The organism is Flavobacterium sp. WC2421 (assembly GCF_040822115.1).
Taxonomy (GTDB): Bacteria; Bacteroidota; Bacteroidia; order Flavobacteriales; family Flavobacteriaceae; genus Flavobacterium.
The window spans coordinates 461371-519041 of sequence record NZ_CP162004.1; the positions used below are offsets into that span (position 1 = coordinate 461371).

Here is a 57671-nt window from a genome sequence, read left to right on the forward strand (position 1 = left end):
AATCCTGCAATAAGCATAACAATAATTGAAAACTTAGCACAGCGATTGTACTATAAATCAGTAATGGCAGCTGAAATATCTTCTGAAGAACCCGAACATAGAGTCTTAACACTCATTGATTATGCGATTGCTAATTTTAATTTAAAAAAATCCCAACATGGATATCTAATCAATTTTACTAGGCAACAAATTGGTGATTTAACGGGACTTCGAGTAGAAACCGTTATTCGAGCTATTAAGTCTTTAGAAAAAAAAGGGCTCTTAAAAATTATTAATCGAAAGGTCTACCGTTAAGTTGCCCTTTATGATTTGAATCATAAATAAAACGAGTCCCATACATCTAACTTTGTCATATTAAATTTTTACACTATGACACTTTATAAAAATACATTAGAGAATTTCGACAAAAATTTTATTGGTTTTTCAACTTTAGCCATATTAGGACAAAGCTGTCTCGGTGGAGCTGCAGCTATGATGATATTAGCAAATGGAACTTCTTTTGGACAGATGATTCAACTTAGTATTATTGTACTAATTTGCATGCTAGTGAACACTTCTATTTTAGCACAAATGAAACACAAACTAATTTTTAATCTAATTATTGCAAGTACTATTCTAAGCACTTTATTGATTGTATTAAATAATCTTTAATAATGAAAAAGACTATTGATAACCGAGCTGACATTTCACTTTTAGTCACCACTTTTTACAAGAAAATAAGAGCTGATAGTGAAATAGGTTTTTATTTTAATGACACCATACTTAACTGGGAAGAACATGTAACAAAACTGACCGATTTTTGGGAAACCAATTTATTTGCGGTCAAAAAGTACAGCGGAAACCCAATACTGGCTCACAATACAATCGACAAGTTATTTACTAACCAAATATCATCACACGAATTTGGCATTTGGCTGAATTTATGGTTTGAAACCTTAGACGAGTTATTTTTAGGAGAGAATGTGGATATTCTAAAAAGAAGAGCCCGAAAAATGAGTACTTTTCTTTATATGAATATGTTCGAAAGCCGAACTAAAGTGTAGTTCATTTATACCGTTTTGCAACACATATTACTTTTTCTCAAAAGCATACACAAGCCCAAAGTCTTCTATTTCTTCGTGAAATATTTTAAAATCTTTCACTAACTTATCAAAGTGAAGTTCTGCTCTTAATTCTTTATCATGTAAACGGAAGGCTTTGACTTTAATATGATCCTTGAAACTAATTCCCTTTTCATTTCTAATTTTAAAAATAGCTTCTTTGGCTCCCCAAATCACAGTAAGTTTTTTTATGTATTCTTCGTGATTTTTTATATCTAAATAGTTGAACTCTTCATCAGCAAATTTATCAGCGATGCGAATGATTTTTTCTCTTTGTAGCTCAATATCGATGCCTACGGTTTCATCACTCAGAATAATAGCTGAAAAATGGTGGGAATGTGTAATAGAAATGTATTTACCATCTATAAGATGTGGCTTCCCAAACTCATCGTAATACAAGTCTAAATCATTATAACCTGCCTCTTGCAAGAGTTTACGAACGCTTAAAAAACCCCGTTGATGCAAGTCGGATTTCATATTATCAAGTCGGATACGGTTTTTCATGTTTAACACAACTTCCCCATGGAGTTCATCAAAAGATTCGGTGATTTTCCAAACCAGAATTTTAGTATTTATCCCAACGCTTGGGGAGAAGTTTATGGTCTTGTATAAAGGCATGATTCTATATCGTGATTTTTAGCCCCGATGGCAACGGCATCCTTTTTATCTTGAAAATTGTTTTAGTTTACCAAAACAAGTTCAAGATAAAAAGATATAGTGAACAGCGGGATTAGCTCCTGAAAATGAAGCTAAACAGTCTTTAAATTATTATTTTACTGATTTTTAAAAGATTACACTATTAAACAATTCATAAATATAAGTGAATCCTTTTTAAATCATAAGTTATTACGTAAATTTGCAAAAAATTACAATACAAATATACTATAAATGAGTACTACAACTATGCCTTTTGTGGCTTTCAAAGTAAAAGACATCTCTCTAGCAGCCTGGGGAAGAAAAGAAATTGAACTAGCTGAAGCTGAAATGCCAGGTTTAATGGCACTTCGCGCTGAATACAAAGACGAACAACCTCTTGCTGGTTCTCGTATTGCTGGATGTTTACACATGACGATTCAAACTGCAGTTTTAATAGAGACTTTGATTGCTCTTGGCGCTGAAGTGACTTGGTCTTCTTGTAACATTTTCTCAACTCAAGATCAAGCTGCTGCTGCTATCGCTGCTGCAGGAATTCAAGTATACGCTTGGAAAGGTTTGAACGAAGAAGATTTTGACTGGTGTATTGAGCAAACATTATTCTTTGGTGAAGATAGAAAACCATTGAACATGATTCTTGATGATGGTGGAGATTTGACAAACATGGTTATTGACCGTTACCCAGAATTAGTTGCTGGAATAAAAGGATTGTCTGAAGAGACTACAACTGGAGTTCATAGACTTTACGAAAGAGTAAAAGCAGGAACTTTACCAATGCCTGCAATCAATGTTAATGACTCGGTTACTAAATCGAAATTTGACAACAAATACGGATGTAAAGAATCTGCAGTTGATGCTGTACGTCGTGCAACTGATATTATGCTTGCTGGTAAAAGAGTAATCGTTTGTGGATATGGTGACGTAGGAAAAGGTACTGCTGCTTCTTTTAGAGGTGCTGGATCTATTGTTACAGTTACTGAAATTGATCCAATTTGTGCTTTACAAGCTGCAATGGACGGTTTTGAAGTTAAAAAATTAAATACTGTTGTTGGAAATGCTGATATCATCATCACAACAACTGGAAATAAAGATATCGTTCTTGGTTCTCACTTTGAGCAAATGAAAGACAAAACTATCGTTTGTAACATTGGACATTTTGATAACGAAATTGCTGTTGCTTGGTTAAACACTAACCACGGAGCTTCTAAAGTTGAAATCAAACCACAAGTTGATAAATATACAATTAATGGTAAAGATATCATCCTTTTGGCTGAAGGTCGTTTAGTAAACCTTGGTTGTGCTACAGGTCACCCAAGTTTTGTAATGAGTAACTCATTTACTAACCAAACTTTGGCTCAAATCGAATTGTGGAAAAATAGCGCAAATTACGACAATGACGTATACATGTTACCAAAACACTTAGACGAGAAAGTAGCAATGCTTCACTTGGCTAAATTAGGAGTTGAATTGGAAACTTTACGTGACGATCAAGCGGCTTACATTGGTGTTCCAGTTGATGGACCATTCAAACCAGAATATTACAGATACTAATTAATTGTAAATTAGCGATTGCTGATTATAATTTTAGATTTATAGAAACCCTTGCAAGAAACTGAACTAAATTCAGTTTGAATGCGAGGGTTTTTTGTTTTTGGGCGAGACCCTACGTAAAAACTTCGGGTCGGGCTATTCACTATATCTTTTATTTCTTCCCGAAGTTTCGAGACGAAATAAAAGGATACCGCTACTATCCCTTTCGCAGTTCCCACGAGCTAGGGAATCCCTTCCTGCACAGATTTTCACGTAGGACTGCAGTGAGGCTCTGCAATTACGCAACGCTTTGACACAAACAATTTTTACAATCAAAAAAATCCATTTCCCGTTCAGCCACCCTCTCCTTTGGCAAAGGACTGGGAATTATCCACAAAAAAACCCGCTTCTTTCGAAACGGGTTTTTAATAAATTGAGAAAATCAATTATGCTTCAACTTCAAATGGAAGTATAGAAACGTATGATTTGTTGTCTCTTTTCTTTTGGAACTTTACAATTCCAGGTACTCTAGCATGTAGTGTGTGATCTTTACTGATGTAAACATTTTCACCTGGATTGTGCTTAGAACCTCTTTGTCTTACGATGATGTTCCCTGCAATAGCAGCTTGTCCTCCAAAAATCTTAACGCCTAAACGTTTTGATTCTGATTCTCTACCATTCTTGGAACTACCGACACCTTTCTTGTGAGCCATGACGTATTAGTTTTATATTGTTAATAAATTAATTAAACCGCTTTACCGCCGTTTAATTCATCTTGTAATTTTTTTAATTCATCCATTTTACCATCTGCAGCTAATTGAGCTTGTTGAGCCCAAGTAGTTGGATCTAAATGAGATAATTTAGATTCTGACGCTTCTAAAATTGCTTTTACAGCATCAGCACTTGTTTTTGCTAATTTAGAGAATGTTGCAATCCCAGCAGCAACTAACGCTTCTGCAGCTTTTGGTCCAACTCCTTCAATTAATTTCAAATCATCCGCTTTCTTAGCTGCTTTTGGAGCCTTAGCTTCAGCAACTTTTTCAGCTTTTGGAGCTGCTTTCTTTGTACCAGACGCAGAAATACCTTCAATTACAATTTGAGTAAGATACTGTCTATGACCGTTTCTCTTTTTGTACCCTTTTCTTCTTTTCTTTTTGAAAACGATAACTTTATCTCCTTTTAAGTGTTGTAACACTTTAGCTTCTACTGAAGCACCTTCTATAGCTGGGGCGCCTAAAGTGATTGTTCCATTGTCATCTAATAAAAGAACTTTGTCAAAAGAAACTTTTGAACCTTCTTCATTAGTCAAACGATGAACATAAACCTTTAAGTCTTTGCTTACTTTAAATTGTTGCCCTGCTATCTCTACGATTGCATACATACCGAATTGATTTATTGATTTTTAAGGTTGCAAATATACAATTTATTTTTTACCATGCAATCACTTAAAGGAAAAAATGTTTTCATCTCTTTTCTCCCCATTTTCAAGACTTTAGAAACATAAAATACCATTCATTTAAACAACAATTAAAAACAATTGTACTTTCATCCTTAAAAAAAAGGTATTTTTGAAGTAACAATAATCAACTTTAAATAACTTATTGTAAATACATTTTTATTAATCTTTATGAAAAAATCAATAATGGTATTAAGTTCTGCCCTTATGCTTGGTGGAGTAGCAACTGCCCAAAAAATAGCTTTTGAAGAATATGATCTTGATAACGGAATGCATGTTATTTTGCATCACGACCCTACAGCACCGGTAGTTATCACCTCCGTAATGTACCATGTGGGCTCAAAAGACGAAAATCCTGAAAAAACAGGTTTTGCCCATTTTTTTGAACACTTATTATTTGAAGGAACTGCCAATATAAAACGCGGAGAATGGTTTAAAATTGTAGCTTCAAATGGAGGTACTAATAATGCCAACACTTCTGACGACCGAACCTATTATTACGAAGTCTTCCCTTCCAATAATTTGGAATTGGCTCTTTGGATGGAATCCGAAAGATTGATGCACCCTATAATCAACCAAATAGGTGTTGATACACAAAACGGAGTTATAAAAGAAGAAAAAGCATCCCGTTATGACAATCGCCCTTATGGAAAAATCATAAACGTAGTAAAAGAGCACCTGTTTATTAACCATCCTTACAGATGGTCCACCATTGGCTCCATGGAACATTTAGATACCGCTACATTGGAAGATTTTCAAGCTTTTAATAAAAAGTTCTACACCCCTAATAATGCTGTACTGGTTGTTGCAGGAGATTTTGAAAATGCAATTACTAAAGAATGGATTCAAAAATACTTTGGAACTATCAAAAGAGGAGAAGAAATACAAAAACAAGTTTTCACCGAAAAACCGATTACACAAACTATTAAAGCAACTTATCATGATCCAAATATCAAGATCCCAATGCTTGTCGCCGCATATAGAACGCCTTCAATGAAAACCAGAGACGCAGTTGTTTTGGATTTCATTTCTGCTTATTTAAGCGATGGTAAAAGTTCAAAATTGTACAAGAAAATTGTTGACCAAAAAAAAATCGCCTTACAAATTGGAGCCGTTAATCTTAGCGAAGAAGATTACGGAATGTATATTTTATATGGTCTACCAATGGGCACTAATTCATCTGAAGATTTATTAAGAGAAATAGATGAAGAAATCCTAAAAATACAATCTGAATTAATTACTGACAAAGACTATCAAAAACTATTGAATCAATTTGAGAATCAAAATGTAAATAACAATTCTAATGTAGAAGGTGTTGCCGAAAATCTAGCCAAGTATTATTTGCTTTATGGTGACATTCATTTAATAAATAATGAGATTGATATTTACCATTCTATTACCCGAGAGGAGATTCGAACAGTGGCTAAAAAATACTTAAATCCAAACCAACGATTATTATTGGATTACGTTCCCGCTACTGAAACAGCACAGAACTAAGATAATCATGAAAAAAATAAGAATTACACTCATCCTTTTGTTTATAACAGGAATTATGCAAGCACAAGATCGCCCACAACCCAAAGCCGGAAAAGCTCCAGTGGTAAACATAAAAAAACCACAAACTTTCTTTTTGGCAAATGGACTTAAAGTCATGGTAGTCGAAAACCACAAATTACCAAAAGTTACTTTTAATCTTACGATAGACAATCCCCCATTTGCCGAAGGCGATAAAAAAGGGGTAGATGAACTTTGCAGTTATTTAATAGGAAGCGGAAGTACTAAAATAACCAAAGATGACTTTAATGAAGAAGTAGACTTTCTTGGTGCCAATATTAGTTTTAACTCCCATGGCGCATACGCGAGTTCTCTTTCTAAATATTCGGGGCGCATTTTAGAACTACTTTCTTATGGCGCTTTGTACCCTGATTTCACTCAAGAAGAATTTGATAACGAAAAAGCCAAACTTCTTGAAAATCTTAAATCCCAAGAAAAAAGCGTTCCTGCTATTGCCAATAGAGTCATTGACGCCTTAGCATTTGGAGAAAAACATCCATCTGGAGAATACATTACTGAGGAAACTATAAACAATGTGACTCTTGCAGATGTTGAAGCTAACTACACAAACTATTTTGCTCCTGAGAACGGTTATTTAGTAATCATCGGCGATGTCAAATTCAAAGAAATAAAACCAATTGTCGAAAAGCTTTTTGGAACTTGGAAAAAAAGGAATACTCCTAAATTAACTTATACTGCACCACAAAACGCACCTTTTACTCAAATAAATTTTGTAGACGTCCCTAGTGCTTCACAATCTGAAATTTCATTAGTCAACACCATAAATTTAAAAATGGGAGACAAGGATTTTTTCCCCGCAGTTATTGCTACCTATATATTAGGAGGAGGCTTCAATAGTTACCTAAATATGAACTTACGAGAAGAACACGGCTGGACGTATGGCGCTAATGCTATTATAGGTGCCGGTAAATATGTGTCCAAATTAAGATCAGCATCATCCATTAAAACTAGCGTTACAGATAGCGCAGTCGTTGAATTTATAAAAGAAATCAAAAGAATCCGAACCGAAAAAGTGTCCGTACAAGCACTTAACGAAGTCAAAGCGGGCTATATTGGTCGTTTTGTAATGCAGGTCGAAAAACCACAGGCCGTTGCACGATATGCATTAAACATTGAAACGGAAGAACTACCAAAAGATTTTTACGAAAACTACATCAAAACAATAAATGCGGTAACCCCAGAAGATGTACTACAAGCTGCTAACAAGTATTTTTTAATTGACAATACTCGAATCATTATTGCTGGTAAAGGAGCCGAAGTAATCCCTGGCTTAGAAAAACTCAATATCCCTATATCCTATTTTGATAATTATGGAAACTCCATAGAGAAACCGAATTACAAATAAAAAAATAGTGCTCTTTTTAAAACACAAAGGCGGTCTAGAAAGACGGCCTTTGTTGTTTATATCATATTCAAAAGAGCAGCTACTACTTTTTCGCCGATAAATACACTCCTATTAAAATAATGAATGCACCAAAAAACTGTACAGGTGTCAACATTTCATTATCTAATAACCCCCAAAAGAAAGCCACAACTGGAATCAAATAAGTCACTGAAGTTGCAAAAACGGGTGATGAAATTTGGATTAATTTAAAAAATAAAATATTAGCAATCCCAGTTCCTACTACACCCAAGATCATAATGAAATAAACCGAATGCTGTACTTTTTCAACTGCTAGCACATCATAAAATCCTGTAAAATACAGAATTGTTAATGCGGGAAATATTAGAAATAAAAAATTTCCCGTTGTTATACTAAGCGGAGCTAAATCAGACAGAAATCGTTTGATTAGATTTACGTTGACAGCATAGCAAAGTGAAGCAATAACAACCAAAATAGCATAATAATAATTTTGATCCGGATGGTTCATTGCTCCGTTAAAAACGAGAAGTAAACTCCCAACCAATCCAATAAAAACACCCCAGACCTGTCTTCTTTGAAAATTAACACCAAACACTAAAGCACCCAAAATCAACGTATTTAAAGGAGTTAATGAGTTTAGAATCGAACTTACTGAACTATCAATTTCTGTTTGCGCTAATGCAAAAAGAAAAGCAGGAACAAAAGTCCCAAATACCGAGGTTAGAGCAATATATTTCCATTTCTCTTTAGGGATCTTTGACAAACTTTTAAAACCAATCAACAACAAAAAAATGGCAGCAAATATAATTCGTAATGAACCCACTTGAATCGCGGACAACCCTATTAATCCTTTTTTAATTAGAATAAAAGAACTCCCCCAAACCAAAGAAAGCACCAATAAATAACCCCATTTTAATTGTTTTGATTCCATATCTGTAATTTTACCCCAAAATTGTAACAATTTTATGAATAGACTGCCTTTTTTTAATTTATTTTAGAAATAAATTACAACTCCCATCAAATAAGTACAATACAATATCACAGCTAATTGCTCTCAGAAAAATTGAATCAGAAATTTGAAACAACTATCTATCAAAAATAACTTTGAAACATGCTACCTAGCATTTTACTCAAAAAAAAAGCGTCTCAATTGAGAAGCTTTTATATGAAAATTTATTTCCATTTTAAGGTTTCCAGCAGTCTTTGCATGTCATTTTTCACATAACTAGCTGCAGGCATAATGGAATCAAAATTAGGTTTTGCGTAGAAATAGATAGAACCCGTTACAAAATGCTTAATACTGTCAGTAGCATAAAACTGAGAATTCGTAGCCGCATTCCCATCTACTTGATAAAACATTCCAAACACTTTTTTTTGCGGGTTCAAATAGGGTTGCTCTAATATATCATCGGCTTTTATAACATGCTCATAAGTTAGTTTTTGAGCATCCCTCAATAACTTATTAATATTGTTATTTACAGGCTTATAAGTCAGATAAATAGTTGCTTTCATTTTTGGATAGGTAATCGTAAAACCACAATCCTTTTCTCCTTTTATAACAGCTTCTGAATTCATTTCAAAAGTAAACGGGCACTTATTTTCAAAACCCACATATTTAGCCACTGGATAATCCAAACGCAAATAGCTTGATGGTTTAGGAATAACATCATCTTTACAACTTGAAAAAAGAAGTACCCCTGAAAATAAAATTAAAAACACTACTGCTGTTTTAAACTTTATAGGTGCTGTTTTAAAATTAAGCATCAATTGTAACTTTTATTTGTTTTATACGTTTCTTATCTACAGTTTCAATAGTAAACAAACAGTTTCCATATGAAATTTTTTGTCCTTTATTTGGGAAGTTCCCAGAGATTTCGAGGATAAATCCAGCCAACGTTTCGGCTTCCCCTTTTTTAATTTCAAATAGATCTTCATCAACATCTATAATTCGGTAGAAATCTTTAAGATTTATCTTCCCTTCAAAAATATAATTTTTATCATCTAACTGAGAAAAATTAACCCCTTCGTCATCAAACTCATCACTAATATCACCAACAATTTCCTCTATTACATCTTCCAAAGAAACCAAACCAGAAGTCCCTCCATATTCATCAACAACTATAGCCAAATGGCTTTTCATATTTTGAAAATCTTTCAACAAATTGTCTAATTTTTTATTTTCTGGTACAAAAAACGGCTCTCTAATTAATGTAGCCCAATCAAAATCAGTAGTATTTAAGTGTGGTAATAAATCTTTTACAAAAAGTACCCCTTCAATTTGATCTACATTATCTCTATAAACAGGAATTCTAGAATACCCTTTTTCAATAATTTTAGCATATATTTCACTAAAGGTTTCAGTTATTTCCAAAGCAAAAATATCAATCCTAGGACTCATTACCTGCTTTGTATCTGTATTTCCAAAAGAAACAATTCCTTCAAGAATTTTTTGTTCCTCAGATGAAGTTTCGTCAGATGAAGTAAGCTCTAATGCTTGTGATAATTGATCCACAGAAAAACTAGTTTTTTGCTTTCCTAATTTATTATGTAAATACACCGTGGCCTGACGCATTGGAATACTTAATGGCGAAAGTAACTTGTCAAGTATTACTATTGGATAAGCAACACCTTTAGCAAATTTAATATTATTTCTACTTGCATATACTTTGGGCAAGACCTCTCCAAATAGTAATAATAAAAAGGTCACAACTATTACTTCTAATATAAATTTTAAAATAGGAGAACTGATTGCCGCAAATAAGTCATTCCCAATAAATGAAAATAAAATTACTACTCCAATATTAATAAAGTTATTAGCGACAAGAAGTGTAGCCAGTAATTTTTTTGGCCTTCCTAAAAGGTCAGACAAAATTCTCCCTTTGGAGGCATTTCCCTGTATTGCTTCATCAATATCTTTTTGAGATAAGGAAAACAAGGCAACTTCGGCTCCAGAAACTAATGCAGAGCAAAAAAGCAATACAAATATTCCGGCAAAACCAAACACTAGATCAGTATCTAATGTATAGGCAAAATTTAAACTGGGCTCTGGGTCCAAATTAAAAAAGATTAGTTAAACAATTAAAACGGCAAATCATTGATTGGTAAGCCGTTATTCTGTGGGTCAAAGTTAGTGTTTTTTGTCGATTCTTGAATGGGAATTTGCTTGTTGTTTTCTCCATCCTTTTTTGTGGATAAAAAAGTGAACTCTGTAACCTGTATTTCAGTAGTGAATTTTGTTACACCTTCCTCCGTTTGCCATTGACGTGATTTAATTCGACCTTCTACGTAAATTTTATCTCCTTTCGAAAGATATTTTTCGCAAAGCTCAGCAGCTTTATTACGCACTACCAAATTATGCCACTCTGTAGAAGTTATTTTTTCATTAGTCGTTTTATTTATATAGACTTCATTTGTTGCCAATTGAAACCGTCCAATACAATTTCCTCCATCAAAATAGTGCATTTTCACTTCATCACCAAGATGCCCAATAAGCATCACCTTATTTAACGTTCCGTTCATTTTATTTATTATGGTATTTCTATCAAAGATACATTTTTTACAAACCAAATATTATTCCTTTTCAATAAAATTATGAATCACTATTGGAAAAGGGAACGTCTTTAAAGCAACATTGTCAACCCCATTTTCAATCACCCCTTTTACTTTAATTTTCCAGAACTTAATATATAGGTGTTGATGTGATAATTTATGAATTATACTTTCAGCATTACACTCCATTATACTGACAACCTCATTATTCTTAAAAAAATCATTTTTCACCTGCATGGCTACATATTCAAAATCTTCCACCTTATCCGTTTCAATAACTGGAAATTCATATAGATTTTGCCAAATCCCTTTTGAAGTTCTCTTTTGGATTAGCGTATCCTCACGCTCATCAGAAACCACTAAATAATTAAAATAACGATTTCTAACTTTTAGTTTCTTAGACTTAACAGGCAATTGGTCTACTTTGTTTTTTTGTAAGGCTGCACAACTTTCGTTAAAAACACAAATGTTGCAATTAGGACTTTTAGGCACACATTGTAAAGCACCAAACTCCATAATTGCCTGATTAAAGGTTGCCGGATTATCTTTAGGCATTAATTCAAAAGCCAAAGCGGCAAACTCTTTTTTGGCGGAAGCCAAAGCGATATCCGTTTCAATATCAAAATAACGAGATAATACTCGAAACACATTTCCATCTACAACAGGAACCGTTTCATTATAGGAAAAAGAAGCTATGGCCGCTGCAGTATATTCGCCAACTCCTTTCAACTTCAATAACTCATTATAAGTATCAGGAAAAATTCCTGATAAATCATTAGCTACATATTGCGCAGTTTTATGTAAATTGCGAGCACGGGAATAATACCCTAAACCTTGCCATAGTTTCAAAACCTGTTCTTCATCGGCTTTAGCCAAATCAAATACAGTAGGAAATGCTGTAGTAAAAGACAGAAAATAAGGCATTCCTTGCGCTACTCGAGTCTGTTGCAACATGATTTCAGAAAGCCAAATAAAGTAAGGATTGGTGGTATTTCTCCAAGGTAAATCACGTTTATTTTGTAAATACCATTGAATTAGCAAGTTAGAAAAAATCATTATTAAATATTTGTTTGCAAAAGTAAAAGTTTATATGATTAAAATTTAACGAATTAGCTTGATTTATTGTTTTTTAAATTCCTATATTTGCACACTCAAAAAAATTATTACAATATAATAAATAAGGAAAGAAAATGACGAAAGCAGATATCGTAGCAAAAATTTCAGAAAAATTAGGTCTTGAAAAAGGTGATGTTCAAGCAACAGTAGAGACTTTTATGAATGAAGTTAAAAATTCATTAGAAACTGGAGACAATGTTTATTTAAGAGGTTTTGGAAGTTTCATTGTGAAAACAAGAGCTGAGAAAACTGGTAGAAATATTTCTAAAAATACCACAATAAAAATTCCTGCACATAACATTCCTGCATTCAAACCTGCAAAAGTTTTTGTAGAAGGAGTAAAAATAAATAACGAAGCAAAATAATATTAATTAATCATAAAATCAACACAATATGCCAAGTGGTAAAAAAAGAAAGAGACATAAGGTAGCAACTCACAAACGTAAAAAAAGAGCGAGAGCTAACCGTCACAAAAAGAAAAAGTAGTTTATAACTACTTTTTTCTTTTTAAACGTTCATTGAAATCGAAAATTAGTATTCAGTCGTCAGTTTTTAGTATTCAGTTTACTGATCACTTATTACTGCAAACTGCCAGCTAGTTTTCTCCGGGTTCAATACCTGTTAAAATTATTGTTTAATCCATCCTTACAATTCAGTTATGAATTATGAGTTAAGAGTTTTTAAAACTTTAAACTTTATATTAAAACTAAAAGTTTGGATAAAAATTTACAGATGAATAAAGAATTGATCATTAGATCTAGTTCTGATTTCGTAGATTTTGCCTTATTAAAAGATGGAAAACTAATTGAATTACACAAGGAAGAAGAAAAAAGCAATTTTCAAGTTGGAGATATTTTTATCGCCAAAATTAGAAAACCCGTTGCTGGACTTAATGCCGCTTTTGTAAATGTAGGCTTCGAAAAAGATGCTTTTTTACATTATCACGATTTGGGTCCAAATTTATCTTCCCAACTGAAATTCATAAAACTTGTAAGCGCAGGTAAATTAAAAGATTTCTCCCTAAAAAACTTTCAGTTTGACAAAGAGATTGATAAAGATGGTACTATTACAGATGTAATAAATGCCAATCAATCTATCCTTGTACAAGTCGTAAAAGAACCAATATCTACTAAGGGTCCAAGAATTAGCGCTGAGCTTTCTCTTGCCGGACGTTTTATTGTTCTAGTCCCATTTTCTGATCGCGTCTCTATTTCTCAAAAGATAGAAGACAAAAAAGAAAAAGACAGACTAAAAAAACTTGTACATTCAATCAAACCCAAAGGTTTTGGTGTTATTGTTCGCACAGTAGCAGAAGGCAAAAATACAGCCGAATTAGAAAAAGATTTGCAGAACCTGCTAAGCAGATGGGATGCAATGTGTAAAAAATTACCAACTGCTCATCATCCATCCAAAATATTAGGAGAGCTTAATAGAGCTTCTTCGATATTAAGAGATGTTTTTAATGATACCTTTAGTGGTATTCAAATTGATGATGAAGAGTTGTACAACCAAACTAAGGATTATTTGCAAGAAATTGCACCATCCAAACAATCAATTGTTAAGTTTTATCAATCAAACGATACACCAATTTTTGAGAAATACAATATAGAGAGACAAATCAAGACTTCATTCGGGAAAACAGTATCCATGAGTAAAGGGGCTTATCTTATTATTGAACATACTGAAGCTTTGCACGTTATTGACGTAAACAGCGGAAACCGTTCTAATAAAGCTACCAACCAAGAAGACACTGCCATGGAAGTCAACATGATAGCTGCTGCTGAAATCGCTAGACAATTGCGTCTACGTGATATGGGTGGTATTATTGTAATTGATTTTATCGATATGTCTAATCCAGAAAATCGTAAAGTTTTGTTCGACTTCTTGAGAGAAGAAATGAGCGATGACAAAGCGAAACATAAAATCTTACCTCCTAGTAAATTTGGATTAGTCCAGATTACAAGACAAAGAGTAAGACCAGAAGTAAATATAAAAACTAGAGAAGAAGATCCAAACGATGTTAAAGGCGAAATTGAAGCGCCAATTTTAATTATCGACCGAATCAATTCTGATTTAGAAAGAGTTTTAAAAACCCACAAAGATGTTGTACTTAATGTACATCCATTTGTGGCAGCATACCTTACCAAAGGTTTTCCATCATTACGTTCAAAATGGTTTTTTGAACATAAGAAGTGGGTGAAAATCATACCTCGTGACGCTTACACGTATTTAGAATATCATTTCTTTGACAAAAAAGGAAATGCTATAAAAGACTAAACAAAAAACCGCCTTTCGTGAGATTGGCGGTTTTTTTGTGCGTCATTGCGAGATTATTCGAAACAATCTGTAATTTATAATTTATTTGTTTTTAAGAGCTACTTCCAGCTATACGCTGCAATCTTTTTATTTTTAAAGAAAAAATAAAAAGGATTTCCACTGCTATCTGGGCTAAAGTAATTTCATTATCAATACAATTACCTTCTCTCCAGAACGAACAAAAAACAAATTGCAATTCAGTTGAAGATCTTAAAAACAAGAAAACTGTTCCTATAAACTAGAGTTATCTACTTATAAATCAATAGTCACTAACAAATTTAGTTGTTTTGCCATTTTAATATTCGGCGCTTTCTCTGAAGAAAAATTGTTGTAAAAAACACCCCTGATAATGCCATCACAACTCCAACTAAATTAGGAGTTGCGTAGCTTAAGCCAGCGACTAGAGGCAAACCACCAAGAAAGGCACCTAATGCATTACCCACATTAAATGCGGCTTGAATTGCAGCCGAAGCAATCATCTCTGAGCCAACAGCCGTTTTAATCATCAGCATTTGAATAGGAGCTCCTATAGAGAATGAAATACATCCAGTAGTAAATACTAACAACAAACTCACATATTGGTTTGAAGAGAATAAATAGACTAAGATTAAATCAACCGACAGAAATAGAAGAATCGATATAATTGTAATTTCAGGAGAAAATTGATCGGTCAACTTCCCTCCTATTAAATTTCCTATAACCATCCCAAGCCCAGCTAAAACCAATATATATGAAACATCTGAAGCAGAGAATTGTGACACTTCTGTGAGCAACGGAGCGATATAGCTAATCCAACAAAATAATCCTCCAGTTCCGATGGCTGTAATTAAAATAACCAACCAAGCTTCCGGTCTCTTAAAAAATTGCAATTGACTCTTAACTGTTTGTTTTGCTCTAGCTTCTAAATTTGGCATCCAAAAGTAAAGAGCAACAAATGTGATCATACCAATAAAAGCAATTATTATAAAAGTATAACGCCAAGCAAAATGATGTCCTATATAAGTTCCAATAGGCACCCCAGCAAGATTGGCAATCGTTAAACCAGAAAACATAATTGATATAGCTTGCGCTTCTTTCCCTTTATCGGCAAGACGAGTAGCAACCACGGCACCAACACCAAAAAAAGCTCCATGTGGCAATCCAGAAAGCAAACGTGAAATAAACAGCAAACTATAAGATGGTGCAATTATAGATAATGAATTAAAAAAAGCAAGCATTGCTGCTAATATCAGCAATATCTTCTTTGGCGGCTCATTTCTCGCTATTATTACAATTAAGGGCGCACCAATAACAACACCTAAGGCATAAGCCGAAATTAAATATCCAGCAACTGGAATGGATATTTTTAAATCAGAGGCGATATCAGGCAATAGTCCCATCATTACAAACTCTGTTATTCCTATTGTTAGCCCACCCAACAAAAGAGAAAAAAGACTTTTTTTCATGTAAAAAAAATTAATTATTTGAATATGCAGCTTTTTTTAAAATAAGCTGCAATTAGATTTTGCAAATTTATTTATTAAGCAATGGAATAAATTGTAGATTTACACTATAAACTTGTAGTTATCCGTTATGAAAAAGTTAAATCAATTTGAGTCATTAGTTATTGATGAATTTGAAGAAGAAAAGTTTCACCTCCCAACGCATAGTCACACCTATTACGAAATCATCTACATCTTAAAAGGAAACGGAATTCATCATTTAAACAAAAATCTATTACCCTATAGAGCTGGAGATTTATTTGTGATTTCACCTGATGATGAACATTATTTTGACATTAAAAAAAGTACTCGATTTGTCTTTATAAAATTCACCGACACTTATTTTAACTCAAACAAAAAACTTTCTTGTGACGAGTTTCTTCTAAACACACCAGAGAATTTCATGCGAGACCAATCTCTAAAAGAAAATGTTTTGAGATTCGATGAAACTTGCAAAATAATACTAAAAAATACAATCGAAAACATCACTAAGTACAATTGCAAAACAAACATTTCAAGTTCACCAATCATTTTCTATCAAATACTTTCTATTTTTGGACTAATCAAGGAAACTATGCGCGGCATGAATATGCAAATCACAGGAAACGCTATTGATAACGATCAAATCATTTCCTATATTCATCAAAACATTTACAATCCAAAACTAGTTCAAATCAAAACAATTGCCAATCATTTCAATATATCCCATACGTATTTTGGTACTTATTTTAAACGCAATTTTTCTCTAACTTATAGAGACTATATCAATAACCTAAAAATACAACTAATTGAAAAAAGAATAATTCATAAACAACTATCAATCAAACAAATTGCATATGAATTTGGTTTTACTGATGAAAGTCATCTCTCAAATTATTATAAAAAACAAAGAAATAGGAAACCCAGTGAGATTAAAAAGGATTAAATCATAAATCAAAGTCAATTTAATTAGAGTCTTTATTTTCACCTTCTAAGAACGACACTATATTAACTGTTTATTCCCTATATTAGTTGCCTAACTATAGCTAAACTACTAGACAAGACCAACATTAATGTTGAATTTTTGATAAGATTAAAATAAATACTATGAACTATTTTGTTTTTTTTCTAGGAATCATTCTCCTTTTGGTAACTACTTCCGATTTAATAAATACATCATTATCCGTTCGTGGAGCCGGTTTTATTTCAAAAAGGTTATCCAAATCTATTTGGAGTCTATTATTGGTCATTAATAAAAAAACAGGACGCAAAAAAGTTTTAGAACTTGGAGGAGCTTTTATTTTAGTTTCGATTCTGATTAACTGGCTTTTTCTTATATGGATATCGGCTAGCTTGTTGTTCATTAGTGATCCTAATTCAATTATGAATGTTGAAACAAATTCGAAAACGACAATTATTAATAAGATTTATTATACTGGCTATACACTATCTACTTTAGGTTTAGGTGACATGGAATCCTCAGGTGAATTTTGGGACATACTTACTGCCATACTTTCTTTTACAGGTTTGATTTTGATTTCTATAGCGATTACCTATTTAATTCCAGTGGTTTCAGCTGAAATAATGAAAAGAAAAATAAGTGTTTATATCAATACACTTGGTGGATCGGCAGAAGAAATTCTATTGAATTATTGGAATGGAAAAGATTTTAAAGAGCTGGAACAACCTTTTATAAGCCTCATAGATTCTATCATTTTACACGCCCAAAATCATAAAGCCTATTCTGTCTTGCACTTTTTTCATTCCTCAGACAGAAAAGAAGCCTTTGTTCTCAATCTTACGAACCTTGACGAGATGCTTACTATATTACTTTATAATATTCCAGTAGACCAACGACCTTCAAAAAACATTCTTATTAGATTGAGGAAAGCCATTTCTAGCTATCTCGTTACTCTTCCAGCCACTTTTATAGTACCTGGTAAAGAAATCCCACCCATACTAAAACTTACAGCCCTTGAGAATAAAGGAATAAAAATTATATCCGGTGAAAAGGTAGATTTAGAATATGAAAAACTAAAAACCAGACGTCAATTATTACTGTCACTTATTAAAGATGATGGCTGGGAGTGGGCTGATCTAAAAACCAGCGGCTATAATCATGCAATAAATACGGGAGAAACTTACTAAATACTTGTCTAACCTTTAATCAAATTATCGCTTTTGGGTTTTTAAAAAATCACTTCCTTTTTCCAGCAAAAAACCGCTTCATCAATTCGGCAGCTTCATCTGCTAGAACACTATGAACAACAGTTGTTTTTGGGTGTAGTTGCGTTCCCATTTTTTGAAAACCGCGCTGCAAATCACTGGCTCCAAAAACAATTTTAGAAATCTGGCTCCAATACAAAGCTCCGGCACACATCTGGCAAGGCTCCAGCGTAACATAAAGCGTGCAATCTTTCAAATATTTTCCCCCAAGATAATTAGCCGCTGCCGTTATGGTTTGCATTTCAGCATGTGCCGTCACATCGTTCAATAATTCTGTCAAATTATGAGACCGGGCTATAATTGTATTATTAATCACAATAATGGCACCAACAGGAATTTCTCCTTTTTCAAAAGCTATTTCGGCCTCATTCAAAGCCTTTTTCATAAAATATTCGTCGGTGAAAATGTTTTCCATAATAATAGCTACAAATTCACAAATTTTAAATTCTTTGTGAATCATCCTTATGTTTGTTAATCTTTATCTAACAACTTTTTTATCGAATGTAAAAATACAATTTCAAATCGTACATTTGCTTTATGTCAGCTAATTTACTTTCAAAGATAAATACCCCAACCGATTTACGCCAACTTGACGAAGCGCAACTTCCTCAGGTAGCCAAAGAATTACGTGATTTTATAATTGATATTGTATCCGTAAAAGAAGGACATCTGGGTGCTAGCTTAGGTGTTATCGAACTTACCATTGCCTTGCATTATGTATTCAATACTCCAGAAGATTTATTGATTTGGGATGTAGGTCATCAAGCGTACGGACATAAAATATTGACTGGTAGAAGAGAAACTTTTCATACCAATAGGCAATTAGGCGGTATATCTGGCTTCCCTAAAAGAAGTGAAAGCATCTATGATGCCTTTGGCGTAGGCCACTCCTCTACTTCCATTTCAGCAGCTTTAGGAATGGCAATTGCTTCAAATTTAAACGGAGACTTTGAAAAACAACACATAGCAGTCATTGGGGACGCCTCCATCGCCTCCGGAATGGCTTTTGAAGGATTAAATCATGCTGGCGTTACCGATGCTAATTTATTGGTAATTCTTAATGATAATGCTATTGGCATCGACCCTAGTGTAGGAGCTTTAAAAAACTATCTAACTGCTGTAAAAGAAGGAAAGAATCCAAGACAAAACAACATGATTAAGTCCCTGAATTTTGACTATTCAGGACCTATTGATGGTCATGATATTTTTGCAGTTATCAAAGAACTAAAACGATTACAAAAAATAAAAGGCCCAAAATTCCTTCATGTGATAACTACAAAAGGAAAAGGGCTAAAACAAGCTGAGGAAGATCAGGTAAAATACCATGCTCCAGGAAAATTTGATGCAAAATCAGGAGAAATTCATTTAAAGTCGGAAGAAAATCTTGCTCCAAAATACCAAGATGTTTTTGGTTTAACCGTATTAGATTTAGCCAGAAAAAATAAAAAAATTATAGGTATCACACCAGCTATGCCCTCAGGAAGTTCCCTAAAATTTATGATGGAAGCACTTCCTGAACGTGCTTTTGATGTTGGAATTGCAGAGCAACATGCAGTAACACTTTCAGCAGGAATGGCTACTCAAGGCATGATCGTTTTTTGTAATATATACTCGACCTTTTTACAGCGCGCTTACGACCAAGTGATTCATGATGTCGCAATACAAAACTTACCTGTTATATTTTGTTTGGATCGTGCTGGTTTAGTTGGCGAAGATGGCGCAACGCATCATGGTGTTTTTGATATTTCGTATTTACGCTGTATTCCAAATATGATTATTTATGCCCCTTTAAATGAAATTGCCCTTCAAAACATTTTATACACTGCCCAGTTAGGTCTAAAAAACCCTATCGCTATTCGCTATCCTAGAGGCCGTGGCGTAACCCCCGATTGGCAATCCAAATATTTAGGAAATTATGAAGAAATCGAAATTGGAAAAGCAACTTGTTTAAAAAAGGGAAGCGAAGTAGCCGTACTTTCTAATGGAACCATCGGGAAAAATGTCATCGAGGCTTTGGATAATTTAAATAATCCAGAAACAATCTCCCATTTTGACTTTCCTTTCGTTAAACCTTTGGACGAAAAGGAACTACACTCTATTTTTAAACAATCAAAATCAATTATAACAATAGAAGATGGATCTATAATTGGAGGTTTCGGAAGTGCCATTTTAGAATTTGCATCTCAAAATAATTATAACCTAAAAATAGACACATTAGGGATTCCTGATAAGTTTATTGAACAAGGAAGTGTGCTACAACAACAACAAATTTGCAAAATTGACGTTAAAAATTTAGAAATAATTTTTTCAAGTAAATGAAAATAATTATTTTGCGCCCACTAACTAAAAAAACCTATGTTTAAATTACTATCATTCACCTGTTTATTAATTTTAATTTCAATAAATAGTTACTCACAAAAAATCATAACTACATTAATTCCTCCACAACCAATAAAAGACACCGCTTCACATTGGGTAAAGAAAAATAGAATTGGATTTGACATCTCCGAAATTGCTTTTGTGAATTGGAATGCTGGGGGAACCAGTTCTATTTCCGGTTTATTAAAAACAAAATTTAACCGAGTATATACTAAGGACAATTACAATTGGTCAAACGAACTTATTATGCGTTACGGCTTAAACAAACAAGATGGGATTGAACTTCGTAAAACTGATGATGTATTCCAATTTAATTCTGCTTTTGGCTATAGAAATGACACTATTTCAAACTGGTATCATACAGCAAAATTTAATTTTAACACTCAGTTTACTGATGGTTACTCCTACCCAAATAAAGAGATTTCCGTTTCAAAACCTTTTGCTCCAGCTTATGTGTTCTTAGGTTTAGGAGCTGAATATGCTACTAAAAAGAAAGACAGAATGCTTTATCTTTCTCCATTCACCTCTAAAATGACTTTTGTTTTAGACCAAAGGCTAGCCAATCAAGGATCATTTGGGGTTGAAAAAGCAATATATGACATCAACGGAAATCTAATTAGACAAGGAGAAAAATCAAAAATAGAACTTGGAATATTAGTAACTGGTTTGTACAAAAAAGAGGTGGTTAAAAACGTAACGCTAGAAAATCGCGTGAGTCTTTACTCTGATTACATCAATAAATTTGGGAATATTGATGTAGATTATGATTTAGTTTTGGATTTAGTCGTAAACGAACACATACGCACAAATATAGGAGCACATATTATTTATGATGATGATATTAAAGCAAAAGAAGATGTTAATGGAGAGCAAATTACTGTAGGTCCAAAAACACAACTAAAACAAACTCTAGGAGTTGGTCTTGTTTATGATTTTTAGTGACCTAATCCTTCTTTTTCCCATTGATAGTATCAAACAATTCTAATGCATTTCCATCAGTTAGCAATGAAATATAATGGCAAATATGAAGCAATCTTTCATATAAATTTTCTTTCTCTAAATGGTGTCTCTCAGGTAATAATTTCAAAATTAATTTATCATAATTAGAATCAGTACCATCGAACTTATTGTTGAAGGCTGTTATGAATTTATCCAATAATGTTTGAATAATCTGATACCCTACTATCTCTTTTTCAATCACTTCGCGACTTTGATAAATATTGTTCACACTGATTTTAATAATATCATCCATCTGTGCTTTATACTTGCTTTTATCCGTCAAAGCATACGGAAATTTTCCATTTAAAATCGCCTCTTCATTATCAATAAAAACTTTTACCGCATCGTTGATTAAACTACCTATAGCCAATGCACGCAAATAACTTATACGGTCTTCTTTTGTTTCTAATGTTTTATATTTCGAAGTATCTATACTGTCTTTTACCAATTTGATTAAGTACTCTAAGGCAAAATCTTCCGAAACCAATCCTAAATTAATTCCATCTTCAAAGTCAATAATCGTATAACAAATATCATCTGCAGCCTCCACTAAATAAGCAAGTGGATGTCTTTCAAAACCTATATCACTACCAGACTTATTAGGAATCATTCCCATCTCTTTTGCTACATCTTCAAAAAACTTTTTATCAGTTTGAAAGAAACCGTATTTTTTATCAGCAATATTTTTGGTTGGTTTTTTGGGCAAACTTTCCTTTGGATATTTCATAAAAGCACCAAGTGTAGCAAATGAAATGCGAAGTCCGCCTTCAATTCCTGGGCGGCTTGCTGTAAGCACCGAAAAACCATTGGCATTCCCTTCAAAATCAATTAAATCCTGCCATTCTTTGTTAGACAATTGGTCTTTGTATTGTTTACCCTTTCCAATTGAAAAATATTCTCCAATTGCTTTCTCCCCAGAGTGACCAAAAGGAGGATTCCCTATATCGTGAGCCAATGAAGCTGCTGCTACAATAGCGCCAAAATCATTCATATGGTAGCCATGTACTTCTTTTAAATGAGGGTATTTATCAATTATCTTTTTACCAACTAATCGCCCTAAAGAACGTCCCACAACTGAAACTTCTAAACTATGCGTCAATCGAGTGTGTACAAAGTCGGTTTTAGAAAGGGGAATCACTTGTGTTTTATCTTGTAAACTTCTAAAAGCGGCAGAGAAAATAATACGGTCGTAATCTACTTCAAAACCCAATCGAGTGTCGTCTTGTTCAATACGTAATCTTTTGCTTGTGTCGCCTTGTCGTTTTAATGATAAAAGTTGTTCCCAGTTCATACTGTTTTTGTCGAATTTGAATATTTGGATAATTATTCAAAGATAGAGAAATACCAATAACTAAAAATAGGTTTCTGTTGATTTATAAAAGCAATAAAAGAAAACCTGCCTTAAATTGAGCAATCAATTAAAAATGATTAAAATCAACAATAAGACTATTTAATAAATTGATACTACAAAACCATTTTTAAACAAACAGATTGTATTTTTACAGCCAATAACTACTAGAGCAATGTCCAAAAAAATAATCATATTAGGAGCGGGTTTAAGCGGATTACTAACTGCTTATCGTTTACAAAACAAAGGTTTTGAAACCGAAATTATCGAAGCCAGAGAACGCATAGGCGGACGAATTCACACCATAAGTACAGATACCGCTCAGGTCGAAATGGGCGCGACCTGGTTTAATGCTATTCATGTTAACTTTAGAAATCTTTTAAGCGAACTAGAATTGGATTATTTTGAACAATTCATGCAAGGCACCTCCTATTTCGAACCATTTTCGGCAGCAGCAGTACAAGAAATCCAGATTCCAGAAAATAGCCCAAGTTATCGTGTTTCGGGTGGCACAAACCAACTTATTCACACCTTAAAAAACAAACTAACAACTATTCCTATTCACTTAAACCAAACTGTTTCTAGTCTGAATTTTGAAAACGAAAAGATTCAAATTAAAACTCAAAATCAATCTTTCGAGGCTGATTATGTGATTTCGACTTTGCCACAAGCTTTGTTTACAAATGACATTATCGTTACTCCTGCTCTTCCACAAAAACTAACCGATATCGCAAATAAAACGCACACTTGGATGCAAGATTCTATTAAAGTTGCTTTTGTTTATGCAACCCCTTTTTGGCGCAACAAGAATTATTCGGGTACTTTATTCAGTAATGTGGGGCCAATAACCGAGTTCTATGATCAATCGAATGCTTCCTTAGATAAATTTGCCCTTTGCGGTTTTATTAGCTCTGGGATGGAAATGTATTCTAAAACAGAACGTTTAGAAAAATTAAAAATACAATTGGTTAAAGTTTTTGGTGAGGACGCAATACATTTTACGTCTTATCACGAAACGGTTTGGGCAAAAGAAAAGCAAACCAAAAGTGCTAACCAAATTGGTTTTATGTATCCACATCAAAACAATGGACATCCTTTATTTAGAGCATCCTACTACAACAATCGCTTGTTCTTTGCAGGGACAGAAACGGCAAATCAATTTCCTGGTTATATGGAAGGGGCTGTAATTGCAGCAGAAAATGCTGTTAATGCCATTTTAAAATTAAAATAAAGTATTTTTATTTAATGGATTGGAGTTCAACAAAATTGATGATGCAATTGTGATTTCCTGAAAAACTACTAATTGTAATCGCTAGCCCCGATTGTAGCGGCATCCTCTAGTGTAAGCGAAAGCAAACACTAGAGATATAGCAAAAAGCGGGACCAATGTTGCTAAAACCAATAAACCGTCTGCTCCTAAAACGACAAAAAACGTTGTTGCTATTAAAAATTCAAGGCTGTACTATGCTTAATTTCCCCCATTACAAAAATAGTTTGGGTATTCCCTATATTGTCAATAGTGGACAATTTATTCATTACAAAGTCCTGATAACTTGCCATATCCTTCACTAATATTTTCAGCATAAAATCATAATCTCCAGCAATATTGTACGACTCTATGATTTCAGGAAGTGCAACAATATCTTTAACAAAATTGCTTCCTACATTTCGAGCGTGCTCTTTTAACCGTACGTTGCAAAAAACAATCATACCCAAATTCATTTTTTGTTTATCCAATAAAGCGACATATTTCATAATATATCCTTCCCTTTCCAATCTTTTTATACGCTCGTAAACTGGTGTTGCGGTTAAGAACAACTTACTCGCTAGGTCTTTTATGTTGATATTAGAGTCTTCTTGAAGGTGTTTTAGAATTTGTATGTCGGTTGCATCTAGATTTTCCATAGTGTTTTTTACTGCTAATGTTATTTATTTAAATACTAAACGAAATTAAATACTGTATTTTTTACAATATATAGTTCATATTACTTAGTTAAAGGCCAAAATTAAGTATTTAATACTAAGCTTATACCTTTGTTTAGAAATAAATACTAAAAAATGAAAACAAACAATTTAGGTTATCCAAGAATAGGCAGCAACAGAGAATTAAAAAAAGCGAGTGAACTATACTGGTCTGGTAAAATCACAGCCGAAGAACTTATTTCTACAGGAAAAAACATCCGAAAAGAAAACTGGGCACTTCAATTTAATGCTGGAATTGATTTAATTCCGTCAAATGACTTCTCTTTTTACGATCAAGTACTTGATTTATCTTTAACGCTTGGCGTTATTCCCGAGCAGTATAAAGCTTTCGCAAAAGAGAATTCGGTGCTCGATTTATATTTTGCTATGGCAAGAGGCGCTCAAAAAGAAGGTCAAGATGTTGTAGCCATGGAAATGACCAAATGGTTTGATACTAATTACCATTATATTGTACCTGAATTTTCTAAAAATCAAGAATTCGAATTGTTTTCAGAAAAAATTATTGACGAATACAAAGAGGCAAAAGCAGCAGGATTTCAAACTAAACCTGTAATTATAGGACCCGTTTCTTATTTACTTCTTGGAAAAGAAAAGCAAGAAGGTTTTCATAGAATTGACCTCATCAATAAACTACTTCCTGTTTATTTTGACATTTTACAAAAATTACAAGAGGAAAAAGTAGAATATGTTCAGTTTGACGAACCTTTTTTGACTTTAAATCTAACGGATATTGAAAGAGCCGCATTAGTGTATGTGTATACTAAAATCAATGAAAAATTCCCAAACATCAAAATCATTCTTGCCAACTATTTTGATTGCTTCGGAGAAAATTTAGCAACTGCTTTATCCCTTCCAGTTCATACTTTCCACTTGGATTTAGTGCGTTGTGCATTGCAATTAGACGATATTCTAGAATCTAATTTATTAGCAAAAACAACTTCGCTTTCACTAGGAGTTATTGACGGTAGAAACATTTGGAAAAATGATTTCAAAAAATCGTTAGCACTAATCCAGAAAGCTACGGATGCTCTTGGAACTGACCGTATTTTTATTGCTCCATCTTGCTCTTTAATTCATTCGCCATGTGACCTAGATTTAGAAACCAATGACGAAACGCTCACTCCAGAAATTAAACAATGGCTGGCTTTCGCCAAACAAAAAGTGGACGAGGTTGTTGTTCTAAGAAATTTAGCTTCGAACGAAATTACGGAGAACGATCAAGCTGTTTTTGAAGAAAATACATTGGCAAATAACAACAGAAAAAAAGCAACAATCATTCACAATGAGGCTGTAAAAAACAGAGTTGCTAGTATTGTCGAAGAAGATTCGAGAAGAAAAAGCCCTTTTTCGGTGAGAAGACAACAACAAATTGACGCTTTACAATTACCGTTGTTCCCAACCACCACTATTGGTTCATTCCCACAAACTCCTGAAGTACGTAGCTGGAGAGCCAAATTTAAAAAAGGAGACTTATCACAATTGGAATATGACGACCTTCTTCGAAAAGAAACCGAAGAAACCATCCGTTTTCAAGAAGAGTCTGGCATTGATGTTTTAGTACATGGTGAATTTGAGCGTAATGATATGGTGGAATATTTTGGAGAACAACTCGATGGATTTGCTTTTACAAAAAACGGTTGGGTTCAAAGCTACGGAAGTCGTTGTGTAAAACCACCCGTTATTTATGGTGATGTATCTCGTCCAAAACCTATGACAGTCAAATGGGCCGAGTTTGCACAATCCTTAACACCTAAATGGGTTAAAGGAATGCTTACAGGACCCGTAACTATCTTGCAATGGTCATTTGTACGTAATGACCAACCAAGATCAGAAACCTGTACACAAATTGCCTTAGCGATTCGTGATGAAGTGGTAGATCTAGAAAATGCTGGAATCAAAATCATACAAATTGATGAACCAGCCATTAGAGAAGGATTGCCATTGCGCAAAGAAGAATGGGCGGCATACCTGGATTGGGCCGTAAAAGCTTTTAGAATTTCGGCAAGTGGTGTAAAAGATGACACTCAAATTCACACACATATGTGTTATAGTGAGTTCAATGATATCATTCAGAATATAGCCGATATGGATGCGGATGTGATTACAATAGAATGTTCCCGTTCCCAAATGGAATTACTAGACGCCTTTGCTTATTTCAAATACCCAAACGAGATTGGACCTGGCGTATATGACATTCATTCACCACGCGTTCCATCGAGTCAAGAAATGGTTCATTTATTAGAAAAAGCAGCTGCCGTGATACCTATTGATCAATTGTGGGTCAACCCCGACTGTGGTTTAAAAACACGCCATTGGGATGAAACCAAAAAAGCATTGATCGAAATGGTTGCCGCAGCTAAAAAAATGCGAATTGCCGTTACCAATACCGCCACTATTTAATTGAAAGCAAAAACCCTAGTGTCTCATACGCACTAGGGTTTTTTGATTATTCGGCTCTACCAAATTCTTCTGGATGATTAAAGTACTGTATGCTTTTCGCTAATTTCCTTTTCTTAACTACATAAGTCCCTGAAAAGCGATCATGCCATCCCCAAGAAACGGATCCTAAGTAGGACAAGCCCTCAAAAGGGATAAAACGACAAATAGTTCGAATAAAAATCATATCGATTGTAGGCTTTAAACCATCACTTTTAACCACGATAGTTCTGGTAACTAATTTAGCTAGTGTTCTTGAGAAATAAACCTCGGTTAAAAAATAATAAAGAAACAGTATTAACAAGCCATAGGATAAAATTGCGGCCCAACTTAGGGTTTCAACCCAATCAGAGACCGTAAATTTATTAGCAACATCGGCTATCAAAATAATGGATGTCCCTACGCTTAAAATAATAATATAAATGAAAAGTAAGTCAAGTAGTAGATTCAAGAAACGCTGCCCTTGACTAGCAAGCAAATGATCTGTAATTGTAAATGTTTTATTTTTCATAATTGCTTTTTTTAAGAATTTAAAAAAGAATTTTAATAAACCATAACCTACTCAAATATAGTGAATTATTCTTAAAATATTAATCAGAATATTCACGATTATGAAGTATAATCAATCTATTTTATAAAAAATAAAGAATAGGCAGAACAAAAAAAAGCTACCTAAAAAGGCAACTCTGTATTTTAAAATATAATCCTCGATCTAGCAAAAGCCAACACGAGTTAGTCTTCAATTCATTTTTTAAACACATCCATGAAAAAACTGTCGGCAATAAAAAGACGATTGCATTCTATAAAAAAGGCTAAAATAAATATCTCGATATTACTAGCTTGTTTTGAATAAACAATCAATTCATTAGTACAAGTAGCATAAAATAAATGTATCATTTTTTTGCTTATTTCCTTAGTTTTTTCAATTGCTCTCATAATTCTGCCATTTGATATTACAAATATACCTCCTATGCAGCTCAATCATTTTATAGAATTATTTGTTAGTTTTATATAATTATACCTCACAAAAAGAACGGTTTAGCTTTTTGAGTTGCAATTAAAAACCGAAATAACTCCAAATAAAGAGCAGCTATCAAAATTGATAGCTGCTCTTTATATTATGACCAATGTTTTGGCTTTTTCAAAACATATCCATCTTTCTTTATAACTTCTAGTTGAAATTGACTATCTACAAGTTTTTTTCGACCAATAGTTAATGACCCTTTTGCAACCAATGAAACAGATTGATTATGCCTTTTTGGTGGAAAAGCAGCAAAAACTCTTTTGTTCTTAAAAATTTCATGTACTGCTCTCATTGGAGGAACTAAATCACTATCGCCAGAAATCAACATTGCCATATCATATTTATCTTGATAAGCGTCAATCAAAATTTGTGTTGCAATATTAACATCAGTCATTTTCTCGTTAAATTTAGGCCAAACATTTTGACATCTTTTACATTCAATTTTATCAGACTGATAATTTCCAAAAAAAATATTAACGTCGATAGCCTCAAGTGCTTCAATGTATGTATTTTGTCTTTTCTGCTTTTCAGGATTATTACTTACCCTACTAGTAAAATACTTAACCTCTACTAAAACCTGATTAGATTGCAATAAATTATTAGACAAAAGAATCAAATCCAGCCACTTACAATAATCAAGCCCAGCTTCTAACATCCCAAAATATAAGTTAAAACCATCTATATAAACGATAACTCTTTCTTTTTTTGTTAAAACATTTGTTTCACTCATCATTTTTTACTTATATTTGCAACACATAAACAACACTAAAGATAGCATCTTTAGTCCGACGCCTCTCTTGAGGCGTTTCTTTTTTTATACCCATAGTAATCTTATCAATTTCTCACAATAAGAATTGATGAAATCACATTTAAAATACATAAAGAACCCTTGCAATTAAATACTAATAAGCAAGGGTTTTGTTTTTTATAACTAAATATTAACTACCACACATTTCACAATCGTCTGGACCTGCATTTTTAGCCAGTTCAATCATTGCTCTGTATTCCTCGGCACTCATGGCCGCTGGTTCTACTGCTTCCACTGCAATTGCAACTTCTTGTTCTTTAATTTCTATTGGTTCTGTTTTTTTATCGTTGTTCAATGTAAATTTAATCGCATCCACTGCCGCTTTCGTTCTTAAATAATACATTCCTGTTTTCAATCCAGATTGCCATGCATAGAAATGCATAGAAGTCAATTTAGAATAGTTAGCATTTTGCATAAACAAGTTCAATGATTGAGATTGATCTACAAAATAACCACGTTGACGTGACATATCTATAATATCTTTCATTGACATTTCCCAAACAGTTTTATACAGTTCTTTCAAATCTTGCGGAATGTTTAAGTCCTGAACTGAACCGTTATTACGCATCAATTCTTGTTTCAACGTTTCGTTCCATAAACCACGTTCTACTAAGTCATGTAACAAATGTTTGTTCACTACAATAAACTCACCCGAAAGTACTCTTCTAGTATAAATATTAGACGTATAAGGTTCAAATGCTTCATTGTTACCTAAGATTTGTGAAGTAGAAGCTGTTGGCATAGGCGCTACCAATAAAGAGTTACGAACTCCATGTTCAACCACTTCTTTTCTTAAAGAACCCCAATCCCAACGACCAGATAGTTCTTCATCTTTCATTCCCCACAAATTGTGTTGGAATTCTCCTTGAGAAATTGGTGACCCTTTGAAAGTAGAATACGGCCCTTCTTCTTTGGCCATTTCCATTGAAGCCGTTACAGCTGCAAAATATAAAGTTTCAAAAATTTCTTGGTTTAGTTTTTTAGCCTCATCAGATGTAAAAGGCAAACGCAACATAATAAAAGCATCCGCTAATCCTTGTACTCCAAGACCAATTGGTCTATGACGCATATTAGAGTTTTTAGCCTCTTCAACAGGATAATAATTTCTATCAATTACCTTATTCAAGTTTCTAGTTACCCGTTTGGTTACTTTGTATAAAGCATCGTGATCAAATTTTCCATTCTCAACAAACATGGGCAATGAAAGTGAAGCTAGGTTACAAACCGCTACCTCATCTGGAGAGGTGTACTCCATAATCTCCGTACACAAGTTAGACGAACGAATCGTTCCTAAATTCTTTTGGTTTGATTTACGGTTAGCTGCATCTTTATATAACATGTATGGCGTTCCAGTCTCGATTTGAGATTCTAGAATTTTCTCCCACAATTCATGCGCTTTGATCGTTTTTCTACCTTTACCTGCTTTTTCATAATCCGTGTACATTTTTTCAAATTCTTCACCATACACATCATACAATCCTGGACATTCGTTTGGACACATTAAAGTCCAATTCCCGTCTTCTTGTACACGCTTCATGAATAAATCTGAAGTCCACATCGCAAAGAATAAATCTCTAGCACGCATTTCTTCTTTTCCAGTATTCTTTTTCAAGTCTAAGAAGTCAAAGATATCCGCATGCCACGTTTCGATATAAATAGCAAAACTTCCTTTACGTTTTCCTCCACCTTGATCTACATAACGTGCTGTATCATTAAACACACGCAACATAGGAACAATCCCGTTTGACGTTCCGTTAGTACCACGTATATAAGAACCTGTCGCACGAACATTATGAATAGAAAGACCTACTCCACCTGCTGATTGAGAAATTTTTGCCGTTTGTTTCAACGTATCATAAATTCCATCAATACTATCATCTTGCATAGCCAAAAGGAAACAAGAAGACATTTGTGGTTTTGGAGTTCCTGAATTAAACAAGGTTGGCGTAGCATGTGTAAAGAACTTTTTAGACATTAAGTCATACGTTTCTAAAACAGAATCTAAATCATCCAAGTGAATCCCCACAGAAACACGCATCAACATATGTTGTGGTCGCTCTACAATTTTCCCGTTTATTTTAAGCAAATAAGAACGTTCTAATGTTTTGAAACCAAAATAATCGTAGTTAAAATCTCTATTGTATATAATATGTGAATTTAAAAATTCAGCATTTTCTTGAATTACTTTATGTACTTCTTCTGATAATAATGGTGCTTTTTGACCATTTCTTGGATTTACATAATGAAACATTTCGTTCATCGTTTCTGAGAACGATTTGTTGGTATTCGAATGTAAATTTGAAATGGCAATTCGAGCCGCTAATTGAGCATAATCAGGGTGTGCGATAGTCATTGACGCTGCTGTTTCAGCTGCCAAATTATCCAATTCTGATGTCGAAACCCCATCGTAAAGTCCTTCAATAACACGCATTGCCACTTTCACAGCATCTACCAAATCATTTAAACCATAGCATAACTTTTTAATTCTATCCGTGATTTTGTCAAACATTACTGGTTCTTTGTGACCATCTCTTTTAATTACATACATAAGCTCAATTGTTTTTTAAAAAACAGAAAATCCCTTTTCTATTTTTTGGGTATTTGTTAATTTTTTTTGGGAAGCTAATCCCGCTCTCATTCCTATCTTTGTGTTTTTTAAAGAAAAAAACACAAAGGATATTCCCTTCCATCGGGGCTAGGTGCCACCGGTAACCTAAAAGCTAATTTCTAAAAATCAGCATCAAAAGATATTTTTTGAGCATCACCATCCGTGTTCATCACACCTGATTTTTGATATTCAGCCACTTTCTTTTCGAAGAAATTGGTTTTCCCTTGCAATGAAATCATATCCATAAAATCAAAAGGATTTGTAGTATTGTATTCTCTTTCACAACCTAATTCCACCAATAATCTATCAGCCACAAACTCTAAATATTGAGTCATCAATACGGCATTCATCCCTATCAAACTTACAGGAAGTGATTCTGTAATAAATTCTCTTTCGATGTTTAACGCATCTACAATAATACTTCTAATTCTTTCTTTTGGCACTTTATTCACCAAGTGATGGTTGTGTAAATGCACTGCAAAATCACAATGAACTCCTTCGTCACGAGAAATCAACTCATTAGAAAAAGTTAATCCAGGCATTAATCCACGTTTTTTCAACCAGTAAATAGAACAAAATGCTCCCGAGAAGAAAATCCCTTCTACCGCTGCAAAAGCAATTAATCGTTCTGCAAACGAATCCGATTCAATCCATTGTAAAGCCCAATCTGCTTTTTTCTTAATGGCAGGGAAAACTTCTAATGCATTAAACAATTCATCTTTCTCAGCTTCATCTTTTACATAAGTATCAATTAATAAAGAATACGTTTCACTATGAATATTCTCCATCATGATTTGAAAACCATAAAAGAATTTTGCTTCCGCATATTGTACTTCGTTTACAAAATTTTCAGCTAAATTTTCATTTACGATACCATCTGAAGCAGCAAAAAAAGCTAAGATATGTTTTACAAAATAACGCTCGTCATCAGAAAGTTTATTATTCCAGTCATTTAAATCTTGAGATAGATCTATTTCTTCAGCTGTCCAAAAACTAGCTTCCATACTTTTATAAAATTCCCATATATCATGGTGCTTGATAGGAAAAATTACGAAACGATTTTTATTCTCTTGTAATATTGGTTCAATTTGCGACATTGTAGTTGTTTATTTTTTGAAAATTTATGTATTCCGTGGATTACAAAGATTGGAAAATATTGCCATTATTAAAAGCCAAACTTATCCACAATCGGCACTAGTTTTTAACAAACATAAAAATTAGGATTCTTTTTTGACGTAAATACAATTGACTGAAAAACAGTATTTTAAAAATTTAAAAGTGTCGTTAAGCACCGTAATACATAGGATTTTTAAAATCCAAATACAATGATTTAACAATGTTTTTTTGTTAAATTTTTTCCTTCCAAATAAAAATTAATAGACAATTTGTTTCGGATAATCGAATCGAAAACAAAATACTTTAATCTAAGATGCAAATGAATTAAAGTTTCATCTCAAGAGCCACTTTTTCAAGCTCTAAATACCAATCCTCACCAAATTTTCGAACTAAAGCCTCTTTTACAAATTTATAAACAGGTACTTCAAGCTCTTGACCTAGTGAACAGGCTGGATCACAAATATCCCATTTGTCATAATTAACAGCGGCAAATTCAGTAAAATCTTTTACACGTATTGGATACAAATGACAAGAAACAGGTTTTTTCCAGTCAATTATTCCTTGATTGTAGGCTTGTTCAATACCACAAAGTGCCGTTTTACCATCAAAAATAACATAAGCACAATCTTTATTGTCAATCAGTGGCGTTTCAAGATCACCATCTGTTCCTTTTACCCAAACTCCTTGTGCCTCAATAGCTTCAATTCCTTGTTTACGAAGAAATGGTTTTACTTTTGGATAGATTTCTTCCAGAATTTTTGTCTCCTCTAAACTTAGTGGTGCACCAGCATCTCCATCTACACAACAAGCGCCCTTACAAGCAGACAAATTGCAAACAAAATCTTTACTTAATATATCTTCTGAGACGATGGTTTTTCCTAACTGAAACATGCTTTTTTTTATAACTATTGAGAATGCAAAGGTAGCATTAAAGTAATCAAGTTGCAAAGGAAAGCGTCATAAGCAATAAAACCACTGCGGTTTAAACCACTATTATTAAAGACCATAAATAAACCCGTACAGCAACTCTGTTTTTTATTTAGGAACAATTTCTTTTTTTAACACAAATAGTTCATTTTTAATCAATTTACATCAAAAAAAGAGAGAGAAATAGCTATCTCCGTAAAGCATTTAAAAATCAAAAATAATTGTACTTTTGTGCCCATAAAAAATTAAAAAAATGTTTGAGTTAAGTTGGAAAGAAATTGCTACCGTTGGAATGGTATTGTTTGCCGTAATTGATATTTTAGGAAGCATTCCTATTATTGTTGATTTACGTACTAAAGTAGGGCATATCCAGTCTGAGAAAGCCACTATTGTAGCCATGATCATTATGATTCTATTTCTTTTTGCTGGAGAAGAATTGCTAAACATAATTGGAATTGATGTCAATTCATTTGCAGTGGCTGGTTCTTTTGTATTATTTTTTCTAGCTTTAGAAATGATTTTAGGTATTCGTTTATATAAGGACGAAGAGGAATCTACAACTGCTTCAATCGTTCCCATTGCCTTCCCATTAATTGCTGGCGCTGGAACCATGACCACTTTGTTATCCTTAAAATCTCAATACCATACAATCAACATCATTATTGCCATTTTACTCAATATGATCGTCGTTTACCTAGTTTTAAAATCATCTTCAAAAATCGAGCAAATGCTTGGAAAATCTGGCTTAGGTGTCATCAGAAAAGTTTTTGGAGTTGTTTTGCTGGCAATTGCTGTTAAATTATTCGGCGCTAATGTTAAAGGTTTGTTTGTCTAATATTTTTTTTTATAAATTTACCCCCTAATGTACTCTGTAAATATAATCTGATTTTTAAGAGAAAAACATTTTTTAAAAAGAACACTCTCAATATTTTTTATATTTTCGGAACAAAAAAAAAAACATTATGAAAATCTTTACTAACATATTAGTGTTTCTAGCATTGGCACTTATTGTTTTCAATATTACTTTGTTAGACTTCAAACACCCGTTTCAAGGAGATAGCGTAGTTGCTTTCATAGGAATTGCCGCTTCGTTTTGTGCTGTATTAATTCTTTTAATTTTTAGAATGTCTAAAAAGATAGAAGAAAAAATGAATGATAAGTTATAACACCTATGTTCGATGTATTAATTATTGGTGGTGGAGTTTCAGGGATATCTTGTGCACTTGTCTTAGGTTCTGCAAAAAACAAATCCTTTGTCACTGACAAGCAAATTGGAGTTATCACTCATCAAAAAGCATCTTCGCTTCAGGACGCCCTTTTTAATAATGCCTATGGAATTGCTCCAGGAACATTAGGGACTACTCTACTACAAGAAAGTACACAACATTTATCAGAGGCTTATCCTCATATAAAGCAAATACCAAACGAAAAAGTCCTTAAAGTTGAAGGGGTTTATCCAGAGTTTACTATTACTACAAATAAAAACACCTATACAAGTAAAATTGTTGTTATTGGTATAGGATCCGCAAATACGTTTGCTATTGAAGGATTAATGCAATATGTAGAACCACACCGAAAAGCACTACCCGAAAAACAACGAATCCAGCTACAAAATTCAGATCATAAAGTCGCTGATGGAATTTATGTTATCGGAACTTTGGCAGGATGGAGAAGCCAGCTGGCTATTGCTGCAGGAAGTGGCGCTGCGGTAGCTACAGATATTCTTACTTTATGGAATAACGGCATCCAAACCCATGCGCACGACAGCATTAGATAAATAGAAATTAGCATATTAGAAAATTAATAGTAGATTTACCTTTTTTATAAATCAACACTATGTTTTCATTTCTACTTGGCCTACTCAGACTTATCGTTTTTATCCTATATATTTCCTTTTTTTCATTAACCTTTTATTTGGCAAGTTTTTTTTGGAGTGAAAAAACTACAAATCGCAATGCCCTAATCCTACGTGATTTTATAATAAAAACAACAAATCAAATTTTAGGAATCCGCACTATTGTTTATGGTGAATTACCGAAAACTCAAGGGTTAATTGTAGCCAATCACCGTTCTTATTTTGATCCAATAGTAATTGTAAGTCATATTCATGCTTATCCTGTAGGCAAAAAAGAAGTAGCGTCATGGCCACTTATTGGCTATCTCTGTAAAATATCAGGAGTGATTTTTGTTGAACGAGAGTGCCAAGACAGCAGACAGAAAACGTGTGACATGATCAAGAAAACACTAAATGAAGGATCTTCAATAATTAATTTCCCTGAAGGAACAACTGATATTTTACCCACCACATTACCTTTTAATTATGGTTCGTTTAAAACTGCAACTCAAATAAAAGCAGCAATAATTCCTGTTGCAATAGACTATAAAGTAAAATCAGATGCCTTTGTAAATGACGACACTTTTATCCCTCATTTTTTAAAATGTTTTGGAAAACCAATTACCGAAATAAAGATTACTTATTTCCCACCAATCTATTCCAATGATGCTGAATTTTTATTAAATACATCTAAAGTAATGATTGACAAAGAACTTATTCGCTTTAGAAAAGATTGGGATAGTGAAAAATAAAAGACCTTAAAAAGAATCAATTTACTAAGAAACCGATACGGAATGAATCTTATTTCTTCTCCAAAATTTCCTTTGTAATAGCATTAACTTCTTTTATCAATAAAGGAAAAGCAGGCTCAGGCATGGAGACATGATCAAATCCTTCGAGCTTGTATAACGTAGTACGTTTGTGACCTGCAAGTTTCATCATACGCCACATATAGGCATTTTCTTCATAACGCCCCAGCATTTCCAATTCAGGATCACCCGTAATAAGTACTAAGGGTGGCGCATCAGGACGAACAAAATAAAGAGGTGCATATTCATCTATTAAAGGCTGAATATCATTCATCCCTTTTTCTTTACGAATGGTAAAATGAGTAATTGTATGCCCACTAAAAGGAATGTTTCCTGCTATTTTATTGGCGTCAATGCCATACTTACTTAAATACTTTTTATCAAGACCTACCATCATAATAAGATAACCGCCAGCCGAATGCCCCGATAAAAAAATTAAATTCGGATTCCCTCCATAATTACTAATATGTTGAAAAGCCCACGCTATCGCCGCAGCAGCATCCTCAATATACACTGGTGCTTTCACTTTGGGTGAAAACCTATAGCCTACTCCTATTACTGCGAAACCTTTTTCTAATAATGCAGTTGGTATTTCTTTATGTCCTCCAGTAAGTCCTCCTCCATGAAACCAAACCACTGTAGCGAAATTGCTCGTTTTTTTAGGATAATAAATATCCAAAGTACATTGAGAGTCTATATATTTATCACTTTTACTTAGTGAATCTGAATAATAATGAATGTCTTTTTCTAACGAATATTGTTGTTGTGCAATTCCCGAAAAAGTCGATAATAGTACCAGTAAAAAAAAGAGTTTCTTCATCATTATTTTTAAAATTAAAATCTTAACCTATCACAAATTGAGATGTATTTATTTTAAGACTGCTTTTATCATTGCGTCTTCTTTTAAAATCACCTCATAATAACTGCTCTCTCCATAAAACTGTCTAGCTAGTTCGGCTGTAAGGTATCGCTTCACAATCGCCTTGTTTTTGACAAATTTTATATCCAATCCATTTTTGGAAAGAAACTTTTGGAAAGCATTAAAATACAAATCGGTTTCGTTCATTTTTGCAACAAATTGCTCTAAAGACAATCCTTTAAAAACAGTACGGTTTTTGTCTAATTGTTCGAAAACAAAATTTCCAACAATTCCAGATTGCATGAGATAAACAGTGTTCTCATTTCCGTGTTCTAAAGCAATAGGAACAAAAACATCAGGAACAATCCCTCCGCCACCGTAAACTAGTTTCCCTTTTGGCGTTTTGAATTTTAGACTATCCACTACTTTAATACTGTCTTTCTCGTACAATTCCCCATTAGCAAATCGAGATTCCGACTCCTTAAAATAGGATTCATTCCCTTTTGTGTACGGTTTTTGTATAGAGCGACCAGTGGGGGTATAATATCTAGCAACAGTTAATCTAACTGCCGAACCATCGTCAAAATCCATTTCACGCTGTACTAATCCTTTCCCAAAAGAACGACGTCCCACAATAGTTCCTCGGTCATTATCTTGTATAGCACCCGCTAAAATCTCACTTGCTGAAGCACTATTCTCATTAATTAAAACAAAAACATTTCCAGTTTCAAAGTCTCCTTTTTTTGTTGCATAGGTTTTATCAACCTTCCCTTTTTTATTTTTGGTGAAAACAATTAACTCTTTATCTTTCAATAATTCATCAGCAATTTCAATGGCTTCTTCCATGTATCCACCACCATTATCCCTAAGATCAATAACCAATGTTTGAGCACCTTCTTTTTTCAATTTCAACAAACCAACTTTAAATTCCTCATAAGTGGTTTCTGCAAATCGGTTTATTTTTATATATCCTGTTTTGGCATTTAGTAATAATGAAACATCCACACTTTTTAAAGGAATGACATCTCGGATAATATTTAATTTTAATTTTTTATGCTCCGATTTTCTATAAATAGTGAGTGATACTTCCGAGCCTTTCTCTCCTTTTAAATAGGAATATAAACTATCACTAGGTAATTTACGACCAAATAATTTTGTCTTATCGGCATATAAAATTCGGTCACCCGCTTTGATTCCCGCTTTTGCCGAAGGGCCATTTTCAACTGGTTTTATTATCGCTACTGAATCATTATACATGTAAAAATTAACGCCAATTCCCACAAAATTACCTTTCATGTTTTCTGCAACTTGCGCTTGCTCACTTGGCGGAACATATACAGAATGTGGATCTAGTTGTCCTAAAATATTATCAACTGTAATATTCACAATTGAATCCGTATTTACATCATCAACGTACTCATTATCAATGAAATCAATTAATTTATTGAGTTTGTTTTTAGAACTACTTTTTGCTACTAGAAAATCATCATTGGAATTATTAAAATACTTACCAAGAACGATCCCCAACGACAGCGTTGCACAAATAATTATAGGCAAATATATTTTATTGATGTTCATTTATTCTTCTAATAATGGAATATGTTCGACCACCACACCCGCTTTCTTTAAAAACTGAATTCCAGAATCATCTCGATATCCTTTGTGATACACTACTCTCTTTATACCCGATTGATGTATCAATTTACTACATTCTTTACAGGGTGAAAGTGTAATATACAAAGTTGCTCCTTCGCAGGATTGAGTAGATCTTGCCACCTTTAATATGGCATTAGCTTCTGCATGTAAAACATCCCAACGTGTTAATCCTTCTTCGTCTTCACAACAATTTTCAAAACCAGAAGGAGTTCCATTATATCCATCAGAAATTATCATTCGGTCGCGAACAATAATAGCACCTACTTGTTTGCGCTTACAGTAGGACAAAAGCCCCCACTCTGTTGCAATTCTGAGGTAGGCTTTATCGTACTTATTTAACTTTTTATCTTCCATTTTATTATCTGAACCAAATTTCATTTTCAATAATCATAGGCAATACTACCCCTATTATAAATGCTGACATAACCAAAGTCCAATCTCTTTTAGAAAACCTAAAAATGGTTTGAACAATATATGACAAAACTAAAACAATAAAAACAACTACAATTTGTGCCGCCTCAATACCTAAGGCAAATTCTCCTAATGGCAGTAATTTAGAGGTTGCCGTTCCGCCAAGAATGGATTTAAAATAATTTGAAAATCCCAAACCATGAACAATCCCAAAGAACAGTACAATAAAAAATACCAAATTAATGCTTTCTTTCTTGTTCGACTTACCAGCTGTAAAAAGGTTAAATAGCGCCGTTACTAATATGGTTATAGGAATTAATAATTCTACAACATTAACTTTAATAGCAATAATTCCAAATACAGAAAGAATCAAGGCCATAGTATGCCCAATTGTAAAAAGGGAAACTAAGAGTATAATTCTTTTCCAATCTCTAAAAGAGAATGGAACCGCCAAAGCGATTAAAAACAAAACATGATCATAAGAATGTATATCTAAAACATGTTTTAATCCTATTTGAAAATAAATCCAAAATTCTGACATAGGTTTTTTTATTAAATTGATAAAGGGGTTGTAAACTTACGATTTATTTTGAAAATGTTGGATTCGAAATCCCAATTCCAAGAATAATATTATAATTAAAACTAAGGTTGTTAAAGAAAAATTAAAAAGAAAATTAATAATTTAAAAATTGAATTATCTTTGTCGAATATAAATAAAAAATTAACTATGTCATTTTCAGATTTATTTGATAACGAATTCAAACAAAGAAACAAAGGTCACTTTGCTTCTATAGTAAGATTAGCATTAGCTGATGGTGTTTTTGCTCCAGAAGAAAAAGAGTTTCTAGACAAATTAGCCATAAGACTTGAAATATCTGCAGCAGAATACGAAGAAATTTTAGAGAACCCAACAAAATACCCAATCAACCCTCCTTACTTAAACTCTCAAAGAATTGAGCGTTTATTTGATTTGGCTCGAATCGTAAATGTTGATCACCATTTAGGTGACAACCAAGAAGTGATGCTAGAAAAACTTAGTTTAGGTATTGGATTCACACCCGAAAACGTAAAAGCTGTTGTTGCAACAGCACTTTCATTAGCAGATGAAAAAGCAGATTTAGATACTTTCATACTAGAAATAGAGAAAGCGGAAAAAATGAACTAATTATATAAAAAAAGCTTCCGAAATTTCGGAAGCTTTTTTTATATTTTTAATACTTACTCAATTTGGCTTCAAGCATAAACTCCTCTGCTTTTTCAACCATATTGTAACTCCCACAAAAGAAAGGTACTCTTTCATGCAATTCTGTTGGTTCAATTTCCATTATTCTTCCAAAACCATCAGACGCTTTTCCTCCAGCTTGTTCAACAATAAAAGCCATTGGATTACACTCATAGAGTAATCTTAATTTTCCTTTTGGAGCTTTAGAACTTGTAGGGTAAATATAAATACCTCCTTTGATCATATTCCTATGAATATCCGAAACCAAACTTCCTATATAGCGAGAAGTATAAGGCCTGTCTCCTTCTTCGGATTGACAATACTTAAGATAATTTTTTACTCCTTGTGGAAAATGGATATAATTCCCCTCATTTATGGAATAGATATTTCCATCTTCAGAAAACTTCATATCAGGATGTGATAAGTAAAACGTCCCAATAGCGGGATTTAAGGTAAAACCATTTACTCCATGACCTGTAGTATAAACAATCATCGTTGATGTTCCATAAATAACATATCCAGCAGCAACTTGATTTGTACCAGGTTGCAAAAAATCTTCTAAAGTAACAGGTGTTCCTATAGGAGTTATTCTTCTATAAACCGAAAAAATAGTTCCAACAGAAACATTTACATCTATATTAGAAGAGCCATCTAATGGATCCATGAGCACAACGTATTTATTGTTATGACTATGATCACTTCCTTCAACTGTTATAAATTCATCATTTTCTTCAGAAGCAATACCACAAACAATTTCCCTATTGATTAAAGTTTGAATAAAAACTTCATTGGCATATACATCTAATTTTTGCTGATCTTCTCCTTGAATATTTTGTTCTCCAGCTGCCCCAATAATATCAACCAGACCTGCTTTATTAACTTTGTAATTGACAACCTTGGCTGCCAAACGAATGGAATTGATAATCCTTGATAATTCACCTGACGAATATTGAAAGGCATTTTGGTTTTCAATGATGAATTCTCCTAGTGTTGTGTTGCGTTCTTTCATTACGAAATCGTTGTAGTTTTTTTGAAGTCACAAATATCGTTTTTTTTGTGAAAATGAATTGAATAAAATTTAGTTAGTTTGCGTCTATTGTATATTTGTGTAAAAAAAAGAAAAAACAAGTGTTTAAAAAGCTTTATTTTTAGCAAATAACCTAAAAAATAAGAATTCATGAAAATTAGAAGAGGAAAATCAGAAGATATGGTTGCGGTACTTGACCTTATTCAAGAATTAGCTATTTTTGAAAAAGAACCAGATGCGGTTTTAATAACTGCTGAAGATTTAGTAAGAGATGGTTTTGGTGCTAATCCCTTATTTCATGTTTTTGTAGCCGAAGTAGATTCGGAAATAGTAGGTATTGCTCTTTACTATTATCGCTATTCTACATGGAAAGGAAAAACACTTCATCTAGAAGATTTAGTGGTAAAGGATAAAATGCGCGGAACAGGATTAGGCTACGCATTATATTCTGAAATTATAAAACAAGGAAAAAAAGATAACGTTCGTAGAATTGAATGGAATGTTCTTGACTGGAATACACCAGCAATAGATTTTTATGAAAAATCAGGCGCTAAAGTATTAAGAGATTGGGATAATGTCCAAATGGATGAAGAAGGAATTAATGACTTTCTAGAAAAGAAGTTAAAATAAAGTATAAGATTACATTTTTTAAAAATTATTATGAGAGTATTCAAATTTGGTGGAGCTTCTGTAAAAGATGCTGAGGGAATTAAAAATGTTTATGACGTTTTACAAAAAGTAGGTTACGAGGATGTTTTATTAGTAGTATCTGCAATGGGAAAAACTACTAATGCCCTTGAAATGGTTATCAAAAACTATTTTGATAAATCGGCTGAATTACAATCTTCTGTTCAAGAAGTAAAAAAATATCATAATCAAATCTTATTGGATTTATTTGAGGATGATAAAAATAATGTGTTTGAAGCTGTAAAATTACAATTTGCTGATTTAGAATTTTTCTTATCTCATAATAAATCACCTAATTACAACTTTGTTTATGACCAAATTGTAAGTTATGGTGAATTGATTTCTACTACCATTTTGAGTCATTTCATGAATTTCATGGGTATAAAAACGCAGTGGATAGATGTTCGAAATTTTATAAAAACAGATTCGAATTACAGAGATGCCGAGGTAGATTGGGAATTGACACAAAAAAATATTTCGAAAAATGTAAAAAGAAAAATTTTAAACATTACTCAAGGATTTTTGGGATCAGATGACAACAACTTCACAACAACATTAGGTCGTGAAGGGTCTGATTATACTGCTGCCATTTTTGCTTATTGCCTAAATGCCGAAAGTGTTACCATCTGGAAAGATGTTCCTGGTGTAATGAATGCGGATCCTAGGTATTTTGAAAATGCCAGTTTATTAAACCAGATATCGTATCGTGAAGCAATTGAGTTAGCCTTTTATGGAGCAACCGTTATTCACCCAAAAACATTACAACCTTTACAAAAAAAGGAAATTCCATTATATGTAAAATCATTTATCAATCCTTTACTAAAAGGAACAAGTGTTTCAAAAGGAGTTGCATTAGAACCTTACCTGCCTTGTTTTATTGTAAAAAGAAACCAATTGTTAATTTCTCTTTCTTCAATTGATTTCTCTTTTATCATGGAAGAAAATATCAGTGAGATTTTTGCTTTATTCCATCAGTTTAAACTTAAAGTGAACTTAATCCAGAATTCGGCTATAAGTTTCTCTGTATGCGTTGAAGATAAGTTTGATAATTTTACAGAAATGAATGCTATATTGTCTAAGAAATTTAAAGTTGACTTTAGCCAAAACGTTACTTTATATACCATTAGACATTTTAACGATGCTGCTGCACAAACAGTAGAACAAGGAAAAAAAGTAATTTTGAAGCAAGTCAGTACGGAGACGATGCAAATTGTAACTAGCGAAAATTAAATATCATTTCTTTTGCGCTGTCTTTTTACAAGACGAAAATTATATAGAATACACTACTTTTGACATATAGACGTTATTCTCTTTATGTTAAAAAAAGCACTGCTAATACTAATGATTATTTGTTTTTCTGGGATTTATGCCCAGGAAAACAAATCATTATATCAAAGCAAAAAAATTGCGACATCTAAGGATACCATCCATATAGAAAACGAAAGTCTAAACTCCAGTTTTCTAAAACTACTGAATGCAAATAATCAACTCATTGATTCTACATCTTACAAAGTAGATTTCAAAAAAGGAACACTAATTTTAAATGAGGAAATCTACAATAAGTCAGATTCTGTCACTGTATATTATTTAAAATACCCAGAATTTCTAACCAAAGTATACCAGATTTACGATTCCAGCAGATTGGTAAGTACTGATATTGATTCGGAAAAACAGTATAGAATTGATCCAACTCCTATTCAAGAAAACGTGCCGTTTGATGGATTAAGTACATCCGGAAGTATTACGCGTGGCGTTACTATAGGAAACAATCAGAATACTGTTTTAAATTCAAATTTAGATTTACAAATTACAGGAAAAATATCCGAAAAAGTAAATTTAAGAGCTTCACTTCAAGACAGCAACATCCCTTTACAAGATGGGGGTTATTCTCAAAAATTAGATCAGTTTGACAATGTTTTCATGGAACTATATAGTGATAAATGGAATATAAGAGCTGGTGATGTATTTCTAGAAAATCATAAATCTCAATTCCTTAATTTCAATAAAAAAGTACAGGGACTTTCGACAAATTTTGAATTTGGAAGTGACGAAAACAAAACTAATATTTTCACATCAGTAGCGCTTGTTAAAGGGCAATATGCCAAAAGTAATTTTATTGGTATTGAAGGAAACCAAGGTCCGTACAAATTGAAGGGTCAAAACGGTGAGCTGTATGTGCTGGTTGTATCTGGTTCGGAAAGAGTTTATGTCAATGGAACTTTGCTGAAAAGAGGAGAAAATAACGATTACACCATTGATTACAATGCCGGAGAAATAATCTTCACCCCTCTTTTTACAATAACTTCCGAGATGCGAATTGCAATCGAATATCAATATTCTGACAGGAATTACACTCGCTTTGTAACTTATGCTGGAGCAACTCATGAAAATAAAAACTGGAGTTTTGGCAGTTATATCTATTCTGAGAATGATATAAAAAACCAACCTCTACAACAAAATTTATCTACAGAACAAGCGCAAATATTAGTAAATGCAGGTGACAATACTAGTTTAATGGTAGCTCCTTCGGCATATATGGATAGCTATTCGAATAATAAAGTTCTCTATGCAAAAAAGATAGTAAATACTATTGAAATTTTTGAATACTCTACTAATTCAGAAGATGAATTATTCAATGTTCGATTTAGTTCAGTGGGCATAAATAAAGGAAATTATGTCTTAAAAGACGCATCTAACCTCAGTCGAATTTATGAATATGTTCCTCCAATAAATACTATTCCTCAAGGTGATTATGAGCCCATCATTCAACTAGTGGCACCTACTAAAATTCAAGTAGCAACATTTTTAGGAAAATATAATCCTTCTGAAAAAACTTTAGTTGATTTTGAACTTGGAATTAGCAACAACGATCTAAATTTATTCTCAACTATTGATGACTCGAATAACCAAGGTATAAGTGCTAAAATAAACACGAAGCAACGTCTTTTTTCAAAAAAATGGACAATAGATGCATTTGCAAATTATCAATTCACTCAGAAAAATTTTAAAACTGTCGAGCGTCTTTACACCATAGAATTTGACAGAGACTGGAATCTAGGCGGATCAACTATAGGAAATCAAAGTTTATTGGTCACGGGGTTAAATTTTAATTTAAGTCCAAATAATAAAAATCAAAGCAACGGCATTATCAATTATCAATTTGAAAAACTGGATTTCTCAGATAGTTTTTCAGGAAATAGAAATCTTCTAAAGGGTCAGTTTCAGCTTAAAAACTGGAACTTTCAAAACCAAAGTAGTTACTTAAAAAGTGATGCTATAATTAATACTTCAAAATTCATTAGAAGTCAATCTCAAGTACGATACCATTTTGATAAAAACTGGATTGGAAGTAGCCAACGTTTAGAAGACAACCAAGAAAAAAACAAATCAACAAATCAATTTACAGCATTAAGCCAAAAATTTTCTGAATACGGTTTTTTTGCAGGACGTGGTGACAGCACCGCAGTCTATGTTCAATTCGGTTTTCTAAATCGGGTGAATGATAGTATTCAAAATAATCAATTGCAAAGAGTAAACAGCTCAAAAACGTATTATTTGAAATCTAAATTAATTCAAACTAACAAAAGTGATTTGTCAATTTATGCCAACTATAGAGTTTTGGATTATAACGAAGAATCCAAAAAAAGTGAGCCTTCCTTAAATTCACGCATACTGTATAATGACCGCTTTTTTAATCAATTAATTCAAAGTACCAGCTCGTACGAAACGAATTCTGGCACACTTCCTCAACAAGAATTCACTTACTTAGAAGTTCCTGCCGGGCAAGGAGTCTATACATGGAATGATTACAATAATAACAATATTCAAGAATTACAAGAGTTTGAAATTGCCGCCTTTATTGATCAAGCAAAATACATTCGGGTTTATTTACCAAATAGAGTTTATATAAAAACACATCAAACTAAGTTTTCACAATCCTTGATATTAAATCCAAATCAATGGCAAAATGAGGATAACTTTAAACGAATACTCTCTTATTTTTATAATCAAACTTCTTATCTCATCGATCGAAAAACAAAAAATGAAGGAGATAATTTCGAATTTAATCCTTTTAAATCTTCACAAGAAAATATGTTGGGTCTGAGTTCGAGTTTCAGAAATAGTTTGTTTTACAATAGAGGAAAACAACAGCATTCCGTAACCTATACCTATCTTCAAAATCAAACAAAAAATCTACTTTCAATTGGATCACAACAATCCAAGAACAATTCTCATCAAATCCAATATTCCCATTTATACCAAAAAAGTTGGTTGTTTAGTACATTTGCAAAAACAATAAAAACTTCAATACTATCCGAAAACTTTTCTGAAAAAAATTATACCATTACCGGATATCAACTGGCTCCTAAAATCAGTTATTTATTTTCCAAAAATACAAGTTGGGATATATTCTATGAATTACAAAACAAAGAAAACACCATTGGAAATTTAGAAACTTTAAATCAAAATCGTTTTGGAACATCTTTTTCTTATGCCAACGATAAAAAAATCACGATGAATGGAGAAGTTTCCTTTTATCAAAATAAATTTACTGGTAATGAATTCTCCTCAGTAGGTTTTCAAATGCTCGAAGGACTACAAACAGGGCAAAATATTACCTGGAGATTACTCTTACAAAAAAACATAACAGAGTTCCTTGATATTAACTTGAATTACCAAGGAAGAAAGAGTGAGTCTAGTCCAGCAATACATACTGGAAACATTCAACTGAGAGCCTACTTTTAAATTAATTGGCTTAATTATTGTGATTTTATTTTCGTAATAATTAATTTATTACTTTTATTCTTTAATCTTAAAAAACAGACTATTATGAAAAAATTATTGTTGTTTTGTTTAGCATTTGTGTTGTCAAATAGTTTTTATGCACAAGAAGCGGTGGCTAAAAAGAAAGTCACTAAAGCTACAACAGAAAAGGTAGAAAAGGCAGACAAATCAGTGGCTAAAGCGGAAGCAGAAAAAGAGGCCAAAAAGCAAGCTGCTAACGAAAAAAGAAAGGCGACTATTGCTGCTAAAAAAGAAGCGGAAGCAAAGGCAAAGCTTGATGCAGAGAAAGAAGCAAAAAAGCAAGCAGCAAATGAAAAGAGAAAAGCTACAATTGCTGCAAAAAAGGAAGCTGTAAAAACAACTACAAAAATCGAAACTGAGAAAGAGACTAAAAAACAAGCAACTAGTGTAGCTAAGAAAAACCTTAGTGTTGCTACTAGCTCAGCAAATAAAAGTGCAAAAGCAACGACTAAAAAAGTAAAACCAAAAATTAAGGAAACTACAGAAAAAGCACCAAAAGTAGCTGATAAAATTACTGGTGAGTACAATGGTAAAAAAGTTTATACTGGACCTAGAGGAGGAAAATATTATATAAACAAAAACGGGAACAAGACTTATATTGAAGAGTAATATTCCATTTTTAATTAAAAAAAAGAGGCTTTTTCAAAATGGAAAAGCCTCTTTTTATATTAGTTCTATTACCAAAAGGCAATAAAAATATTTCATTTATTATTCCATCGAAATAACAACAAATTCACTGCGTCTATTCGCTTGATGCTCGGCTTCTGTACATTGAACACCATCTGCACATTTATTTACCAATTGAGATTCTCCATATCCTTTAGCTGTTAATCGACTTGCATCTATACCATTTTTAATCAACCAATCTCTAGTTGACTTGGCTCTTCTATCAGATAATGCTTCATTATATTGTGCTGTTTGTCGGCTATCAGTATGTGAGCGTATATCAATTTTAATTTTAGGAAATTCATTCATTACAGCAACTATTTTTTCTAACTCAAAAGCTGCATCTTTTCTTATGAAAGATTTATCTAAGTCAAAATAAATAATTGGAATATCTAAAGTTTTGGCAAGATCAGTGCCCACTCCTATTGGTTTGATTCGTTTTTCTAATTCAAGAGACAAATAACTTTCTCCATTTACTTTTTCAATAGAAATCGAACCTTCCTTCGTTTCATAATTACGTTTCTCAGCACGTACGTAATACGTTTTTCCACATTCAACTTCGAAACTATACTGCCCTCTTTTATTAGTTACATTTCCTTTTAACAACTGATATTTCTCATCAAACAAACTCATTTTTGCATCTTCAAGGAAATCTCCTGACTCTTTATCAGTGATTGTTCCTTTTAAGATTTGTTCACATGTCAGCTTCTTTGTTTCAGAAAATTTATAGATATCATCATATCCCTTTCCTCCTTCTCTATTAGATGTAAAAAAACCGATACGGCTTTTGCTATCAATAAAAAAACCAAAATCATCTTTAGGTCCATTAATTGGAGCACCTACATTTTGGACTTCGTTAAAACTTTTGTCCTTTTCAATTTTAGCAACATAAATATCTAACCCTCCAAGTCCTGGACGGCCATCAGTAGCAAAATACAACTCGTTATCATCACTGACGAAAGGAAATGTTTCTCTTCCTTCAGTATTGATTTTTGTGCCTAAATTCTCAGGAGTTGAATATGTTCCGTCTTCATTAATTGTTACTTTAAATAAATCAGACTGTCCAAAAGTTCCTGGCATATCTGAAGCAAAATATAACGTTTTATCATCATTACTTAGAGCAGGATGAGCAACACTGTATTGATTGCTATTGAATGGTAATTCGGTGACATCCTTCCACTCTCCGTCTTCTAAAGTTGCTTTATATATTTTTAGTAAAGTAATTCTTTTACTGTCTTTTCCTTTTTTGCCGTCTAGAAAATTATTTCTGGTAAAGTACATTGTTGAACCATCTTTTGTAAAAACGGGTGTAGATTCATGAAACTTTGAATTAATTCTGTTTCCAAAGCGTTTTGGTTCTTCTAATTTTCCATTTGATTGTACTTCAGAACTATACAAATTAGTAAAAGATTGATTGGTCCACTTAAAAACTTTTTTAGAAATCCCACCAGTATCACGAGCTGAAGCAAAAACCAATTTGTTACCTGAAAAAGAGGTCCCATAATCTGAAAATTCCGAATTGATTCCGGCATCCTCGACGTTAAATCGGCCCGAATTTGCTTTAATTTCTTCTAAATAATCTTTATGCTTTTCGTATAATTTAGCTCTTAAGTCATTTCCAGACTTCTTGTTAAACTGATCAAGCATTTTGTCTGCTTTAGCATATTCTCCAATTGACTTAAGTACTTGTGAATACCTATAAAGATATTCTGGCTCTTGATTCTCATTCAGCAAAAAAAGTTCACCGTACCACTTGGCAGCCTTATCTAATTCTGCATTGAAATAATAAGCATTACCCAATTTTTGAAACATTTTTTCGTCTTTGTACCCTTTTTCTGCTACTCTTTCATAAGTTGAAATTGCATCAATGTAAGCATACTGCTCATATTTTTTATCAGCTGCAGCTACTTTGGCTTTTTGAGCATGTCCCTTAAGACTTAGCAGACTTAAAAGGACAATGTAAACGTAGGATTTAATTTTCATAATAAATTAATTAAAAGAATCTTGGAGATACTATTCTATCGTACTTATTGAACAATTCATATCTTAAAAAGATTTCATGTGAACCAGAATTATAATTAGCAAGTTTCGTAGTTTCTAAGTCATAACCATAACCGATAAACCAAGAATCACTAGCTTGAAAACCAACCATAGCACTTATAGCTGCACTCCATCGATAAGCAATCCCTGCTACAAATTTTTCGTTTATCAAAAAATTTCCTGATAAATCAACTTGTAAAGGAGCCCCTTGTACCACTTTAGTTAGGATCGATGGTTTGAATTTCACATCTCCGGTTAAGTCAAAAACATGTCCAGCTATTAAATAATAATGTATTTTTTCTGTAGCTATATGTGTATTTGAACCAGTCCCTGCATAACGATCAAAATGTTTCGTCTCTAACAAGTTAGGCGCAGAAATACCAAAATATGTATCGTCAGAATGATAATACAAACCAACTCCTATATTTGGCGAGAATTTATTATCCACATTAGTGGAAAAAATATTATCACCACTGTCATACTGGTTCAATTTGTTAAAATCAATGTTCAGTAAATTAGCTGTTGCCTTTAAACCAAACGACAACCTATATCGATCTGAAGTTTCAATACTATAGGAGAAATCAGCTGCAACATTGGTTTCATCAGACGGTCCTATTTTATCACTAATAATTGATAATCCTAAACCAATATTGCTTCCTTCAATAGGTGTGTTTATAGATGCTGTACTAGTAACCGGTGCGCCATCTAGACCAACCCATTGGGCTCGATGCAAAATAAACACATTCATCGACTCTCTTGATCCAGCATACGCCGGATTAATATTAATCGTATTGTACATATATTGGGTAAACTGTGCATCTTGCTGTGCATAAATCGATCCCGATAATAGAAGTAAAACTAATAATAACTTTATTTTCATCATTTTTTATTTTAAGCCTTGAGAAATTAAATTTCTTAGGGAATAGATTTATCTATTTAAATACAAATATCCAGCTTTTTCATGACCTATAGCATCGTTATCTTTATATTTCAAAATATAATAATAAGTACCTGTAGGTAATCCTTCTGATTGGCTAATAGTTACACGCCCTTCTGAGAAACCTTTAAATGATTTATCAGTGTTATTGTAACCAACTCTTTCAAATACAAGAACTCCCCAACGGTTATAGATCTCAACCTTATTTTCAGGATAACATTCTAGACCATCAATTCTAAAGAAATCATTATTACCATCGCCATTAGGAGACACTGCATTAAACACTTCTATAACACATTCTAAAGCTGGTAAAACAATTGGTTCTTCATTAAGTTTCGTTTCAATTTGTGTATCGTCTTTCACAATAGTTCCATTTAAAATTGACCCTGTTACATTCGCATAGTTTGTAACTAATCCAAGTTGAATATCTCTTAACGTTACAGGATAAACACCACTATATGCTGTGTTATTGGTTTCACCAGCACCTAAGCTAACTATTGGACTACCTGTTAAAATCAATCCTGTCAGATTATCTGTAACAGTGACATTAGAAAGAGCCATATTTCCAGTATTAGTGATAAGGAAACTATAAGATATTGTCTCTCCTACTTGAGCAAACCCATCATTATTGCTATCGTTGAAAACTCCAGTTTTTATAATTGAAATACTTGGTGACTCCGTTTGACCTGCAGCCACGGTTACAGTTACTGTAGCCGTATCACAATTCGTTGGGTTCAATACCTCACAGATAGTATATGTTACTGTATAGTCTCCCGCTGGTGTATTTGGTGCAATACTTACTGTTCCATCTGCATTTACTGTTAATGGTCCGTTTGGCGTGCTTGTCAATACAACATCTGATGGATTAACTGGTACCCCGTTTAAGGTATCGTTTGTCAATACACTTGGTACTGTTCCACCTGTTGTTCCATTGATTGGGCCTGCAACATCAGCTACTGCATCGATTGGTGCTGCAACTACATGTACTGTTACCGTAGCCGTATCACAATTCGTTGGGTTCAATACCTCACAGATAGTATATGGTACTGTATAGTCTCCCGCTGGTGTATTTGGTGCAATACTTACTGTTCCATCTGCATTTATTGTTAATGGTCCGTTTGGCGTGCTTGTCAATACAACATCTGATGGATTAACTGGTACCCCGTTTAAGGTATCGTTTGTCAATACACTTGGTACTGTTCCGCCCGTTGTTCCATTGATTGGACCTGCAACATCAGCTACTGCATCGATTGGTGCTGCAACTACATGTACTGTTACCGTAGCCGTATCACAATTTGTTGGGTTCAATACCTCACAGATAGTATATGGTACCGTATAATCTCCCGCTGGTGTATTTGGTGCAATACTTACTGTTCCATCTGTATTTACTGTTAATGGTCCGTTTGGCGTGCTTGTCAATACAACATCTGATGGTTTAACTGGTACCCCGTTTAAGGTATCGTTTGTCAATACACTTGGTACTGTTCCACCCGTTGCTCCATTGATTGGACCTGCAACATCAGCTACTGCATCGATTGGTGCTGCAACTACATGTACTGTTACCGTAGCGGTATCACAATTCGTTGGGTTCAATACCTCACAGATAGTATATGGTACTGTATAATCTCCCGCTGGTGTATTTGGTGCAATACTTACTGTTCCATATGCATTTACTGTTAATGGTCCGTTTGGCGTGCTTGTCAATACAACATCTGATGGTTTAACTGGTACCCCGTTTAAGGTATCGTTTGTCAATACACTTGGTACTGTTCCACCCGTTGCTCCATTGATTGGACCTCCAATATCTGATACTGCATCGATTGGTGCTGCAACTACATGTACTGTTACCGTAGCGGTATCACAATTGCTTGGGTTTAGTTTTTCACAAATCGTGTATTGTATCGTGTACTCTCCTGCTGGTGTTCCTGCAGCAACACTTACGCTTCCGTCGGTGTTTACGCTTAAGGCGGTAGTCGCTGTCGATGTTATTACTACATCTGCTGGAACTACTTTTACTCCATTTAAGGTATCATTAATCAATACATTGATCCCTGCGTCTCCTCCGTCTTTTCCATTGATTGGACCGGCAACCACATCGTCAATTGCATCGATTATCGCTTTTCCAACGGTTACTGTTACCGTAGCGGTATCGCAATTGCTTGGGTTTAGTTTTTCACAAATCGTGTATTGTATCGTGTACTCTCCTGCTGGTGTTCCTGCAGCAACACTTACGCTTCCGTCGGTGTTTACGCTTAAGGCGGTAGTCGCTGTCGATGTTATTACTACATCTGCTGGAACTACTTTTACTCCATTTAAGGTGTCATTAGTCAATACATTGATCCCTGCATCTCCTCCGTCTTTTCCATTGATTGGACCGGCAACCACATCGTCAATTGCATCGATTATCGCTTTTCCAACGGTTACTGTTACCGTAGCGGTATCGCAATTGCTTGGGTTTAGTTTTTCACAAATCGTGTATTGTATCGTGTACTCTCCTGCTGGTGTTCCTGCAGCAACACTTACGCTTCCGTCGGTGTTTACGCTTAAGGCGGTAGTCGCTGTCGATGTTATTACTACATCTGCTGGAACTACTTTTACTCCATTTAAGGTGTCATTAATCAATACATTGATCCCTGTATCTCCTCCGTCTTTTCCATTGATTGGACCGGCAACCACATCGTCAATTGCATCGATTATCGCTTTTCCAACGGTTACTGTTACCGTAGCGGTATCGCAATTGCTTGGGTTTAGTTTTTCACAAATCGTGTATTGTATCGTGTACTCTCCTGCTGGTGTTCCTGCAGCAACACTCACGCTTCCGTCGGTGTTTACGCTTAAGGCGGTAGTCGCTGTCGATGTAATTACTACATCTGCTGGAACTACTTTTACTCCATTTAAGGTGTCATTAGTCAATACATTGATCCCTGCGTCTCCTCCGTCTTTTCCATTGATTGGACCGGCAACCACATCGTCAATTGCATCGATTATCGCTTTTCCAACGGTTACTGTTACCGTAGCGGTATCGCAATTGCTTGGGTTTAGTTTTTCACAAATCGTGTATTGTATCGTGTACTCTCCTGCTGGTGTTCCTGCAGCAACACTTACGCTTCCGTCGGTGTTTACGCTTAAGGCGGTAGTCGCTGTCGATGTTATTACTACATCTGCTGGAACTACTTTTACTCCATTTAAGGTGTCATTAGTCAATACATTGATCCCTGCGTCTCCTCCGTCTTTTCCATTGATTGGACCGGCAACCACATCGTCAATTGCATCGATTATCGCTTTTCCAACGGTTACTGTTACCGTAGCGGTATCACAATTGCTTGGGTTTAGTTTTTCACAAATCGTGTATTGTATCGTGTACTCTCCTGCTGGTGTTCCTGCAGCAACACTTACGCTTCCGTCGGTGTTTACGCTTAAGGCGGTAGTCGCTGTCGATGTTATTACTACATCTGCTGGAACTACTTTTACTCCATTTAAGGTGTCATTAGTCAATACATTGATCCCTGCGTCTCCTCCGTCTTTTCCATTGATTGGACCGGCAACCACATCGTCAATTGCATCGATTATCGCTTTTCCAACGGTTACTGTTACCGTAGCGGTATCGCAATTGCTTGGGTTTAGTTTTTCACAAATCGTGTATTGTATCGTGTACTCTCCTGCTGGTGTTCCTGCAGCAACACTTACGCTTCCGTCGGTGTTTACGCTTAAGGCGGTAGTCGCTGTCGATGTTATTACTACATCTGCTGGAACTACTTTTACTCCATTTAAGGTGTCATTAGTCAATACATTGATTCCTGCGTCTCCTCCGTCTTTTCCATTGATTGGACCGGCAACCACATCGTCAATTGCATCGATTATCGCTTTTCCAACGGTTACTGTTACCGTAGCGGTATCACAATTGCTTGGGTTTAGTTTTTCACAAATCGTGTATTGTATCGTGTACTCTCCTGCTGGTGTTCCTGCAGCAACACTCACGCTTCCGTCGGTGTTTACGCTTAAGGCGGTAGTCGCTGTCGATGTTATTACTACATCTGCTGGAACTACTTTTACTCCATTTAAGGTGTCATTAGTCAATACATTGATTCCTGCGTCTCCTCCGTCTTTTCCATTGATTGGACCGGCAACCACATCGTCAATTGCATCGATTATCGCTTTTCCAACGGTTACTGTTACCGTAGCGGTATCGCAATTGCTTGGGTTTAGTTTTTCACAAATCGTGTATTGTATCGTGTACTCTCCTGCTGGTGTTCCTGCAGCAACACTTACGCTTCCGTCGGTGTTTACGCTTAAGGCCGTAGTCGCTGTCGATGTTATTACTACATCTGCTGGAACTACTTTTACTCCATTTAAGGTGTCATTAGTCAATACATTGATTCCTGCGTCTCCTCCGTCTTTTCCATTGATTGGACCGGCAACCACATCGTCAATTGCATCGATTATCGCTTTTCCAACGGTTACTGTTACCGTAGCGGTATCACAATTGCTTGGGTTTAGTTTTTCACAAATCGTGTATTGTATCGTGTACTCTCCTGCTGGTGTTCCTGCAGCAACACTCACGCTTCCGTCGGTGTTTACGCTTAAGGCGGTAGTCGCTGTCGATGTTATTACTACATCTGCTGGAACTACTTTTACTCCATTTAAGGTATCATTAGTCAATACATTGATCCCTGCGTCTCCTCCGTCTTTTCCATTGATTGGACCGGCAACCACATCGTCAATTGCATCGATTATCGCTTTTCCAACGGTTACTGTTACCGTAGCGGTATCACAATTGCTTGGGTTTAGTTTTTCACAAATCGTGTATTGTATCGTGTACTCTCCTGCTGGTGTTCCTGCAGCAACACTTACGCTTCCGTCGGTGTTTACGCTTAAGGCGGTAGTCGCTGTCGATGTTATTACTACATCTGCTGGAACTACTTTTACTCCATTTAAGGTATCATTAGTCAATACATTGATCCCTGCGTCTCCTCCGTCTTTTCCATTGATTGGACCGGCAACCACATCGTCAATTGCATCGATTATCGCTTTTCCAACGGTTACTGTTACCGTAGCGGTATCGCAATTGCTTGGGTTTAGTTTTTCACAAATCGTGTATTGTATCGTGTACTCTCCTGCTGGTGTTCCTGCAGCAACACTTACGCTTCCGTCGGTGTTTACGCTTAAGGCGGTAGTCGCTGTCGATGTTATTACTACATCTGCTGGAACTACTTTTACTCCATTTAAGGTGTCATTAGTCAATACATTGATTCCTGCGTCTCCTCCGTCTTTTCCATTGATTGGACCGGCAACCACATCGTCAATTGCATCGATTATCGCTTTTCCAACGGTTACTGTTACCGTAGCGGTATCACAATTGCTTGGGTTTAGTTTTTCACAAATCGTGTATTGTATCGTGTACTCTCCTGCTGGTGTTCCTGCAGCAACACTTACGCTTCCGTCGGTGTTTACGCTTAAGGCGGTAGTCGCTGTCGATGTTATTACTACATCTGCTGGAACTACTTTTACTCCATTTAAGGTGTCATTAGTCAATACATTGATCCCTGCATCTCCTCCGTCTTTTCCATTGATTGGACCGGCAACCACATCGTCAATTGCATCGATTATCGCTTTTCCAACGGTTACTGTTACCGTAGCGGTATCACAATTGCTTGGGTTTAGTTTTTCACAAATCGTGTATTGTATCGTGTACTCTCCTGCTGGTGTTCCTGCAGCAACACTTACGCTTCCGTCGGTGTTTACGCTTAAGGCGGTAGTCGCTGTCGATGTTATTACTACATCTGCTGGAACTACTTTTACTCCATTTAAGGTGTCATTAGTCAATACATTGATCCCTGCATCTCCTCCGTCTTTTCCATTGATTGGACCGGCAACCACATCGTCAATTGCATCGATTATCGCTTTTCCAACGGTTACTGTTACCGTAGCGGTATCGCAATTGCTTGGGTTTAGTTTTTCACAAATCGTGTATTGTATCGTGTACTCTCCTGCTGGTGTTCCTGCAGCAACACTTACGCTTCCGTCGGTGTTTACGCTTAAGGCGGTAGTCGCTGTCGATGTTATTACTACATCTGCTGGAACTACTTTTACTCCATTTAAGGTATCATTAGTCAATACATTGATCCCTGCGTCTCCTCCGTCTTTTCCATTGATTGGACCGGCAACCACATCGTCAATTGCATCGATTATCGCTTTTCCAACGGTTACTGTTACCGTAGCGGTATCACAATTGCTTGGGTTTAGTTTTTCACAAATCGTGTATTGTATCGTGTACTCTCCTGCTGGTGTTCCTGCAGCAACACTTACGCTTCCGTCGGTGTTTACGCTTAAGGCGGTAGTCGCTGTCGATGTTATTACTACATCTGCTGGAACTACTTTTACTCCATTTAAGGTATCATTAGTCAATACATTGATCCCTGCGTCTCCTCCGTCTTTTCCATTGATTGGACCGGCAACCACATCGTCAATTGCATCGATTATCGCTTTTCCAACGGTTACTGTTACCGTAGCGGTATCGCAATTGCTTGGGTTTAGTTTTTCACAAATCGTGTATTGTATCGTGTACTCTCCTGCTGGTGTTCCTGCAGCAACACTTACGCTTCCGTCGGTGTTTACGCTTAAGGCGGTAGTCGCTGTCGATGTTATTACTACATCTGCTGGAACTACTTTTACTCCATTTAAGGTGTCATTAGTCAATACATTGATTCCTGCGTCTCCTCCGTCTTTTCCATTGATTGGACCGGC

48 protein-coding genes (2 of these 48 only partly in view) are annotated in these 57671 nt (G+C 34.2%); 23 read left to right on the plus strand and 25 right to left on the minus strand.

All coding sequences use genetic code 11. The features are described from left to right. The 3 genes from AB3G33_RS02085 to AB3G33_RS02095 form a co-directional block, all read left to right on the plus strand. Window positions 1–294, plus strand: partial view of a Crp/Fnr family transcriptional regulator gene (locus AB3G33_RS02085; protein WP_367772262.1) — the 3' portion only. The gene continues 303 nt to the left of window position 1, outside the view; only the last 294 of its 597 coding nucleotides appear in the window; its start codon lies beyond the left edge, outside the window; it ends in the stop codon at window positions 292–294. 75 nt (window positions 295–369) lie between these two features. Beyond that, window positions 370–651, plus strand: a complete 282-nt coding sequence (locus AB3G33_RS02090) for a hypothetical protein (RefSeq protein WP_367772264.1) — start codon at window positions 370–372, stop codon at window positions 649–651. Window positions 652–653: 2 nt separating this feature from the next. Continuing rightward, window positions 654–1043 carry a group III truncated hemoglobin gene (locus AB3G33_RS02095; protein WP_367772266.1) on the plus strand — a complete coding sequence of 130 codons (390 nt, stop codon included), beginning with the start codon at window positions 654–656 and terminating at the stop codon, window positions 1041–1043. A gap of 27 nt (window positions 1044–1070) precedes the next feature. On the opposite strand, the gene AB3G33_RS02100 is transcribed toward AB3G33_RS02095, so the two are convergent. Then, the gene (locus AB3G33_RS02100; protein ID WP_367772268.1) at window positions 1071–1718 is read right to left on the minus strand and encodes a 4'-phosphopantetheinyl transferase superfamily protein; all 648 of its coding nucleotides are present in this window, start codon (window positions 1716–1718) and stop codon (window positions 1071–1073) included. 270 nt (window positions 1719–1988) lie between these two features. On the opposite strand from AB3G33_RS02100, the gene ahcY reads away from it, so the two are divergent. Further along, window positions 1989–3305 (plus strand): adenosylhomocysteinase, encoded by a 1317-nt coding sequence (ahcY, locus tag AB3G33_RS02105; protein WP_367755510.1) that lies wholly within the window; start codon window positions 1989–1991, stop codon window positions 3303–3305. Between the two features lie 425 nt (window positions 3306–3730). Here ahcY and rpmA read toward each other — a convergent pair whose 3' ends face one another. Both rpmA and rplU read right to left on the minus strand, forming a co-directional pair. Then, entirely contained in the window at window positions 3731–3997 is a 267-nt protein-coding gene (gene rpmA, locus AB3G33_RS02110; RefSeq protein ID WP_007137428.1) for a 50S ribosomal protein L27, read from the minus strand. Between the two features lie 32 nt (window positions 3998–4029). Beyond that, window positions 4030–4665, minus strand: coding sequence for a 50S ribosomal protein L21 (gene rplU, locus AB3G33_RS02115; protein ID WP_367772270.1), 636 nt, complete (start codon window positions 4663–4665; stop codon window positions 4030–4032). Window positions 4666–4911: 246 nt separating this feature from the next. Between rplU and AB3G33_RS02120 the strand changes: the two genes are divergently transcribed. Next, a complete protein-coding gene (locus AB3G33_RS02120) occupies window positions 4912–6237 on the plus strand; it encodes a M16 family metallopeptidase (protein WP_367772272.1) in 1326 nt (441 codons plus the stop codon). Window positions 6238–6244: 7 nt separating this feature from the next. Then, entirely contained in the window at window positions 6245–7660 is a 1416-nt protein-coding gene (locus tag AB3G33_RS02125) for a M16 family metallopeptidase (RefSeq protein ID WP_367772274.1), read from the plus strand. A gap of 82 nt (window positions 7661–7742) precedes the next feature. Here AB3G33_RS02125 and AB3G33_RS02130 read toward each other — a convergent pair whose 3' ends face one another. The 5 genes from AB3G33_RS02130 to mutY form a co-directional block, all read right to left on the minus strand. Further along, window positions 7743–8609: a DMT family transporter gene (locus AB3G33_RS02130; RefSeq protein WP_367755518.1), complete on the minus strand. Its 867-nt coding sequence runs from the start codon at window positions 8607–8609 to the stop codon at window positions 7743–7745. Window positions 8610–8851: 242 nt separating this feature from the next. After that, complete coding sequence (gldD, locus tag AB3G33_RS02135; protein WP_367772276.1) at window positions 8852–9442, minus strand: gliding motility lipoprotein GldD; 591 nt, start codon at window positions 9440–9442, stop codon at window positions 8852–8854. Then, window positions 9435–10733 (minus strand): gliding motility-associated protein GldE, encoded by a 1299-nt coding sequence (locus tag AB3G33_RS02140; RefSeq protein ID WP_367772277.1) that lies wholly within the window; start codon window positions 10731–10733, stop codon window positions 9435–9437. The genes gldD and AB3G33_RS02140 overlap by 8 nt, the downstream gene beginning before the upstream one ends. 23 nt (window positions 10734–10756) lie before the next feature. Next, window positions 10757–11197, minus strand: coding sequence for a single-stranded DNA-binding protein (locus tag AB3G33_RS02145; RefSeq protein WP_367755526.1), 441 nt, complete (start codon window positions 11195–11197; stop codon window positions 10757–10759). 51 nt (window positions 11198–11248) lie between these two features. Continuing rightward, window positions 11249–12283: an A/G-specific adenine glycosylase gene (mutY, locus tag AB3G33_RS02150; protein WP_367772279.1), complete on the minus strand. Its 1035-nt coding sequence runs from the start codon at window positions 12281–12283 to the stop codon at window positions 11249–11251. A 134-nt stretch (window positions 12284–12417) separates the two neighbouring features. Here mutY and AB3G33_RS02155 point away from each other — a divergent pair, with 134 nt between their 5' ends. Both AB3G33_RS02155 and AB3G33_RS02160 read left to right on the plus strand, forming a co-directional pair. Next, on the plus strand, window positions 12418–12708 hold the full coding sequence (locus AB3G33_RS02155; protein ID WP_016989051.1) for an HU family DNA-binding protein: 291 nt from the start codon (window positions 12418–12420) through the stop codon (window positions 12706–12708). Window positions 12709–13075: 367 nt separating this feature from the next. Then, window positions 13076–14620 (plus strand): Rne/Rng family ribonuclease, encoded by a 1545-nt coding sequence (locus AB3G33_RS02160; RefSeq protein WP_367772281.1) that lies wholly within the window; start codon window positions 13076–13078, stop codon window positions 14618–14620. A gap of 317 nt (window positions 14621–14937) precedes the next feature. Here AB3G33_RS02160 and AB3G33_RS02165 read toward each other — a convergent pair whose 3' ends face one another. Then, window positions 14938–16104 (minus strand): MFS transporter, encoded by a 1167-nt coding sequence (locus AB3G33_RS02165; protein WP_367772283.1) that lies wholly within the window; start codon window positions 16102–16104, stop codon window positions 14938–14940. A 127-nt stretch (window positions 16105–16231) separates the two neighbouring features. Between AB3G33_RS02165 and AB3G33_RS02170 the strand changes: the two genes are divergently transcribed. Both AB3G33_RS02170 and AB3G33_RS02175 read left to right on the plus strand, forming a co-directional pair. Further along, complete coding sequence (locus AB3G33_RS02170; RefSeq protein WP_367772285.1) at window positions 16232–17065, plus strand: AraC family transcriptional regulator; 834 nt, start codon at window positions 16232–16234, stop codon at window positions 17063–17065. A 161-nt stretch (window positions 17066–17226) separates the two neighbouring features. Next, a complete protein-coding gene (locus AB3G33_RS02175; RefSeq protein WP_367772287.1) occupies window positions 17227–18267 on the plus strand; it encodes an ion channel in 1041 nt (346 codons plus the stop codon). A 49-nt stretch (window positions 18268–18316) separates the two neighbouring features. Here AB3G33_RS02175 and AB3G33_RS02180 read toward each other — a convergent pair whose 3' ends face one another. Continuing rightward, window positions 18317–18760, minus strand: coding sequence for a nucleoside deaminase (locus AB3G33_RS02180; RefSeq protein WP_367774071.1), 444 nt, complete (start codon window positions 18758–18760; stop codon window positions 18317–18319). Window positions 18761–18882: 122 nt separating this feature from the next. On the opposite strand from AB3G33_RS02180, the gene AB3G33_RS02185 reads away from it, so the two are divergent. Both AB3G33_RS02185 and AB3G33_RS02190 read left to right on the plus strand, forming a co-directional pair. After that, window positions 18883–20664, plus strand: coding sequence for a 1-deoxy-D-xylulose-5-phosphate synthase (locus tag AB3G33_RS02185; protein WP_367772288.1), 1782 nt, complete (start codon window positions 18883–18885; stop codon window positions 20662–20664). Window positions 20665–20700: 36 nt separating this feature from the next. Next, window positions 20701–21663: a DUF3078 domain-containing protein gene (locus tag AB3G33_RS02190; RefSeq protein ID WP_367772289.1), complete on the plus strand. Its 963-nt coding sequence runs from the start codon at window positions 20701–20703 to the stop codon at window positions 21661–21663. Window positions 21664–21667: 4 nt separating this feature from the next. Here the strand turns inward: AB3G33_RS02190 and AB3G33_RS02195 are convergent, their stop codons facing one another. Beyond that, a complete protein-coding gene (locus AB3G33_RS02195) occupies window positions 21668–23014 on the minus strand; it encodes a deoxyguanosinetriphosphate triphosphohydrolase (protein ID WP_367772290.1) in 1347 nt (448 codons plus the stop codon). A gap of 232 nt (window positions 23015–23246) precedes the next feature. On the opposite strand from AB3G33_RS02195, the gene AB3G33_RS02200 reads away from it, so the two are divergent. Beyond that, a complete protein-coding gene (locus AB3G33_RS02200) occupies window positions 23247–24302 on the plus strand; it encodes a flavin monoamine oxidase family protein (protein WP_367772291.1) in 1056 nt (351 codons plus the stop codon). A 212-nt stretch (window positions 24303–24514) separates the two neighbouring features. On the opposite strand, the gene AB3G33_RS02205 is transcribed toward AB3G33_RS02200, so the two are convergent. After that, the gene (locus AB3G33_RS02205) at window positions 24515–24976 is read right to left on the minus strand and encodes an Lrp/AsnC family transcriptional regulator (protein ID WP_367755547.1); all 462 of its coding nucleotides are present in this window, start codon (window positions 24974–24976) and stop codon (window positions 24515–24517) included. A gap of 153 nt (window positions 24977–25129) precedes the next feature. On the opposite strand from AB3G33_RS02205, the gene metE reads away from it, so the two are divergent. Continuing rightward, complete coding sequence (gene metE, locus AB3G33_RS02210) at window positions 25130–27454, plus strand: 5-methyltetrahydropteroyltriglutamate--homocysteine S-methyltransferase (RefSeq protein ID WP_367772293.1); 2325 nt, start codon at window positions 25130–25132, stop codon at window positions 27452–27454. 46 nt (window positions 27455–27500) lie between these two features. Here metE and AB3G33_RS02215 read toward each other — a convergent pair whose 3' ends face one another. From AB3G33_RS02215 to AB3G33_RS02235, 5 genes are all read right to left on the minus strand, one after another. Next, a complete protein-coding gene (locus AB3G33_RS02215) occupies window positions 27501–28001 on the minus strand; it encodes an RDD family protein (RefSeq protein ID WP_367772295.1) in 501 nt (166 codons plus the stop codon). 607 nt (window positions 28002–28608) lie between these two features. Further along, window positions 28609–29247: an NYN domain-containing protein gene (locus AB3G33_RS02220; RefSeq protein ID WP_367772296.1), complete on the minus strand. Its 639-nt coding sequence runs from the start codon at window positions 29245–29247 to the stop codon at window positions 28609–28611. A 205-nt stretch (window positions 29248–29452) separates the two neighbouring features. After that, window positions 29453–31870 carry a ribonucleoside-diphosphate reductase subunit alpha gene (locus AB3G33_RS02225; RefSeq protein ID WP_367755559.1) on the minus strand — a complete coding sequence of 806 codons (2418 nt, stop codon included), beginning with the start codon at window positions 31868–31870 and terminating at the stop codon, window positions 29453–29455. Window positions 31871–32049: 179 nt separating this feature from the next. Continuing rightward, complete coding sequence (locus AB3G33_RS02230) at window positions 32050–33027, minus strand: ribonucleotide-diphosphate reductase subunit beta (RefSeq protein ID WP_187018179.1); 978 nt, start codon at window positions 33025–33027, stop codon at window positions 32050–32052. 343 nt (window positions 33028–33370) lie between these two features. Further along, window positions 33371–33937, minus strand: coding sequence for a DUF3109 family protein (locus tag AB3G33_RS02235; RefSeq protein ID WP_367755563.1), 567 nt, complete (start codon window positions 33935–33937; stop codon window positions 33371–33373). A gap of 289 nt (window positions 33938–34226) precedes the next feature. On the opposite strand from AB3G33_RS02235, the gene AB3G33_RS02240 reads away from it, so the two are divergent. From AB3G33_RS02240 to AB3G33_RS02255, 4 genes are all read left to right on the plus strand, one after another. Next, entirely contained in the window at window positions 34227–34808 is a 582-nt protein-coding gene (locus AB3G33_RS02240) for a MarC family protein (protein ID WP_367772298.1), read from the plus strand. 127 nt (window positions 34809–34935) lie between these two features. After that, window positions 34936–35139 (plus strand): hypothetical protein, encoded by a 204-nt coding sequence (locus AB3G33_RS02245; protein WP_367755567.1) that lies wholly within the window; start codon window positions 34936–34938, stop codon window positions 35137–35139. A 5-nt stretch (window positions 35140–35144) separates the two neighbouring features. Continuing rightward, a complete protein-coding gene (locus AB3G33_RS02250) occupies window positions 35145–35750 on the plus strand; it encodes an FAD-dependent oxidoreductase (RefSeq protein WP_367772300.1) in 606 nt (201 codons plus the stop codon). Between the two features lie 137 nt (window positions 35751–35887). After that, a complete protein-coding gene (locus AB3G33_RS02255) occupies window positions 35888–36559 on the plus strand; it encodes a lysophospholipid acyltransferase family protein (protein ID WP_367772302.1) in 672 nt (223 codons plus the stop codon). 49 nt (window positions 36560–36608) lie between these two features. Here the strand turns inward: AB3G33_RS02255 and AB3G33_RS02260 are convergent, their stop codons facing one another. The 4 genes from AB3G33_RS02260 to AB3G33_RS02275 are packed head-to-tail and all read right to left on the minus strand — an operon-like array spanning window position 36609 to window position 40083. Continuing rightward, complete coding sequence (locus AB3G33_RS02260; RefSeq protein WP_367772304.1) at window positions 36609–37439, minus strand: alpha/beta hydrolase; 831 nt, start codon at window positions 37437–37439, stop codon at window positions 36609–36611. 45 nt (window positions 37440–37484) lie between these two features. Continuing rightward, the gene (locus AB3G33_RS02265; RefSeq protein ID WP_367772306.1) at window positions 37485–39053 is read right to left on the minus strand and encodes a S41 family peptidase; all 1569 of its coding nucleotides are present in this window, start codon (window positions 39051–39053) and stop codon (window positions 37485–37487) included. After that, entirely contained in the window at window positions 39054–39485 is a 432-nt protein-coding gene (locus tag AB3G33_RS02270; RefSeq protein ID WP_367774073.1) for a cytidine/deoxycytidylate deaminase family protein, read from the minus strand. Window positions 39486–39489: 4 nt separating this feature from the next. After that, on the minus strand, window positions 39490–40083 hold the full coding sequence (locus AB3G33_RS02275) for a HupE/UreJ family protein (RefSeq protein ID WP_367772308.1): 594 nt from the start codon (window positions 40081–40083) through the stop codon (window positions 39490–39492). Between the two features lie 186 nt (window positions 40084–40269). Here AB3G33_RS02275 and AB3G33_RS02280 point away from each other — a divergent pair, with 186 nt between their 5' ends. Beyond that, window positions 40270–40707: a TerB family tellurite resistance protein gene (locus tag AB3G33_RS02280; RefSeq protein ID WP_367755578.1), complete on the plus strand. Its 438-nt coding sequence runs from the start codon at window positions 40270–40272 to the stop codon at window positions 40705–40707. 46 nt (window positions 40708–40753) lie between these two features. Here AB3G33_RS02280 and fbp read toward each other — a convergent pair whose 3' ends face one another. Beyond that, window positions 40754–41773, minus strand: a complete 1020-nt coding sequence (gene fbp / locus AB3G33_RS02285) for a class 1 fructose-bisphosphatase (RefSeq protein WP_367772310.1) — start codon at window positions 41771–41773, stop codon at window positions 40754–40756. A 168-nt stretch (window positions 41774–41941) separates the two neighbouring features. Here fbp and AB3G33_RS02290 point away from each other — a divergent pair, with 168 nt between their 5' ends. From AB3G33_RS02290 to AB3G33_RS02305, 4 genes are all read left to right on the plus strand, one after another. Then, complete coding sequence (locus AB3G33_RS02290) at window positions 41942–42421, plus strand: N-acetyltransferase family protein (RefSeq protein ID WP_367772312.1); 480 nt, start codon at window positions 41942–41944, stop codon at window positions 42419–42421. Window positions 42422–42451: 30 nt separating this feature from the next. Further along, complete coding sequence (locus AB3G33_RS02295; RefSeq protein ID WP_367772314.1) at window positions 42452–43708, plus strand: aspartate kinase; 1257 nt, start codon at window positions 42452–42454, stop codon at window positions 43706–43708. Between the two features lie 84 nt (window positions 43709–43792). Then, a complete protein-coding gene (locus tag AB3G33_RS02300) occupies window positions 43793–47224 on the plus strand; it encodes a hypothetical protein (RefSeq protein WP_367772316.1) in 3432 nt (1143 codons plus the stop codon). A gap of 84 nt (window positions 47225–47308) precedes the next feature. Next, the gene (locus AB3G33_RS02305; protein ID WP_367772318.1) at window positions 47309–47893 is read left to right on the plus strand and encodes a hypothetical protein; all 585 of its coding nucleotides are present in this window, start codon (window positions 47309–47311) and stop codon (window positions 47891–47893) included. A 99-nt stretch (window positions 47894–47992) separates the two neighbouring features. Here AB3G33_RS02305 and AB3G33_RS02310 read toward each other — a convergent pair whose 3' ends face one another. The 3 genes in view from AB3G33_RS02310 to AB3G33_RS02320 are tightly spaced (at most 48 nt apart) and all read right to left on the minus strand, a layout consistent with a single transcriptional unit that may run on beyond the window. Next, window positions 47993–49933 carry an OmpA family protein gene (locus tag AB3G33_RS02310; protein WP_367772319.1) on the minus strand — a complete coding sequence of 647 codons (1941 nt, stop codon included), beginning with the start codon at window positions 49931–49933 and terminating at the stop codon, window positions 47993–47995. A gap of 10 nt (window positions 49934–49943) precedes the next feature. Next, window positions 49944–50870, minus strand: a complete 927-nt coding sequence (locus AB3G33_RS02315) for a type IX secretion system membrane protein PorP/SprF (protein ID WP_367774075.1) — start codon at window positions 50868–50870, stop codon at window positions 49944–49946. 48 nt (window positions 50871–50918) lie between these two features. Continuing rightward, window positions 50919–57671, minus strand: partial view of a gliding motility-associated C-terminal domain-containing protein gene (locus tag AB3G33_RS02320; RefSeq protein WP_367772320.1) — the 3' end only. The gene runs 22059 nt beyond the window's last position; 6753 of the gene's 28812 nt are visible here — the last part of the coding sequence; its start codon lies off the right edge, out of view; the stop codon is at window positions 50919–50921.

Excerpts from the sequence above, each read along its gene's own strand:
- AB3G33_RS02090 (WP_367772264.1), top strand. The coding sequence starts at position 370 with ATGACACTTTATAAAAATACATTAGAGAATTTCGACAAAAATTTTATT.
- AB3G33_RS02095 (WP_367772266.1), top strand. The coding sequence starts at position 654 with ATGAAAAAGACTATTGATAACCGAGCTGACATTTCACTTTTAGTCACC.
- AB3G33_RS02100 (WP_367772268.1), bottom strand. The coding sequence starts at position 1,718 with ATGCCTTTATACAAGACCATAAACTTCTCCCCAAGCGTTGGGATAAAT.
- ahcY (WP_367755510.1), top strand. The coding sequence starts at position 1,989 with ATGAGTACTACAACTATGCCTTTTGTGGCTTTCAAAGTAAAAGACATC.
- rpmA (WP_007137428.1), bottom strand. The coding sequence starts at position 3,997 with ATGGCTCACAAGAAAGGTGTCGGTAGTTCCAAGAATGGTAGAGAATCA.
- rplU (WP_367772270.1), bottom strand. The coding sequence starts at position 4,665 with ATGTATGCAATCGTAGAGATAGCAGGGCAACAATTTAAAGTAAGCAAA.
- AB3G33_RS02120 (WP_367772272.1), top strand. The coding sequence starts at position 4,912 with ATGAAAAAATCAATAATGGTATTAAGTTCTGCCCTTATGCTTGGTGGA.
- AB3G33_RS02125 (WP_367772274.1), top strand. The coding sequence starts at position 6,245 with ATGAAAAAAATAAGAATTACACTCATCCTTTTGTTTATAACAGGAATT.
- AB3G33_RS02130 (WP_367755518.1), bottom strand. The coding sequence starts at position 8,609 with ATGGAATCAAAACAATTAAAATGGGGTTATTTATTGGTGCTTTCTTTG.
- gldD (WP_367772276.1), bottom strand. The coding sequence starts at position 9,442 with ATGCTTAATTTTAAAACAGCACCTATAAAGTTTAAAACAGCAGTAGTG.
- AB3G33_RS02145 (WP_367755526.1), bottom strand. The coding sequence starts at position 11,197 with ATGAACGGAACGTTAAATAAGGTGATGCTTATTGGGCATCTTGGTGAT.
- mutY (WP_367772279.1), bottom strand. The coding sequence starts at position 12,283 with ATGATTTTTTCTAACTTGCTAATTCAATGGTATTTACAAAATAAACGT.
- AB3G33_RS02155 (WP_016989051.1), top strand. The coding sequence starts at position 12,418 with ATGACGAAAGCAGATATCGTAGCAAAAATTTCAGAAAAATTAGGTCTT.
- AB3G33_RS02160 (WP_367772281.1), top strand. The coding sequence starts at position 13,076 with ATGAATAAAGAATTGATCATTAGATCTAGTTCTGATTTCGTAGATTTT.
- AB3G33_RS02165 (WP_367772283.1), bottom strand. The coding sequence starts at position 16,104 with ATGAAAAAAAGTCTTTTTTCTCTTTTGTTGGGTGGGCTAACAATAGGA.
- AB3G33_RS02170 (WP_367772285.1), top strand. The coding sequence starts at position 16,232 with ATGAAAAAGTTAAATCAATTTGAGTCATTAGTTATTGATGAATTTGAA.
- AB3G33_RS02175 (WP_367772287.1), top strand. The coding sequence starts at position 17,227 with ATGAACTATTTTGTTTTTTTTCTAGGAATCATTCTCCTTTTGGTAACT.
- AB3G33_RS02180 (WP_367774071.1), bottom strand. The coding sequence starts at position 18,760 with ATGGAAAACATTTTCACCGACGAATATTTTATGAAAAAGGCTTTGAAT.
- AB3G33_RS02185 (WP_367772288.1), top strand. The coding sequence starts at position 18,883 with ATGTCAGCTAATTTACTTTCAAAGATAAATACCCCAACCGATTTACGC.
- AB3G33_RS02190 (WP_367772289.1), top strand. The coding sequence starts at position 20,701 with ATGTTTAAATTACTATCATTCACCTGTTTATTAATTTTAATTTCAATA.
- AB3G33_RS02195 (WP_367772290.1), bottom strand. The coding sequence starts at position 23,014 with ATGAACTGGGAACAACTTTTATCATTAAAACGACAAGGCGACACAAGC.
- AB3G33_RS02200 (WP_367772291.1), top strand. The coding sequence starts at position 23,247 with ATGTCCAAAAAAATAATCATATTAGGAGCGGGTTTAAGCGGATTACTA.
- AB3G33_RS02205 (WP_367755547.1), bottom strand. The coding sequence starts at position 24,976 with ATGGAAAATCTAGATGCAACCGACATACAAATTCTAAAACACCTTCAA.
- metE (WP_367772293.1), top strand. The coding sequence starts at position 25,130 with ATGAAAACAAACAATTTAGGTTATCCAAGAATAGGCAGCAACAGAGAA.
- AB3G33_RS02215 (WP_367772295.1), bottom strand. The coding sequence starts at position 28,001 with ATGAAAAATAAAACATTTACAATTACAGATCATTTGCTTGCTAGTCAA.
- AB3G33_RS02220 (WP_367772296.1), bottom strand. The coding sequence starts at position 29,247 with ATGATGAGTGAAACAAATGTTTTAACAAAAAAAGAAAGAGTTATCGTT.
- AB3G33_RS02225 (WP_367755559.1), bottom strand. The coding sequence starts at position 31,870 with ATGTATGTAATTAAAAGAGATGGTCACAAAGAACCAGTAATGTTTGAC.
- AB3G33_RS02230 (WP_187018179.1), bottom strand. The coding sequence starts at position 33,027 with ATGTCGCAAATTGAACCAATATTACAAGAGAATAAAAATCGTTTCGTA.
- AB3G33_RS02235 (WP_367755563.1), bottom strand. The coding sequence starts at position 33,937 with ATGTTTCAGTTAGGAAAAACCATCGTCTCAGAAGATATATTAAGTAAA.
- AB3G33_RS02240 (WP_367772298.1), top strand. The coding sequence starts at position 34,227 with ATGTTTGAGTTAAGTTGGAAAGAAATTGCTACCGTTGGAATGGTATTG.
- AB3G33_RS02245 (WP_367755567.1), top strand. The coding sequence starts at position 34,936 with ATGAAAATCTTTACTAACATATTAGTGTTTCTAGCATTGGCACTTATT.
- AB3G33_RS02250 (WP_367772300.1), top strand. The coding sequence starts at position 35,145 with ATGTTCGATGTATTAATTATTGGTGGTGGAGTTTCAGGGATATCTTGT.
- AB3G33_RS02260 (WP_367772304.1), bottom strand. The coding sequence starts at position 37,439 with ATGATGAAGAAACTCTTTTTTTTACTGGTACTATTATCGACTTTTTCG.
- AB3G33_RS02265 (WP_367772306.1), bottom strand. The coding sequence starts at position 39,053 with ATGAACATCAATAAAATATATTTGCCTATAATTATTTGTGCAACGCTG.
- AB3G33_RS02270 (WP_367774073.1), bottom strand. The coding sequence starts at position 39,485 with ATGGAAGATAAAAAGTTAAATAAGTACGATAAAGCCTACCTCAGAATT.
- AB3G33_RS02275 (WP_367772308.1), bottom strand. The coding sequence starts at position 40,083 with ATGTCAGAATTTTGGATTTATTTTCAAATAGGATTAAAACATGTTTTA.
- AB3G33_RS02280 (WP_367755578.1), top strand. The coding sequence starts at position 40,270 with ATGTCATTTTCAGATTTATTTGATAACGAATTCAAACAAAGAAACAAA.
- fbp (WP_367772310.1), bottom strand. The coding sequence starts at position 41,773 with ATGAAAGAACGCAACACAACACTAGGAGAATTCATCATTGAAAACCAA.
- AB3G33_RS02290 (WP_367772312.1), top strand. The coding sequence starts at position 41,942 with ATGAAAATTAGAAGAGGAAAATCAGAAGATATGGTTGCGGTACTTGAC.
- AB3G33_RS02295 (WP_367772314.1), top strand. The coding sequence starts at position 42,452 with ATGAGAGTATTCAAATTTGGTGGAGCTTCTGTAAAAGATGCTGAGGGA.
- AB3G33_RS02300 (WP_367772316.1), top strand. The coding sequence starts at position 43,793 with ATGTTAAAAAAAGCACTGCTAATACTAATGATTATTTGTTTTTCTGGG.
- AB3G33_RS02305 (WP_367772318.1), top strand. The coding sequence starts at position 47,309 with ATGAAAAAATTATTGTTGTTTTGTTTAGCATTTGTGTTGTCAAATAGT.
- AB3G33_RS02310 (WP_367772319.1), bottom strand. The coding sequence starts at position 49,933 with ATGAAAATTAAATCCTACGTTTACATTGTCCTTTTAAGTCTGCTAAGT.
- AB3G33_RS02315 (WP_367774075.1), bottom strand. The coding sequence starts at position 50,870 with ATGAAAATAAAGTTATTATTAGTTTTACTTCTATTATCGGGATCGATT.